The organism is Botrimarina mediterranea (assembly GCF_007753265.1).
Classification (GTDB): Bacteria; Planctomycetota; Planctomycetia; order Pirellulales; family Lacipirellulaceae; genus Botrimarina; species Botrimarina mediterranea.
Genome location: NZ_CP036349.1, coordinates 5802279 through 5859949, shown reverse-complemented (window position 1 = coordinate 5859949; position 57671 = coordinate 5802279). Strand labels below are relative to the sequence as shown.

General features: G+C 65.4%; 42 protein-coding genes (1 of these 42 only partly in view). 25 read left to right on the top strand and 17 right to left on the bottom strand.

What is annotated here, in order from left to right; genetic code table 11:
- Window positions 1-247 precede the first annotated feature (247 nt).
- The 5 genes from Spa11_RS22615 (at window position 248) to Spa11_RS23150 (ending at window position 7845) form a co-directional block, all read left to right on the top strand.
- Window positions 248-556: a hypothetical protein gene (locus Spa11_RS22615; protein WP_145116849.1), complete on the top strand. Its 309-nt coding sequence runs from the start codon at window positions 248-250 to the stop codon at window positions 554-556.
- Between the two features lie 60 nt (window positions 557-616).
- On the top strand, window positions 617-925 hold the full coding sequence (locus tag Spa11_RS22610; RefSeq protein ID WP_145116848.1) for a hypothetical protein: 309 nt from the start codon (window positions 617-619) through the stop codon (window positions 923-925).
- A 227-nt stretch (window positions 926-1152) separates the two neighbouring features.
- Window positions 1153-1626, top strand: coding sequence for a hypothetical protein (locus tag Spa11_RS22605; RefSeq protein WP_145116847.1), 474 nt, complete (start codon window positions 1153-1155; stop codon window positions 1624-1626).
- Window positions 1627-2085: 459 nt separating this feature from the next.
- Window positions 2086-7281 carry a sigma-70 family RNA polymerase sigma factor gene (locus Spa11_RS22600; protein ID WP_145116846.1) on the top strand — a complete coding sequence of 1732 codons (5196 nt, stop codon included), beginning with the start codon at window positions 2086-2088 and terminating at the stop codon, window positions 7279-7281.
- 234 nt (window positions 7282-7515) lie between these two features.
- Window positions 7516-7845: a hypothetical protein gene (locus Spa11_RS23150; protein WP_197529602.1), complete on the top strand. Its 330-nt coding sequence runs from the start codon at window positions 7516-7518 to the stop codon at window positions 7843-7845.
- Between the two features lie 198 nt (window positions 7846-8043).
- On the opposite strand, the gene Spa11_RS22590 is transcribed toward Spa11_RS23150, so the two are convergent.
- A complete protein-coding gene (locus Spa11_RS22590; protein WP_145116844.1) occupies window positions 8044-10224 on the bottom strand; it encodes a serine/threonine protein kinase in 2181 nt (726 codons plus the stop codon).
- Between the two features lie 321 nt (window positions 10225-10545).
- Between Spa11_RS22590 and carB the strand changes: the two genes are divergently transcribed.
- Window positions 10546-13983, top strand: coding sequence for a carbamoyl-phosphate synthase large subunit (gene carB, locus Spa11_RS22585; protein ID WP_145116843.1), 3438 nt, complete (start codon window positions 10546-10548; stop codon window positions 13981-13983).
- A gap of 212 nt (window positions 13984-14195) precedes the next feature.
- On the opposite strand, the gene carA is transcribed toward carB, so the two are convergent.
- From carA to Spa11_RS22555, 6 genes are all read right to left on the bottom strand, one after another.
- Window positions 14196-15347: a glutamine-hydrolyzing carbamoyl-phosphate synthase small subunit gene (gene carA / locus Spa11_RS22580; protein WP_145116842.1), complete on the bottom strand. Its 1152-nt coding sequence runs from the start codon at window positions 15345-15347 to the stop codon at window positions 14196-14198.
- Window positions 15348-15606: 259 nt separating this feature from the next.
- On the bottom strand, window positions 15607-17133 hold the full coding sequence (locus tag Spa11_RS22575) for a hypothetical protein (protein WP_145116841.1): 1527 nt from the start codon (window positions 17131-17133) through the stop codon (window positions 15607-15609).
- Window positions 17134-17322: 189 nt separating this feature from the next.
- Entirely contained in the window at window positions 17323-18258 is a 936-nt protein-coding gene (locus Spa11_RS22570) for an ABC transporter ATP-binding protein (RefSeq protein WP_145116840.1), read from the bottom strand.
- Window positions 18259-18385: 127 nt separating this feature from the next.
- Entirely contained in the window at window positions 18386-18790 is a 405-nt protein-coding gene (locus tag Spa11_RS22565; protein WP_197529601.1) for a GntR family transcriptional regulator, read from the bottom strand.
- Between the two features lie 957 nt (window positions 18791-19747).
- The gene (locus Spa11_RS22560; protein WP_145116838.1) at window positions 19748-20401 is read right to left on the bottom strand and encodes a hypothetical protein; all 654 of its coding nucleotides are present in this window, start codon (window positions 20399-20401) and stop codon (window positions 19748-19750) included.
- Between the two features lie 162 nt (window positions 20402-20563).
- Window positions 20564-21844: an aminotransferase class I/II-fold pyridoxal phosphate-dependent enzyme gene (locus Spa11_RS22555; protein WP_391503297.1), complete on the bottom strand. Its 1281-nt coding sequence runs from the start codon at window positions 21842-21844 to the stop codon at window positions 20564-20566.
- 291 nt (window positions 21845-22135) lie between these two features.
- Here Spa11_RS22555 and Spa11_RS22550 point away from each other — a divergent pair, with 291 nt between their 5' ends.
- Window positions 22136-23326 (top strand): rhomboid family intramembrane serine protease, encoded by a 1191-nt coding sequence (locus Spa11_RS22550; protein WP_145116837.1) that lies wholly within the window; start codon window positions 22136-22138, stop codon window positions 23324-23326.
- Window positions 23327-23357: 31 nt separating this feature from the next.
- A complete protein-coding gene (locus Spa11_RS22545; RefSeq protein ID WP_145116836.1) occupies window positions 23358-23927 on the top strand; it encodes a hypothetical protein in 570 nt (189 codons plus the stop codon).
- Between the two features lie 217 nt (window positions 23928-24144).
- Here the strand turns inward: Spa11_RS22545 and Spa11_RS22540 are convergent, their stop codons facing one another.
- From Spa11_RS22540 to Spa11_RS22515, 6 genes are all read right to left on the bottom strand, one after another.
- The gene (locus tag Spa11_RS22540; protein ID WP_145116835.1) at window positions 24145-26082 is read right to left on the bottom strand and encodes a peptidylprolyl isomerase; all 1938 of its coding nucleotides are present in this window, start codon (window positions 26080-26082) and stop codon (window positions 24145-24147) included.
- Window positions 26083-26361: 279 nt separating this feature from the next.
- Complete coding sequence (locus Spa11_RS22535; RefSeq protein WP_145117116.1) at window positions 26362-27141, bottom strand: HTH domain-containing protein; 780 nt, start codon at window positions 27139-27141, stop codon at window positions 26362-26364.
- A gap of 115 nt (window positions 27142-27256) precedes the next feature.
- Window positions 27257-27817 (bottom strand): ribosome recycling factor, encoded by a 561-nt coding sequence (gene frr, locus Spa11_RS22530; protein ID WP_145116834.1) that lies wholly within the window; start codon window positions 27815-27817, stop codon window positions 27257-27259.
- A gap of 343 nt (window positions 27818-28160) precedes the next feature.
- On the bottom strand, window positions 28161-28913 hold the full coding sequence (gene pyrH / locus Spa11_RS22525; RefSeq protein WP_145116833.1) for a UMP kinase: 753 nt from the start codon (window positions 28911-28913) through the stop codon (window positions 28161-28163).
- Between the two features lie 121 nt (window positions 28914-29034).
- Window positions 29035-29898 (bottom strand): transposase, encoded by an 864-nt coding sequence (locus tag Spa11_RS22520; protein WP_145113967.1) that lies wholly within the window; start codon window positions 29896-29898, stop codon window positions 29035-29037.
- 205 nt (window positions 29899-30103) lie between these two features.
- Window positions 30104-31882, bottom strand: a complete 1779-nt coding sequence (locus Spa11_RS22515; protein WP_145116832.1) for a BBP7 family outer membrane beta-barrel protein — start codon at window positions 31880-31882, stop codon at window positions 30104-30106.
- A gap of 309 nt (window positions 31883-32191) precedes the next feature.
- Between Spa11_RS22515 and Spa11_RS22510 the strand changes: the two genes are divergently transcribed.
- The 5 genes from Spa11_RS22510 to Spa11_RS22490 all read left to right on the top strand — a co-directional run bounded on the left by Spa11_RS22510 (window position 32192) and on the right by Spa11_RS22490 (window position 37502).
- Window positions 32192-32854, top strand: a complete 663-nt coding sequence (locus Spa11_RS22510) for a sigma-70 family RNA polymerase sigma factor (protein ID WP_197529599.1) — start codon at window positions 32192-32194, stop codon at window positions 32852-32854.
- A 134-nt stretch (window positions 32855-32988) separates the two neighbouring features.
- Window positions 32989-34674: a serine/threonine-protein kinase gene (locus Spa11_RS22505; RefSeq protein WP_145116831.1), complete on the top strand. Its 1686-nt coding sequence runs from the start codon at window positions 32989-32991 to the stop codon at window positions 34672-34674.
- A 174-nt stretch (window positions 34675-34848) separates the two neighbouring features.
- Window positions 34849-36087 carry a hypothetical protein gene (locus Spa11_RS22500; RefSeq protein WP_145116830.1) on the top strand — a complete coding sequence of 413 codons (1239 nt, stop codon included), beginning with the start codon at window positions 34849-34851 and terminating at the stop codon, window positions 36085-36087.
- A 14-nt stretch (window positions 36088-36101) separates the two neighbouring features.
- Entirely contained in the window at window positions 36102-37130 is a 1029-nt protein-coding gene (locus Spa11_RS22495) for a DUF1559 domain-containing protein (protein ID WP_197529598.1), read from the top strand.
- Between the two features lie 84 nt (window positions 37131-37214).
- Complete coding sequence (locus tag Spa11_RS22490) at window positions 37215-37502, top strand: hypothetical protein (RefSeq protein ID WP_145116828.1); 288 nt, start codon at window positions 37215-37217, stop codon at window positions 37500-37502.
- Window positions 37503-37680: 178 nt separating this feature from the next.
- Here Spa11_RS22490 and Spa11_RS22485 read toward each other — a convergent pair whose 3' ends face one another.
- The gene (locus Spa11_RS22485; protein ID WP_145116827.1) at window positions 37681-39081 is read right to left on the bottom strand and encodes an ATP-binding protein; all 1401 of its coding nucleotides are present in this window, start codon (window positions 39079-39081) and stop codon (window positions 37681-37683) included.
- 188 nt (window positions 39082-39269) lie between these two features.
- Window positions 39270-40136 carry a metallophosphoesterase gene (locus tag Spa11_RS22480; RefSeq protein WP_145116826.1) on the bottom strand — a complete coding sequence of 289 codons (867 nt, stop codon included), beginning with the start codon at window positions 40134-40136 and terminating at the stop codon, window positions 39270-39272.
- A gap of 138 nt (window positions 40137-40274) precedes the next feature.
- Here Spa11_RS22480 and Spa11_RS22475 point away from each other — a divergent pair, with 138 nt between their 5' ends.
- The 7 genes from Spa11_RS22475 to Spa11_RS22445 all read left to right on the top strand — a co-directional run bounded on the left by Spa11_RS22475 (window position 40275) and on the right by Spa11_RS22445 (window position 52254).
- Window positions 40275-41804: a hypothetical protein gene (locus tag Spa11_RS22475; protein WP_145116825.1), complete on the top strand. Its 1530-nt coding sequence runs from the start codon at window positions 40275-40277 to the stop codon at window positions 41802-41804.
- 17 nt (window positions 41805-41821) lie between these two features.
- Window positions 41822-43522: an apolipoprotein N-acyltransferase gene (gene lnt, locus Spa11_RS22470; RefSeq protein WP_145116824.1), complete on the top strand. Its 1701-nt coding sequence runs from the start codon at window positions 41822-41824 to the stop codon at window positions 43520-43522.
- 354 nt (window positions 43523-43876) lie between these two features.
- Entirely contained in the window at window positions 43877-46990 is a 3114-nt protein-coding gene (locus Spa11_RS22465) for a beta strand repeat-containing protein (protein WP_145116823.1), read from the top strand.
- A gap of 248 nt (window positions 46991-47238) precedes the next feature.
- Window positions 47239-49557: a hypothetical protein gene (locus tag Spa11_RS22460; protein ID WP_145116822.1), complete on the top strand. Its 2319-nt coding sequence runs from the start codon at window positions 47239-47241 to the stop codon at window positions 49555-49557.
- A 30-nt stretch (window positions 49558-49587) separates the two neighbouring features.
- Entirely contained in the window at window positions 49588-50109 is a 522-nt protein-coding gene (locus tag Spa11_RS22455) for a hypothetical protein (RefSeq protein WP_145116821.1), read from the top strand.
- Between the two features lie 301 nt (window positions 50110-50410).
- Window positions 50411-50932, top strand: coding sequence for a thiol peroxidase (tpx, locus tag Spa11_RS22450; RefSeq protein WP_145116820.1), 522 nt, complete (start codon window positions 50411-50413; stop codon window positions 50930-50932).
- Window positions 50933-51021: 89 nt separating this feature from the next.
- Window positions 51022-52254: a cytochrome-c peroxidase gene (locus tag Spa11_RS22445; protein ID WP_197529597.1), complete on the top strand. Its 1233-nt coding sequence runs from the start codon at window positions 51022-51024 to the stop codon at window positions 52252-52254.
- 78 nt (window positions 52255-52332) lie between these two features.
- Here the strand turns inward: Spa11_RS22445 and Spa11_RS22440 are convergent, their stop codons facing one another.
- The gene (locus Spa11_RS22440; RefSeq protein ID WP_145116818.1) at window positions 52333-53253 is read right to left on the bottom strand and encodes a histone deacetylase family protein; all 921 of its coding nucleotides are present in this window, start codon (window positions 53251-53253) and stop codon (window positions 52333-52335) included.
- A 108-nt stretch (window positions 53254-53361) separates the two neighbouring features.
- Between Spa11_RS22440 and rnhA the strand changes: the two genes are divergently transcribed.
- From rnhA to Spa11_RS22415, 5 genes are all read left to right on the top strand, one after another.
- Window positions 53362-53805, top strand: coding sequence for a ribonuclease HI (gene rnhA, locus Spa11_RS22435; RefSeq protein ID WP_231933084.1), 444 nt, complete (start codon window positions 53362-53364; stop codon window positions 53803-53805).
- 38 nt (window positions 53806-53843) lie between these two features.
- Window positions 53844-54308, top strand: coding sequence for a macro domain-containing protein (locus Spa11_RS22430; protein WP_145116816.1), 465 nt, complete (start codon window positions 53844-53846; stop codon window positions 54306-54308).
- Window positions 54309-54379: 71 nt separating this feature from the next.
- Window positions 54380-56458, top strand: a complete 2079-nt coding sequence (gene recG, locus Spa11_RS22425) for an ATP-dependent DNA helicase RecG (protein ID WP_145116815.1) — start codon at window positions 54380-54382, stop codon at window positions 56456-56458.
- 205 nt (window positions 56459-56663) lie between these two features.
- Window positions 56664-56909 (top strand): AbrB/MazE/SpoVT family DNA-binding domain-containing protein, encoded by a 246-nt coding sequence (locus Spa11_RS22420; protein WP_145116814.1) that lies wholly within the window; start codon window positions 56664-56666, stop codon window positions 56907-56909.
- A complete protein-coding gene (locus Spa11_RS22415; RefSeq protein WP_145116813.1) occupies window positions 56906-57220 on the top strand; it encodes a type II toxin-antitoxin system PemK/MazF family toxin in 315 nt (104 codons plus the stop codon). Before Spa11_RS22420 ends, Spa11_RS22415 begins: the two co-directional genes overlap by 4 nt.
- A gap of 393 nt (window positions 57221-57613) precedes the next feature.
- Here Spa11_RS22415 and mtnA read toward each other — a convergent pair whose 3' ends face one another.
- Window positions 57614-57671, bottom strand: the end of a protein-coding gene (gene mtnA, locus Spa11_RS22410) for an S-methyl-5-thioribose-1-phosphate isomerase (protein WP_145116812.1). It continues 1037 nt past the right edge of the window; 58 of the gene's 1095 nt are visible here — the last part of the coding sequence; its start codon lies off the right edge, out of view; it ends in the stop codon at window positions 57614-57616.

The window sequence follows — 57671 nt, the reverse complement described above, 5'->3', positions numbered from 1 at the left end:
AGTCGATAGCCTCTCACCCTAGAAACGGCGGGGTTTGCTGTCAACGAGCGGCAGGCAGTCGCCGCCCAAGAATTAGGCAGTTCCCGTCAAGCTGGGTCGTCCCGCCGCGCCGCCACCGGCCCCGGGAAAATTTTGCGGCAATCGCCAAGAACGGCCCCGCCGAGGCGAAAGGCTTCGGATACGTCTCGTGTAAACTGCCGTGATCGGGCCCCCGACGCGCGCCCCCCGGCTAGCGGAGATTCCTCCTATGTTCCTATCTCTTCCCAGCCTTATTGAGAACCTGCCGATGTTCGCGCAGGCGATGGACCCTTCGACTCAGGAAAGCGTCTTCAGCCGCCTGCTGGATATCCCGCCGCCGTTCAACATGGTGGTGCTGATCGTCGCCTTCGGCTGCGGCGCCTCGGTCATCAAGGGGGTCGTTAAGCAGGTCCGCATCTTCGCCGACAACGAAGCCGACCGCCGCCTCAAGCGCGAGATGATCGAAAGCGGCCTTGCCGTCGATGAGGCCGAGCGGATCGCCGCGATGCCGATAAAACACGCCTCGCCAACGGCTTGAGTCCCTCCAGCGGCCATAAGTTCGAATCGCTTAACCCCCACTTCTCACGGAGATACCGCCATGATCCACCCGCTCCTTTCGGAGGGTCTGTTCACCACCATCTTCAGCGACATGAATGCCGACCTGAAGTTTGTGTTGGTGATCAGCACGATCGGTTGTCTCACGGCGATCGCCATTGCCGTCGGCGTCTCGGCCGCGAAGGCGTGGGAGTCGGTCCGGCGGCGTGAAACCGAGGCCGAGTTGATGCGCGACATGCTCGATCAAGGGAAGTCCGCCGAAGAGATCGAGCGTCTCCTGCAAAGCCCAACACAGTCGCTCAAGCGTTCGCAAAGGGTGACCGTGGGACGCAGCGCAGCATCGGCCGGCTGACCCCCCGGTCGCGGGAGGGTCGAGTCAGGAGTTCTCGGATACGCTCGCTGCCGTGCCGCGATTGGCACGACGGTTGCTCAATCGGTAGATCGAGTAACGAAATAGCGCACGCCCCCGCCGCAGCCCCCCACCCGCTGCATTGCGTGCCCCGAGAAAAGACGCGCCGCCCGCTAGGCGCTGCGTCTCCCGCCTTCCCCGCCCTGCGGCCCCCCTAGCGGACTGTCCTCATGCGCCCGTTGCTAATTGTTTTGGCAGGCCTTTGCGCCTCGACCGCCACGTCGCTCGCCGTCTACGCAGCCGTGCAGCTGGAGAGGAAACCCTACGTCGAAGTCCTCCAGGGCGGCCTCGTCCGCACGACCGCCGAAGACTTCGTCCTCAGCTGTTCGGTCTCTCACGTCCTGCACGTCAACCGCTCCCCCGCCGCCACGCCGGAAGAGCAACTCGAGAAGGCCGACTACCACGAGCACGGCGACGTCTGGTTTTCAAAGCCGGACCTCTTCGGCCAAGCGACCGAGCGCGCCAGCCGCATGGTCCGCCGCCAGCTCGACCGCACCGGCCGGGAGCTCCAGATCGAGGTCCTCCAGGGCGAGGGGATGCCCACCCTGGTCTTCGTCCACCACGACGACCAAGAGGCCGCCAACCGCGTCGCCCGCCACCTGGCGATCGAGCTAGCGGAGAACGGCGTGAAGTTGATGAACTGAGGCGAGCCGGCGACGTGAGTCGTCGGTGGAACTCAACCAATCTCTGACGATCGATGGCGCTTCCCACCGACGACTCACGTCGCCGGCTCGCCATCGATCGTTTCGCAGCTCTGAATCTCACTGCGAAACGGACATGCTGCTCAATGGCTTGCATTTCTCGCCGAACGCGCGGTCGATACATTTGTCCACCTGCAGCGCGAACCCCCGCTAGAACGCATCCTGGGCGATCTGGCGCGGGTCTGGCGCGGTCTGACCAAGCGAGCGTCGGCGAGCCGGGGACGTGAGTCCTCGGTGGGAAGCAGGTGCGAGCTTCCCACCGACGATTAACATCGCCGGCTCGCCGACAGCCGCCTTCGCGCTCGCCCCAATTTCTCAGAAGAATTTCCGGTTCGATCCCGCGCCGGGGGACACTAATAGGGCAGAAGCCGCCCCCCTGTTGGTCCCAGCCCCCGGTTTGCCGTGTCGGCGTCCCCCGATCTCTGGCCCTCGTCTCCCGGCCCCTCTCGTTTGCCGGCGGCGGCGCCGCCGACGCTGCCGCAAGTCCGGGCCGTCACTGGTGACGGGCTCGTCGAGTCCGACGGCGAGCTGCTGCGGCTCTTTACCCGGCACGGCGACCCGGCCGCGTTCGACAAGCTCGTCGAGCGTCACGCCGCGATGGTGTGGCGCGTCTGTCGGCAGACGCTCCGCCGCCAGCAAGACGCCGAGGACGCCTTCCAAGCCACCTTCCTCTTGCTCGTGAAGAGCGCGCGGCAGATCGGCGCCAGCGAGTCGGCCGCCGGCTGGCTGTTCCGCGTCGCCTACCGAACCAGCCTGCGGGCGCGGAAGCGACTCGCTTCGCGCCGCGAAGAAGCCCTGGCGCTCGACCCCACGGCGCCGAGCGAAGCCGAGTTCCCCGACCTCAGCGGCCGACAGACGATCGCGACGCTCGCCGAGGAGTTGATGGAGCTGCCGATGCGTTACCAGACGCCGCTGGTGATGCGTTACCTCGAAGGCCAGAGCCGCCGCGCGATCGCCGAGGCGACCGACGTCACCGTCGCGACGGTGCAGGGGCGTCTGGCGCGCGGCAAGCAGTTGTTGCGGCGGCGGTTGATTCGGCGCGGCGTTTCGCTCGCTGTGGCGATGAGCGCGGTATCGGCTAAGCCACGAGCGGCAGCCGCGGCGGCGCCAACTCAAGTGGTCCTGCAAACAACGTCCAACGCAGTAGCGATCACGACGGGCGGCTCGCTCGCCGCGTCGGCGGTGGTGCTGACACTTCTCGAACAAGGAACCCGAGCGATGCTGTTCGCCTCGATATCGAAACCGATGGCCGTCGCCGCCGCCTGCGGCTTAGCGGCGCTGGTCCTCGCCGCGCCGCCCGTTGAATCCAATGCCACCGTGAGCGACGGCGTCGTACTCACCGCAGCGCTCGATGGCGACGAAGCCGAAGCGCCGACGGCGACGCTACAACTAACCGCTGATGAACCCACGAGTGATGGTGAGCCGGAAGCGTCAGCGCCCGGAGTTGCGGCGGCGAACGATCCGCCGCAGGTGACCGGCACGGTCCAAACAACAAGCGAGTCGCCCGCGGTGACCGCGACGCTCCAGCAAAGCGATCCGTCTCTCGACTCGCCTGACCTGCGCTTCGGCGACATGGCCCTCAACGGCCGCAAGCTCACGGACGCCGAGCAGAACGAACTCCTGCGGAAGCAATGGGCCGAGGCCGCCAAGAAGGACCCGCCGCCGGTTGATGGCGAGCCCTCGTTCAAAGAGCTGCACACCTGGCACACGTACTGGGAGAACCGCTACGACGCGTTGCGGCAACAAGCCGAGGAGATGCGGATTCATCGAGAGGAAGGGGAAGGCACGGCGACCGAAGGTGATATCCGACTTGTCGCGGCGGACATCTTCAAAGCCCGCGCCGAGGCGCTGCGCTACGAGCGAGAACTAAAACTGCGAGCGCTGAAAGACGGCGAGCCGGGAGCGTCAGCGACCGGAGGTGATGCGGCGAAGGATATCGACGACTCGATGCAGACAGGAGATCCGATTGAGCAGCAATCCCATGACCTGGACGAATCGCTGCGACTATTTGAGGAGTCGATCGGAGCCGCCAATCGCATCCTGACCGTTGCAAGAAGCGTCGATCCGGCAATGGCCGAGTCGCTCCATGCGGCCGCCGCAAAGTCAATCGACAAGGCGAAATCTCATCGCAGCATGGCCACTCAGCTATTCACGACCCTTGTCGGTGATGCGGCCTTGAAGGATCAAGAGGCGCTCCGAGCGGCGGAACGCTACAGCCGGAGCCTCGAGGATACAAAGCAGCGGATGGAGGTTGTGGTTTCGGCATACAACCAGCGTAACAAGAACACATCCGCAGCCGCGAAGCCGAGAGCCACAACGAAGCCGACGGCAGCATCCGCGCCACCGGACCCGCTGCTCGAGTGGAAAACCATGATGGTGCGTCAGTTAATGGACCCAGCTGGATACGGCCTCAGCCGTGACGACGCGGAATGGTTTCGAGACGAGTTAATGCCTAATCGGCACGACTCGTTGCAGGCGACGATCAAGATCAATCCCTACGCCGACGCCACCGAAATCTGGGAAGCGTGGGTCAATCGCAACCCGGCCGACAAAGAACGTGAAGTCCGGGTCATCACGGCAATGATCCGCAACCGCGAAGCTGGTAGCACGACGGGTGGCGCCGCTGATGCGGCGCTTGAAGCGCTGCGGCAACAGAACGAAGCGCTGCGGAGAGAACTCGACGCCCTGCGTCAGCAGTCGAATCAATTGACGGCGCCGACGCCGGCAGATTCCAAATCCGTTCGCCAATCTCTCGAACCCGTCTGGCGACCGCAGCCAAGCGGATCGGCGCCATTGGACCTTGGTTGGGACCAGCTCCAACCGCTCGACACCAACGGCCGACCCGGCACGTACGCGGCGGCGAACCAGCGTTACGGCCACAGCGTGCAGCAGTTGCAGCGGAAGCTCAACGAGACGCTCGACCCGTCGCCGAAGCTCGACATCGACGGCGACTATGGCCCGAAGACCACCGCCGCGGTGCGGAAGGTTCAGACCAAGCACGGCCTCAAGCCGACAGGTTTTGCGGATGAGGCGACGCTCCGCGCCATGGGGTTCCTCGTGCCTGTGAAGTCTTCCGCGGCAACGACGACGTCCAGCTGGTCACCCCAACTGCCCGCCGCGCCGCTCGCTCCCGCGGCGAAATCGATCCCGGCAAAGGACGAGCCGAAGGAACTGTCGGTCGAAGAGCTAATGCGACTCCAAAAGGAGATTAATCGCCAGCGGGAGGCGTTACTGGAACTGGTAAGGTCCGAGGACCGAATTGACGTGTTAAGGGCCGAACTCGATTCCAAGGACTACAAGTCACCCGAAGCGAGAAGCTTCGCCGAATTAGCTGCGGCGCACGCCGAGATCGATTCTCGACTCCGACAGGCCCGTCTGTTGGAAGCCCAGCGTGTCGCGGCGGAGGCGCAGGCGGCGCTCGAGAACGTGAAGCCCCCGGCGCCGCCGGCGAACGACGGCGCGTCGCGATCGATACTTGAACAGCCAGAAGAACCACAAGCCCCGCCTGCGCCTGAGCCGCCGAAGCCAGAAGATCGGATTGAATCCCTCCGCGGCGAGATCAATGGAAATCTTGACGAGGCGGAAGCCGCGTTGCTCAAGCTGGTCGAGATCGTCAGAAAAGGCGCGGAAATCGAGAAATCGCTGCGCGCATCAGGCAACTCACGGCTCTGGTCAACAGCGCGTACTCCGCTGAGCCAAGCTGCGAAGGAGTATCGCGGCATCATCGATAGTAAAACGGAGTCAGCGGCTTCGCTTTTCAAGGAGTTCGGTGAGGAACTTGTTCATCTTGAGCTGAGTAAAGGGTCAGCGGAACAGCCGGATGTGGTTAAGACACTCACGGAGTTCAATGCCGAAATTGCACGGCTCAGCTTGATCGATCAGTATGCAAGAGGCGCCTATTCGAGCTTGCAGGATGCGGAAGATGCCAAGAGGCGTTACTCGTTCGACATCGAGACGTTCGATCCGAAAGTGCTGAAGCCCGCTGCACCGGAGGCTCCTCCTGCGCCCGAGCCACCGAAGACCGAGGCTTCGAGTTCGCCGGAAGTCGCGCATTCCTTGCAAAAAGGCTGGCGCCTGTTTTTCGCACGGGACGAACGCGGCGCCGAGGAGGCCTTCCGGCAGGTGCTCGCTGCCGATCCGGGCAATCTCTCAGCGGTAAACGGGCTCGGCTTCGCCGTCCTCAACCAAGGGCGGCCCGAGGAGGCGAAGCCGTTCTTCGAGCAAATCGTGGCGGAGACGCCGGACGCGCCGGGGCCCCTCAATGGACTGGCCCGTTGCCTTGAGGCCGAAGGGGATATCGACGCCGCCGTGGCGATCTGGGAGCGACTCGTCGCCGCCGAGCCCGACAGGCTGATCGACCCGGTCTACTCTCTGGCCCGTGTCTACGAAGAGCGCGGCGAGCACGAGAAGGCGAAGCCGCTGAAGGCGCGGATCGCCGCTGAGCAGCCCAACGCGGAAGAGTATCGGGAACTCTTGAAGGAGCAGGCGAAGAAGGCCAGTGCGGATAGGGCCGGCGCCGAAAGCCAAGTCGAGGACGCCTCCTCGGCGGAAGGCGCCGCAAGCAACCAGTACGGCCCCGACTCGACGATGAAGCAGGGGCAGTGGCGCGTGTTCCATGAGCCGTCGGAACTCGACCCCGAGGGTTGGTGCGTGATCGCGGAGCTTCGTGATGGCGATCACCTCCCCGTCTTGCTTCCGGGCGATGAGCGGCCTCGGCCCCACCTGAAGCGTGAAGGAGACCCAAGCAATTTGAAATTCCGCGTCGTCGATCCCGGCCATCCAGACGACGGGAAGATGATCCCGGGCGGCTGGGCAGGGGAGGTGGTGGAGGTCAGGGGTGTTCGGTTGAATGTGAGCACGTTGAGCATCGGCCCGAGCCCGGACATCGCCCTGGTGTTGATCCGCGGCGAACAAGGCCGCACCACCGACGAGTTAGCGGAGAGCTTGCCGAATCACCGCGTGGCGCGGCGATTGCTCCATGAGCAATCCAAGCCGTACGATTCGCCACCGCCCCGTGAAGCGCCGGCGGCGAAGTCGATCCCGGCACCCTGGCCTGAATTTCCCAAAGCGCCGCCCGCTGTAGCAAATCCCGCGGTGAAAGAGCCCATCGCAGCGCGGGCTCCGGCCCGCGTCGATTACTCCGACGGCAAGGCCGATGGCCGCAAGTCGCTCGGCGGCAGCGGGCACCTGCTGCGGTTCGAGTTGCCCGAGGGGGCGCTCGGCGTGAAGGCGGTTCGCATCCACGGATCGCGCTACGGGACGGCCGAAGCGCCCGACGAGGACTTTGAGATCGCTTTCTTGAGCGAGGACCGTTCGGAGATCTTGGCCGTCGAGCACGCCCCTTACGGGCTGTTCCGGCGCGGGCCCGAGGCGTGGACGACGGTCAAGTTCGACAAGCCGGTGGTGGACCTGCCGGAGAAGTTCTGGGTGGCGATCAACTTCAACCCGGGCCGCACGAAGGGGGTCTACTTCAGTTACGACACCTCGACGGGCGGCGAGCGCTCGATGACCGGCACGTCGCAGCAGCAACCCGACCAGCACAAGCCCGTCGACTTCGACGGCGACTGGATGGCGTCGATCGTGCTCGAGCGCGAGTGACGAGTTAGAATCGTAGCACTCCCTTGGTAGGGTCCGCCCAGCGGACCTTACGGAAGGCGATGCGTCGCGCGATTGGCGGGCGTTTCTCGTTGACGGCTTTCCCGTTCCGCCAAACTGCTCTTGCTTGCCCCGCCCGCCGATTCTATTTTCCGCGCCAACCGTGCGGGGATTGTCTACACGGTGGGCCAGAGGGCCCGCCTCTCCGTCCGGGACTGTCGTACTGGAGTTGCGACGATGGCTGGAAAGCCTGCGAAGAGCGCTGCGAAGCCCGCTGCCAAGAAGACCGCCGCCAAGTCGGCCACCCCGAAGGCGACGAAGTCTCTGAAGGCCAAGACCTCGACAGCGAAGCCCGCTGCCGCCAAGTCGAAGGCCACCGCCAAGCCGGCGGCGAAGGCGACCAAGTCGTTGAAGGCCAAGCCGGCCGCCGCCAAGGCGACCGCCAAGAAGGCCCCGGCGAAGAGCGCCGCCAAGCCGGCCGCCGCGAAAGCGACGCGTTCGTTGAAGGCCAAGCCGGCCGCGGCGAAAAAGTCGCCCGCCAAGAAGGCCCCTGCGAAGAAGGGCTGAACCGGAGGTCACGGAAGCAAAACACCGCTGGCGATCGTTGCGAACGCTAGCAACCTCGAGCTACCGAACGAGGCGTCGTGGGCCTGGCCTGCGGCGCCTCGGTTTTTTGATAGTGGGCAGTCGGCAGTGGGCAGGAAGAAGGAGGGCGACCGCGGAGCGGGCGCCCTCATTTACTGCCCACTGCCGACCGCCCACTGCCTACTCATGCAAAATCGTCGCCGCTTGGTCGCCGCGGACCGTTGGTGGGGAGCCGCTGGGCTTGGTGAGCTTTGGCGCGGTGCCGCGTTCGTGTTGGTTCCACCAGAGGTCGGCGCGTTCGACGTTCCAGCCGTCTTCGGCTACGACCTTGTCGAGGCGTAGCGAGAGTTCGCGGGCCGTTTGCGGGCGCTTGGCGCGGCTCTTGTCGAGGCACGCCAGGAGGGCGTCTTCGAGTTCCTCCGGCAGGCGTTCGCCGCGGATGAGCGACGGCGCTACGGGCGTGTCTTCAAGGTGCATGTGCATCAGCTGCTGCATGTCGTTCGCTTCGAAGACGACGCGACCCGTCAGCAGGAAGTAGCCGACGGCGCCGACGGCGTAGAGGTCGCTGCGTGGGTCGACCGTGCCGGGCTGCTGGATCGCTTCGGGCGACATGTAGAGCGGCGTGCCCGCCATGCCGCGCTGGCCGTCGCTGTCGATCTCTTTGACGAGGCCGAAGTCGAGGACCTTCACGACGTCGGGGTCGGCGCCGCGGCGGTTGAGCATGACGTTGGCCGGCTTGATGTCGCGGTGCACCAGGCCCATCGTGTGCGCCTCGTAGAGCGAGCCGCATATCTGTTGCAACAGATCGACGACGCGGCCCACGGGCTGCGGGCCGTACTGGTCCACGAGCTCCTGCAGGCTGATGCCGTCGAGGTACTCCATCGCGTAGTAGAATAGCCCCTCGGGCGTGTGGCCGTAGTCGAAGATGGCGACCGTGTTGGGGTGGCACAGCTGGCTGGTGATCTGCACCTCGCGCTCGAAGGCGGCGAGCGCCTCGGGCGTGACCTTGTCGGGCTCGACCATTTTGACGGCCGTCGGCCGGCGGAGCATGGCGTGCTTCGCCTTGTAGACGACGCCCATCGCGCCGGCGCCGAGGCGTTGTTCGAGCCGGTACTGGCCGAGCTGCTGGGCCTCGATAGCGGCGGCTTGAGCTTCGCGGCGTAGCTTGGCGACCTTCAGCGTGAACAGGAAGATTGCAATCGAGCTGAGCCCCAGCAAGGCGAAGAGCCCGAGGAACGTCCGCCGCAGGATGATCAGCGGGCCGTAGGCCTCGGCGGCGTTGATCTCGGTGGCGACGCCAAAGCCGTACTCGGGGAGCCACGTCCAGGCGCCCACGACCTTCACGCCGCGGTAGTCGCGGTAGCCCTCGACGTCGCTGGCGGTCTCGCCCGCCGCGGCGCTGGCGACCATCTTTGTCGGCGGGAGGTCGGCGCGGCGATGCTTGGGACGGTAACCCTTCGTGACATCGCCGCCCGGGTCTCGCACGAGGACGCTGAGGATCGAGCGGCTCCCTTCGACATCGGGGAGGATGCCGAGGAGGAGCAGCTCTTCGTCGAAGCGACTCGAGGACAGCATCACGCCGTTCTTGTCGAACGCGTAGGTCTCGCCCGTCTCGCCGGTGCGGCCGAGCTCGAGGATACGGCTGAACTCCTCGTCGGGGCGGATCTGCAGGCCGAGGGCGGCGACGACTTGCAGGTTCTCGTCGCGGATCGGCGCGGCGACGAACATGACGGGGGTGCCGGTCCGCATGCGGCCGATGTGGTCCTTGAGCGGCAAGACGCTCGGCAAGGGCCGCGACACGAGGGGCTTGCCTTCGAGCGCGAGCGTGAAGAACTCGTCGATCTCCGGGTCGTCGGTGAGGTCTTCCCGCCCGACGGCCTGGGGATGGGTCGCGGCGCGGATGATCTTCTGCTCGTCGAGGAGGAAGTAGCCGTGATAACCGTGCGAGCTCATGCCGGGGCCGATGGCGTCGGCGAGGGCCTTGGCGGCTTCGGGGTCGTTGCCTTCGAGCAGCTTGGTGGTGAGCTGGCGGATCGCGGTGGTGTTGGCGAGCGATTCGGCGTTGTGCTCCTGGCTGGTGAGCCAGGTGCGGAGCATGGCGACCTCCACGTCGCGGAGCGTTTGCAGCTCGGAGACGAGCGACGCCTTCATGGTCCGCTCGATCGCGAACCGGACGAACAGGCCGAGTGTCGCTAGGAGCACCACGGCGATGATCGGCCAGAGCCAGATCTGCCGGCGCAAGAAGGCGCCGGTCGTCTTGAGCGTGCGCGAGACCGACCGCGACGCCCAGGTCATGTGGGCCTTGTAGCTCGAAGCCGCGGCGCGGGAGTGCTGGGGCGATAAAGACTTGTTCAGGGGCATCGGCAACCGCAGGGGAGTCAATCAGGCAGGATTCGCCACACCGATAGCCCGGGAGTCCACGACGCCAGTCGTGGGAGCTTCCCGGGGCCATTCCATCATAGTTGCCGCCCCGCTCGACCGCTCGCAGGGACCGCCCGATTGGCTCACCCAAGCAAGCCGCCCCGGGTGCCGAGCCCCCGCTGGGCGTGGTAACTTAGGCCAGTTTTGCCCCCGCCAGGCCTCCGTAAAGGGCTCCGGGGGCTGCCGCCCCCGGCTGAGTTTTTCCGGAGGGACGGCGCCCACGATTCCGCCATCCGCCATCCGAAATCCGCATTTCTCTCGATGCCTCGCCGCGACGACATCCACAAGATTCTCATCCTGGGCTCGGGTCCGATCGTCATCGGCCAGGCGTGCGAGTTCGACTACGCCGGCGCCCAGGCGTGCAAGGCCCTCCGTGAGGAGGGCTACGAGGTCGTGCTCGTGAACTCCAACCCGGCCACGATCATGACCGACCCGTCGATGGCGGATCGGACCTACATCGAGCCGCTGACGTGGGAAGTCCTCGAGAAGATCATCGCGCGCGAGAAGCCCGACGCCCTGCTGCCGACCCTCGGCGGCGGCACGGCGCTGAATCTGGCGATGGAGCTGAGCAACCACGGCGTGCTCGAGAAGCACGGCGTCGAGATGATCGCCGCCAAGGCCGACGTCATCGACAAGGCCGAGAGCCGCGAGCGCTTCAAGGCGGCGATGAAGAAGATCGGCTTGGAGGTCTGCCGTGGCGAGACCGTCAAGACGGTCGAGCGCGCCAGAGAGTTGCTCGACACGATCGGCCTGCCCGCGGTTGTGCGACCGAGCTTCACGATGGGCGGCGCCGGCGGCGGCATCGCTTACAACCGGCAAGAGTATGACCACATGGTCCGGAACGGCCTCGAGGCGTCGCCGACGAGCGAGGTGCTGGTCGAGGAGTCGATCATCGGCTGGAAAGAGTACGAGATGGAGGTGATGCGCGACGCGGACGACAACGTCGTGATCATTTGCGCGATCGAAAACTTCGATCCGATGGGCGTCCACACGGGCGACTCGATCACGGTCGCCCCAGCGCAGACGCTCTCCGACAAGGAGTACCAGCGGATGCGCGACGCGTCGCTGGCGGTGATCCGTGAAATCGGCGTCGAGACGGGGGGGTCGAACATCCAGTTCGCCGTCAACCCGGTCGACGGGCGGTTGATCGTCATCGAGATGAACCCCCGCGTCAGTCGTTCCTCGGCCCTAGCGTCGAAGGCCACCGGCTTCCCGATCGCCAAGATCGCCGCGAAGCTCGCCGTCGGCTATCGGCTGCACGAGCTGCCCAACGACATCACGCGCGAGACGACCGCCTGTTTCGAGCCGTCGATCGACTACGTGGTGACAAAGATCCCGCGATTCGCGTTCGAGAAGTTCCCCGAGGCCGACTCGACGCTCACGACGCAGATGAAGAGCGTCGGCGAGACGATGGCGATCGGCGGGACGTTCAAGGAGAGTTTTCAGAAGGCGCTGCGCGGCTTGGAAGTCGGCGCCTTCGGCTTCGGCTGCGACCCACGAGACCTGTGGCATGGTCCCAACGGAGAGCTGGCGGCCGACCGACCGACTCCCGACGAGATCGAAGCCAAGCTCACCGTCCCCACCGCCGAGCGCGTCTGGCACCTGCGCTACGCGCTGAAGGCGGGCATGTCGATCGAGCACATTTTTGACCTGACAAAGATTGATCCGTGGTTCCTGGATCAGCTCAAGCAGATCGTGGAGACGGAAGAAGAGTTGCGCGCAGCGGCGACTGGCGAGCCCTCGACGTTAGTCGGGGATGGGGCGCCACAACCACCGACCACTAACGTGGCCGGCTCGCCATCGCTCGGCGCGCTAAGCGACTCGTTGCTCTGGAAAGCCAAACGCCACGGATTCTCCGACCGTCAACTCGCCACAATCTTCGGTCGCAGCGAGATCGAAGTGCGTCGTGAACGTGAAGCGCGCGGCGTCAAACCGGTCTACAAGTCGGTCGATACCTGCGCCGCGGAGTTCGAAGCGCAAACGCCCTACTTCTATTCGACGTACTGGGGGAGCGAGGACGAAGTGCCGGCGAAGTCGATTGTGGCGAGCCCTCGACGTGAGTCGGGGGAGGAACCCGCGATCACACCGACGACTAACGTGGCCGGCTCGCCTAAGAAGCGCGTTGTCATCCTCGGCGGTGGCCCCAACCGCATCGGCCAAGGCATCGAGTTCGACTACTGCTGCTGCCACGCGAGCTACGCGCTGCGGGAGCTGGGCATCGAGTCGGTGATGGTCAACTCGAATCCCGAGACGGTCTCGACCGACTACGACACGAGCGATCTCTTGTTCTTCGAGCCGCTCACCGTTGAAGACGTGATGAACGTCTGTGAACGCGTCGAGGCGGACGGCGTCATCGTGCAGTTCGGTGGGCAGACGCCGTTGAACCTCGCGCGGGCGCTCTTGGACGCGGGGCTGCCGATCATCGGCACCGCGGTGGACGCCATCGAGGCGGCCGAGGACCGCGAAAAGTTCTCGGCGCTCATCGACCGGCTCGGCCTGAAGCAGCCCGCCAGCGGCATCGCCCGCGACCTCGCCCAAGCGCGGCAGATCGCCGAGCGGATCGGCTTCCCCGTGCTCGTGCGGCCGAGCTTCGTGCTCGGCGGCCGGGCGATGGAGATCTGCTACGACAACTCGCAGCTCGACCGCTACGTCGCCGAGGCGTTCATCGCCGCGCAGGGGCAGCCGGTGCTGATCGATTGCTTCCTCGAAGGCGCCACCGAGGTCGACGTCGACGCCATCTGCGACGGCGAGACGGTCATCGTCCCCGGCATCATGGAGCACATCGAAGAGGCCGGCGTCCACTCGGGCGACTCGGCCTGCGCGATCCCGGCGTACAGCCTGCCGATGCCGATGCAGAAGGAGATCCGCGACGCCACCGAGAAGCTCGCCCGTGAGCTTGGCGTCCGCGGTTTGATGAACGTGCAGTTCGCCGTCGTCGATGAAGGCGATACGGACTCCTCGCCGATGAGCCCGTGGATCACGCCGGTGCTGTATGTCATCGAAGTGAACCCGCGCGCGAGCCGCACGGTGCCGTTCGTCGCCAAGGCGACCGGCATGCCGGTCGCGAAGATCGCCGCGAAGGTGATGGCGGGCGTGTCGCTCAAGGAGCAGGGCGTCACCGAGGACCCGAAGCCGCGGCACGTCTCGGTGAAGGAAGCGGTCTTCCCGTTCGTGAAGTTCCGCGGCGTCGACATCGTGCTCGGCCCCGAGATGCGTTCCACCGGCGAGGTGATGGGCATCAGCCCGAGCTTCGCGATGGCGTTCGCCAAGAGCCAACTCGCCGCCGGCACCGTGCTGCCGAAGTCGGGGAACGTCTTTCTGTCGTTCGCGCCGCGTCACAAGCAGCGCGGCCTCGTCTTGGCGAAGCGGCTGGCGGACATGGGCTACCAGATCCTCGCCACGCCCGGCACTTGCGAGTCGCTCGCCGCGATCGGCGTCTCGGCGACGCGCGTCAACAAGCTGACGCAGGGCCGCCCGAACCTGCTGGACTACCTGGCCGAAGAGAACGTCGCCCTGGTGATGAACACGCCGATCGGTAAAGGCGCCCGCACCGACGAGGGCAAGATCCGCGCCGCCGCCACGGCGGCGGGCGTCCCGGTGCTAACAACGATCGAAGCCGCCGAAGCGGCGGTCAACGCGATGGAGTCGATGGCCAGCAGCGAGATGCAGGTCGAGAGCCTGCAGGAACGGTTTGATTGATCGGCGATCCCAAGAAGGGAACCGCGAATCGACGCGAATACGCGCGAATGAAAGAAGGAAAGGTTTCGGGCCCACGAATTACACGAATCGGCGCGAATCCGTGAGGTACTTATTCGTGTGATTCTTGGGCGCTGAGAATTAATAGCGTTGATTCGCGCGTCTTCGCGGTTCCCTCCGGTCGCTGACGCTCCCGGCTCGCCTTTTTTGAACGCTTACGCTCGCATCGACTCTAAAAATCGCTCGAAAAGATAGTGGCTGTCGTGCGGTCCCGCTGAGGCTTCCGGGTGGTACTGCACGCTAAACGCCGGCGCCGACTTATGTGAGACGCCTTCGACGGAGCCGTCGTTGAGGCTGCGGTGCGTGACTTCTAACTCGCTCGGCAGCGACTCGGGGTCGACGGCGAAGCCGTGGTTCTGGCAGGTGATCTCGACTTTGCCGGTGGTGAGGTCCTGGACCGGGTGGTTCGAACCGCGGTGGCCGAACTTCATCTTGAAGGTCTTCGCGCCGCAGGCGAGCGACAGCAGTTGGTGGCCGAGGCAGATGCCGAAGATCGGTTTCTGGCCCACCAGCTCGCCGACAGTCTTGATGGCGTAGTCGAGCGGCTCGGGGTCGCCGGGACCGTTCGAAAGGAAGACGCCGTCGGGCTCGTGGGCGAGGATGTCAGCGGCCGAGGCCGTGCCGGGGACCACCGTGACGCGGCAATTGCGGCCGGCGAAGTGGCGGGGGATGTTCCACTTCATGCCGAAGTCGAGGGCGACGACATGAGGTCCCAACGGTTCTGGACGACCCAGTGGGCCCTCAGGAGCCCCAGAATCGCTCCCAGACGCGTCCAAATTGGTCCAGGCACTCAGACGCTCGGTCCACACGAGAGGCTCGCTAGGCGTAACCTCGCGGACCAGGTCGCGTCCTACAAGGCCGGGGCTCTTCTTGGCCTTGGCCACCAGAGAGGCGTCGTCGAGGTCGGTCGTCGAAATGACGCCGCGCATCGCGCCGGCGCTGCGTAGTTTCCGAACCAGCGCCCGCGTGTCGAGCCCGTCGATCGCCACCACGCCGTGGCCCCGTAGGTAATCGCCCAGCGCCTGCTCGCTGCGGAAATTGCTAGCGATGCGGCTCTCTTCGCGGACCACGAACCCGGCGACTTGCGGCCCCGCCGATTCGGCGTCGGCGGCCGAGGCGCCGTAGTTGCCGATCTGCGGGTAGGTCATCGTGACGATCTGCCCACGGTAGCTGGGGTCGGTCAGGACCTCCTGGTAGCCGGTCATCGAGGTGTTGAAGCAGACCTCGCCGTCCACTTCACCGGCGGCGCCGATCGAGCGGCCAGCAAAGACGGTCCCGTCTTCCAGAGCGAGTTTGGCGGGAGACATCAGGGGAGGGGCCAGGGGCGAGGGGTTAGGGGCTGAGGGAACGGCCGGCGAGCCGAGGGGCGGGCGAGCCGGGAGCGTCAGCGACCGGAGGGGGGCGCGGAACGCCCCATTCTCCGCGGCCCGTCGCGGCGGTTCAACCCACGGACAACCGAACCACCCCGATCGACCTCAGCCGTAGGCGGCAGCCCACGGCGGAAGTGGGCGCCCGCTCCGCCGTGGGCTGCCGCCTACGGCTAAGACCCGGTTCTTCGGCGGTGGTTCACGACAACCGCAGCGACCAGTCGTTGCGGACGCAGACCCAAGCGGCGACGCCCAGCACGGCGCTTAAAGCGAGCGCCGCGACGCCGAGCCACGCGATGGGGATGTCGATCCATTCCGTCGCAGCGGTCGCGAACGCGATCATCATCACGCAGAAGCCGAGAATGCTGGCGTAGACGGGATTCCGCACGAAGGACGCGGTGAATGCGCCCGACGCGTAGCTGAGCACGAGAATCGCCAAGATTAGGACCAGTGACGGCTCATTCTGACGGTCCTCGGGCATGGTGAATTGATAAGCGACAGCGACCGGCACGCCGAAGACGCCGACGAGCAACGCCAATCCACCAAGGAACGCGATGGCAAACCAGAGGTCGATCGGGATCGGCCGTGTTCGCCAGAAAGTTAACAGGCGCGGCTCGAGCTCGCTGGTAAGAACACCGGCGCCACACACCAGTCCGGCACAGCATCCGAGCGTGATGAAGGCTACGAGTACGGATTCGCTGGTAATGTCCATTAAATCGATCGTGCTGCTCTGGCTATACTGCACGCAAATGGTGGTGACCGCTAACCCCAGAGCCCCAATCGCGCCGGCGAGCACGATTGGCGCGCACTCGCGGGTGTGTTTCCACAACAACGCCGTCAGGGGCGATCGTCGTGCCGGCCCAAGCCATACGGGAGCGGCAGCTACCAAAGGATCGGCATCGCTAAGCCGCGATCGCTCGCGGTCGCCGGTGTGACCAAAGTGAGTGATGTACCAGCAAGCGAGCGGGACGTGCGTCGCTAGATACGGAAAGAGCAAGTACGACTGGCCGGCGAGGCCGTCTAGCGAGATCAGCGCTACCCAAATGCCGCCCGGCATCATCGCAGCGAGATGCGCTATGACGACTCTTTGATCAGAACTTGGGGCCGCGTCTCTATTCACGAAGTACACCCCCCAGGCTAAGAGCGTCCAGCACGCAACGACAACGATCAGCCCGATTGCTCCTGCACGCACCTCGCTCTTGCTGTTCACCGCTGGTGCGGCCATCCAGAGTATCAGGCTGATGCTGACCGAGACGCCGATGAGCAGAGCGGTTAAGAACCAGCCGCCGGTTTCGTAGAGATGTCTTAAGGAATCCAGCGATTCCAATGAGCTGGCGTCGGACTGCCAGCTATACGCGTCCGCTGCCGCGACTAAAGCGCGCGTGAGCACTGCGGCTAGCATTATTATTGCCGCAATCGTAGCCACGCCGACTAGTAACTTGACAATAGCAAGCCCACGGAGATCAACCGGCGATGACCTCATGAAAGACGCCGTTCGTTGCGACTGCTCACCAGCCGCCAGACCTATCGCGACAAAGGCGCTCCCGATCGGCACAACGATAAACAACGTCGCCCAGAAGGCGTTCGCGTAGTGAGCAGGTCCGGGCCTAGTCGCATCCAATACCCAAGCATGCAAGCCAAGCACGACCACCACCAGCGCCGCCAGCTTCCACCGGTGCTCGCGCCATTCCTTCCACAGCAGGCTTCGCCAGATCGCGCCGTTCATGGTTGTCGGGTCCGCTGTGCGGACCGTGGTGAAAGGTTTGGGAGTGGTGATTGCTTAAAGGTTTAGTGGCGTCTGTTTGTGGGAGGCGTCTCCAGACGCCGATTACGCGTACCCTGCCGTTTCGGAATGGATACCGTAATCGGGGTCTGGAGACCCCTCCCACATTTGTTGCTGTCCGCACAGCGGACCCTACGAGGCGTCGGCTAGTTCTTGGGGGTCTTCGGCGATCGGCGGCGGCGCTGTCTTGCCGCGCTGGCCGGCGACGTACGCTTCGAAAATTTCATCGAGGCTGAGGTCCATCGCTTGCGGCGTGACGCCCTCGCGGCGGAGGGCTTCGGCGACCGCTTCGGCGCGGGCGGTGGTGATCGCCAGCTCCTCGCTATCGACGCGGCGGTCGAGGATTTCGCCGAAGCGTTCGACCAGCGGCTCGTATCGCGGCGCGACGAAGAACTGCTTCACGTCGTCGCGCAGCTCTTCGGTCTCGGCGCGGCGCACGATGCGGCCGCCGTCGAGGATCGCCACCTCGTCGGCGACGGGCTCGACTTCGTACAGCAGGTGCGAGCTATAAAAAACCGTGCGGCCTTCGCCTTGCAGGTGCGTGATCAGGTCGCGGTTGAACTGCTTGCGCATGATCGGGTCCAGCCCTAGCGCCGGATCGTCAAGGATCACCACCTCCGGCCGGTGCGCCAGCGCGAGCACCAGGCCGAGCCGCACCGTCTGCCCCTTCGACAGATGTTTTATCTTCGTGCGGAGGGGCAGGTCGAACTCTTCAAGATACTTTCGCGCGAGTTCGTGGTCCCACTTCGTGTAGAACGGCGCGACGAAGCGGACGATCTCATCGACCCGCATCCAGCCGTACATGGTCTGGTCCTCGGCGAGATAGCCGACGTGATCCCGCAGCTCGAGCGGCGACGCCATCGGGTCGATGCCGTTGACACGGATCAAGCCGACGTCGGGCTTCGTCAGGCCGAGCAGCATGCGGATGGTCGTCGTCTTCCCCTCGCCATTGCGGCCCAGGAAAGCAAACGTCTTCCCCGGCTCCACCGCAAGCGACACGTCGCGCAGCACGAGGTTCTTGCCGAACGACTTAGCGACGCCGCGGAGCTCGATAGCGGGTTGGGTCATGGCGTGAACCCGATGAGGAAGCGGGGACGGGGAGTGAATGAGCAATGACCAAGCCCCAATGACCAATGAGGAGCTGCCGCTCCGGTCGCATCGGTCATTGGGATTTGGTCATTGGGGCTTTCAACAATCACGGCGCTATCTCCTCGCGAGTCTCCGCGCCGAGTTGGTCAAGCGCGCTAGAGAGCAGCTCGTGGACTTCGTCGCGCGTGAGGCCGAGGCCGAGGGCTTGGCGGCTGACTTGGCGCAGTTCTTCGATGAGGCGTTTGCGGTGGACGGCGGTCGCGCGGCGTGGCGCGGTGTCCGAGACGAACGTCCCTTGGCCGTGGCGGCGGTCGAGGAGGCCCTCGCCGGTGAGGCGTTCGTAGACGCGGAGGATCGTGTTCTGGTTGACGGCAAGGTCGCGGGCCAGCTCACGCACCGAGGGGAGCCGGTCGCCGGGCTTGAGCTTGCCGGCCGCGCAGAGCGAGGCGATCTGTTCGGCGATCTGCCGCGAGATGGGGACGCTCGAGCCTTTTTCGATACGGAGCAGCACGGCGAGAATCCTTACCGCGGACAAGTGATTACACAAGTGTAACAGTGGTCACGTGGGCAAGTCAAGATTTTTTTCGGTGAGCCGGCGCGTCAGCGACCGGAGGGCGCCAGGGAAGGGTAGCGCGTGTAAGAAACGCAAACGCGCGCCCCCGAATTACAAGAAGGGAAGCCAACCGATTGGCAAGAATCGGGGGCTAAAGCCCCGCGGCTGATGAGTCGCCGCAACCGGGAATCGGCCGGCACGTCTTAGCGTCCGGTTCCTAATCGAGAGGATTCGCGGACCTTCAATGATTCGCGACAATTCGCGCGGATTCGCGGTTCCCCACTTTCCTCGACTCGCGGCCCCTACAAAAAACCGCAACCGCCTCTCCAAAGCGGAGAAAGGCGGTTGCGGTTGTGGCGGCGGTGGGGGTTCAACGGCGTTGCGAAACCGCAGCGGCCGTTGCAGCGTAGCAGCAGTTCTTACAGGCGGCCGGTGACAAAGTTACCAAGCAGCACGTAGGCGGCGAACGAGACGAACGCGACGATAGCGGCGGGAGCAATCATGAATCGTTTCCTGTGGTTGGTGTTGCGTGGCTGGCTTGCGCGGTTGTAACGACCGTCCCGGTCCTCGTCGGGAAAGCGCGGTCGTCCTAACCGTCACACTCCGCCACCCCGAGGCCCACCACAACAGGCGTGACGCCGACAGAGCTTGACGTCGGGGCGGTGTCGTCGTGAGGGTTTGCAACCGGCGTGCCAAACCAGTCGGAGGGGGTCCGGTCTGGCGGGGCAGCGGCCGGTTTGACGCGCGGGCGACCACGGGTGTTCGCTCACCCGACAAGGCCGGACGGCCGGACACCGTCCCTCGCTCGTCGAGCGTGATTCGCCGGAAGCCGGCGAACCGATTGCAAGCCCTCACGGCTTCCTGGCTTACTTCGGGCGTCGCTCGGCAGAGGGCTCAATAAACACGCGCGGCGCGTCAGCGAAGGAACGCCCGGCAAGGTCGCCGGCCGGCGGAAGCGAGGAGCAAGAGCGAGCCCATCGCCAAGGCGCTCGGCTCGGGCACGGCGACGCCGTTGAGGATGAGGGTGATCTGGTCGAAGTGGACAACGGGGGTTACCAGCATGGCATCAACCCACCCAGAAATTGTGTAGGAGTAAATATGCCCCTCTCCATCGTGCAGGAAAGCAAGGTCAGCTGGATCGACAGGGAACTGTGCAGGTCCGTTTACGAGGAACAGCCAAGGCGAGTCCAGAATGGGAATACTTCCAAGGCCGACGAGAGACTCGAACTCCCCGTCCACCCCAGCGAAGCTTTTGCTATTACCCACGTTGTCTTGGAAGGCGGCGTCACCGAGTTTGATAGTCCAGTAGAGCTGGTCGAATGGCAACTCGGCTCCATTTTCATCGCCGTAACTGTTGATGACGCCCGGCTCGAAGACGCCACGAATCAGCAAGTCCGCCGAGTCGATCCGCGAAAACTGCATCCCCAAATCAAAACCACAATCGCCGAAGCAAACTCCCAAGGGCCCCACGGCATCCGTGATGTCGAAACGGTATTCCGCAGCGAAGCCCGGGGTGGCGGTGGCGAGAGCTGCAAGGGCGGCGAGCGCGTAGCGGCGGAGGCGATTCATGGGGATCTCACAGAAGCTGGAGGAGTCGGCTGCCTTTACGGGCCGAAACCCCCCGGTCGATGTCACGCCACAAATGTGACGGCGAGCCGGCGACGTTAGTCGTCGGTGGAACCCGAGTATCCGCTTCCCACCGACGACTAACGTCGCCGGCTCGCCATTTCTTTACACGTTCGCCACCACAGCCGGCTTCCCCGTGAAGTCCGCCTCGGCTTCCTTGAGACACGCCTTGATCTGGCGCACGGCTTGGCGGAGGCGTTCTTCGTTCTCCACGAGGCTCATGCGCAGGTAGCCCTCGCCCGCAGGGCCGAAGCCGCTGCCGGGGCTGACCGCGACGTTCCCCTTGTCCAAGAGCAGCATGGCGAAGTCCATCGTGCTCATGCGGCTCTTCCACGGCTCGGGGATTGGCTGCCAGACGAACATGCCCGCCTTGGGCCGGGCGTCGGCCCAGCCGAGCCGCACGAGTCCGTCGCAGAGCGCGTCACGGCGGCCCTGATAGATCAACGACTGCTTCTCGACGGCGGCCTGCGTGTCGCGGAGGGCGACGATCGCCGCGATCTGGATCGCCTGGAACATGCCGTAGTCGTAGTAGCCCTTGATCGTCGCCAGCGCGTTGACCATCTGGCGGTTGCCGGCGCAGAAGCCGACGCGCCAGCCGGCCATGTTGTAGCCCTTCGACATGGTGGTGAACTCGACGCCCACGTCGATCGCCCCGGGCGAAGCCAGGAAGCTTGGCGGCTTGTAGCCGTCGTAGGCGACGTCGGCGTAGGCGAAGTCGCTAATGACCATCACGTTGTACTTCTTCGCGAGCTTCACCACCTCGTCAAAGAAAGGCTGCTCGACCGTCACGCTCGACGGGTTGTGCGGGTAGCACAAGAGCAGCAGCTTGGGCTTCGGGTAGAGTGTCTCGCACGTGTGGGCGATCGCCGACAGGAACTTATCGGAGTTGGTGACCGGCAGCTGGATGACGTTCGCCCCGGCCAGCGCGACGGCGTAGACGTGCACGGGGAAGTAGGGCGTCGGGACCATCGCTGTGTCGCCGGGGCCCATCAGCGACAGGATCATGTGGCTGAAGCCTTCCTTCGATCCCAGGCAGGTGATGACCTCTTGGTCGGGGTCGAGCCGCACGCCGTACTTTTTGAAGTACTTGCTGGCGACCTCGCGGCGGAGGTTGGCGATGCCGATGTTCTTGCTGTAGCGGTGGTTGCGGGTGTCGCGGGCCGCTTCGACGAGTTTCTCGATGACCTCGGTCTCGGGTGGGTCGCTGGGGTTGCCCATGCCCAGCTCGATCACGTCGTCCCCGGCGACGCGTTTGTCGTAGATCATCTTGTTGATGCGGCCGAACAGGTACGGCGGCAGCCGCGTCACGCGGTCGGCGACACGGATCTCGAAGGGGGGGTCGACGGACTCGTCGCGGAGCGTATTGGGGTCGTCGCTGGGCATCATCAAGCGGCGGGCGAAGGGACTGATAGGAAGTGCCGGTCCCACAGGAGACCTCCGCGGGGCGGTCGGTTCGCGCGGCGGGCCGGTCCTTGGAATATACTCGGTCCGGGCCTGCGGGCTGAGCCCTGAAAGAAAAGCTAAATGACCAATGACCAAGCCCCAATGACCAATGGGGGAGCTTCCGCCCTTGCCTTTTCCTGCAAGCCTGACCCCTGACTCCTGCCCCCTCCCTTGGTCATTGGGGCTTGGTCATTGGTCATTCTTAACGCTAACACTCTCAGTCGGTCGCTTCCCTTGTTCTTCCCGTTCAGCACCGACGCCCCCGTCTACTACTGGCCCTACGCCACGGTTGGGCTGATCATCGCCAACGTGCTGGCGTTCTTGGCGGTGGACATCGGCCAGCTGTCCCTAGACCCCTGGATACTCCAGTACGGCCAGGGGCTGCACCCCGAGCAGTGGATCCTGTCCCCGTTCATGCACGCGGGTTGGGGGCACCTGATCGGGAACATGATCTTCTTGTGGGTGTTCGGTCTGGTGGTCGAGGGAAAGCTCGGCCCGGCGAAGTTCCTGCCGATCTACCTGCTGACGGCGACGGCCCAGTCCGCCCTGGAGCAGGCCGTGATGCTCGGCGCCACAGGAGGCGGCTCACTCGGCGCGTCGTCGGCGATCTACGGCCTGATGGCGATCGCGGCGGTCTGGGCGCCCGAGAACTCGATCCAGTTCTTCTACTGGATCGCCTTCTACATGGGAGTCACCGACATCCCGATCCTCGGCGTCGCGGCCCTCTACGTCGGCCTCGACCTGGCAATCGCAGGGTTATGGACGGGGCTATTGGGGCAGGGCATCACCAGCGGCGTACTGCACCTCATGGGAGCCGTGGTTGGCCTGCCGTTGGGGGTGTTCCTCCTCAAACGCGGCGTTGTCGATTGCGAGGGCTGGGACTTTTTCAGCCGCTACTTTGGCGACGACAAGCCGAAGACCAAGGCGAAATCCAAGGCCGCGATCGCCAAGGAGAATGCCGCCCAAGAGGCCGCCGCCGCCGAGCGAGCCGCCAAGGACGCCAAGCGGCAGAGCGATTCGCTCCAGGCCGCCCGCCAGCAGATCGGCGTCTACCTGCAGGCCAGCAACCCTGTCGCCGCCGCGACGCTCTACCAGAAGTTGCGGGGCGGCGGTCTACGGCTGGAGCCCGCCGCGCTGCACCAGATCGCCAAGGGCCTCCAAGCCGCCGGGCATTGGCGGGAGCTGGCCCCGATCCTGTCCGAACTGATCGAAGCGGCGCCGCAGGCGGCCGACCCCTTGCGAGTGACGCTCGCCCACGTCTGCGTGACGAAGCTCGAACGCCCCGGCCGGGCCCTTGAACTCCTCGCAAACGTCAACGCCGAACGGTTGACCGACAAACAACGGTCCGCCGCCAAAGGAGTTTTGAAAGCCGCCCGTGCAATGCAATCGGAGGGTGTGGTCGAATTAGATGACGGGGGCTGGTGAACCGCCGGGATGCGCCCACGCCCCCACCCGAGTGCGACTGTTCCCCCCGCCGAAACGCCTCCGCCAGTTACGAATCGTGACCGATCCCGCTCCCCACGCCCCCGGCCAGCCGGCGCCGGCCGTCAACGGCTCGCACGCTCCCCGCCCTCAGACGCCGGTCGAATCGCCCGCCGACGCCCGCCGCCGCCGGCTCACCGAAGCCAAGCGACAGTTCGACCGCTACATCGATCTCGGCGCCTACGACCCGGCCCTCGCCCTCCATCGACAGATGACCGCCGCGGGCGAGGGCTGGCGGATCGACCCCCAGCGATTGCAGCCGCTGGTCGACTTCCTCCGCGGCGACAAGCGTTACGACGAAGCGACGCCGCTCCTTGTGGACCTCATCGAGCAGCTCCAACAACGCGTCAACAACCTCCGCCTGACGCTCGCGCAGGTCGCGGTCAAGAAAGTCGATGAACCGCAACTAGCGATCGACACGCTCGTCGCGCTCGACCACCGCTTGCTGACGACCGAGCAACGCGACATCGCCATCGAGATGCAAGGCCGCGCAAGACGCCGCCAAATCGAAGGCACGATCGGCCCCCAAAGCGAGATCCGATAGGAGGGTCCGCTATGCGGACCGCCCAAGGATTCCGCGCAACGATTCGCCAACCCACCAATAGTCGAGGTTGAAAAGTAGAACTGCGGGTGACATCGATACAACGCGCCCCTATCCCCTCCGTGTCATCCGTGGTGCATTCATCGTTTGCAAAGCAAAAAGCCCCGCGGCGCTCGCGCGCCGCGGGGCTTCGTTCTTGTCGAAATCAACAATCGCTCGCTCAGCGGAGCGCCGCGGTGGGACGCACGTTGCCGTCCTTGACGCGGGCGGCTTGCTTCGTGTCGCTCTTCTTGGCGGGCGCTTGCGTGGTGCCGGCGAGGTAGTTGTCGATCCGGGCGCCGCTGCGGAGACGCTCGAACTCTTCGCTCATCGCCAGTCGCATCTTCTTCTCGAGGATGTCGCGCTGCAGCTCGCTCTGCACCTCGGCCATCGTCACGCCGATCGACTCGGTGCGTCCTTCGCTGCGGAGGATGAGGAACTTGTCGGCCACCTGAATGATGCCCGAGAGCTGACCGTCCGCCAGGGCGAACGCGGCCTCTTCGAGCTGGGGCTGGCCGCTGTACTTGCGGATCGGCGGCACCTCGCCACGCAGGCTGCGGCTGGAGGGCTCGATCGAGTACTCCTCGGCCAGGTCGCCGAAGAACTCCGCGGTCGGGTTCTGGCGGGCCTTGTCCCACACCTCTTGGGCGCGGCGGAGGCTGCCCAGCACGATCGCCCGGCAACGGACCTTCTCGCCGTAGTTGGCCTCGAAGCCCTTCTGCAGGTCCTCGGCAGTGATCTCGACGCGGCCGTCGGTCAGCTTCTTCAGCGCGGCCGAGGGCCACACGGAGTCGCGGACATACTGCTCGTAACCGAGGCCCTGCTCCTCGGTCGCCATCTTCACCCAGCGCGCCATGTCGGGCTGGCCTTGTTGGTCGAGGACGCCGGCGAGTTCGGCGCCGTGCCGCATCTCGGCTTCGAGGTCGGACTGGGCGACGGTCTTGCCCGCGGCTTCGAGGGCCTGACGCAACAGCAACTGCGAGATCTCGACTTCGAGGACTTCTTCGCCGTGACGCATTAAGCACTCGCGGCCGAGGTCGGCCATCGAGACTTTGTCGCCGTTCACCGTCGCGACGACGCCGGGCATCGTCTCACGGAACTTGGGGTCGTTGTAAACGTTCTGGATCACCGCCGCATTCTGCAAGTCGGCGAACAGCGTGTTGGCGACGCCGCGCAACTTCTGCTCGCTGATCGACTCGGCCAGCTCGTCGCGGACCTCGGCCATCGGAACGTTCCGCGGCGGGATGTGGCCCTCGCACTTGAGGATCACAAATTGCTCGCCCGCTTTGACGACGGGTGAGACTTCGCCCTGCTTGAGACTGAACGCCGCGCGCTCGACCCGCGGGTCGCCCGAGTGGGGGCGGATCGGTTGGATCAAGCCGCCGATGCTCGCGGAGTTGACGTCCTGCGAGTGCGACATGGCGAGGCGCGCGAACTCGGCCGGGCGGGCGGCCGCCTCACGCTGCACCTTCGCGGCGACCTGGGCGTCGGTGACGACGATCAGCCGCACCTGCACGGCGCGACCGAAGCGAGTCTCGTACTCTTGGTTCAGCTCGGCCTCGGTCGGCTGGATGTCCTTGGCGGCCAGCTCACGCAGGGCGAGCGTCGGCCAGAGGATGTCGCGCTTGTACTCGGCCTCATCGACGCCGCGCTGGTTCTTCAGCAGCTCGAGCCATTGCTCGCGGCCGAGCTTGAAGCGCTTAGCCATCCGATCGACCTCGGCGTCCACTTCGGCCGTGGTGACTTCGACGCCCCTCTTGCGGCAGTGGTGTTCGATGAGACGCTTGTTGACGAGGCTTTCAAGGACGCTCTCGCCGTGGCGTTCGACGCACGCCTGGACGAGCGCCTGACGGCTGATGTCCTTGCCGTTGACGATCGCCATCACGTCGTGGGGCGGGCCGCCGGCGGGGAGGTCCGAGGCGAGGGGCGCCTGGTGGCTGGTCGGCGCGACGCCTTGCCTCGGCGATTGGGCCTCGGCTTCATCGCCGCCAATGACGCCGCGGGCCAAGAGACTGGCGCCGAGGACGATCGCCGCGGCGACCACGAGGGGCCAGCGCCGGCGGGGCGTGGCGGCAGGGTTTCTTGGGGCGTTCCGACGATCCGCGTCCTTGCGGGCCATAGCTGGGTCTCCGTCGTCCGTGACAGGAAATGAGCGGCGCCGACGCGAGTTGGAGCGCGGGCGCAACGTATGCGGGGCCGGGAGATTAGCAGCCGCCGCAATTTGGGTGAAGAGAAATCTGCGAGTGTGCTAGCACGCCAAATGCCGTTGACTATCGAGCAAGTCTAAGCCGTGGGCGGTAGCCCTCGGTGCATGTCGGGTACCCGCTTCGCTCCGAGGGCTACCGCCCACGGCTTAGATTGGTCGTGGTGGTTTGCGGAAGCTACTGCTGGGTACGAACTAGAGCTTTGCTTTCAGCGAGTCGAGCAGTTGGTGCGTCTGACGGCGCTGGATCTCGGGGTCTTCAGCTTGGAGGTACTCGGTCGCGTTGAAGCCGTCGCCGCGGCGGCGGTTCTGACGGGGTTCGAGGCCCTCGATCAGCACGGCTTCCAGCGTTACGGCGACAAGCTCAATCGAGAGCGTCGCTTGTGTCTCAACCAGTCGGCCATCTTCGGTGACGCGGAGCAAGCCGAACCACGAGAAGCGATTCCAGCGGGCTTGGAGACGGTCCTTGGTGTGCTCAAAGAGTCGCTGCCCCATCGGCCGGTCGATGGACCGCCCGACGTAGGTCACTTCGCGTCCGTCGTGCAGGAGATAGACGCCGAGCTGTCGCGAGAAATCGACGGTCTCAGCGCCTATATGTTGACGGCCGAGGATTGCGGGCGAGTTGCGCCAATGCACGGCGTCGCGTTGCCAGTACATGCCGAAGGCTTGGATGAGGCCGACGTCTTCAACATCATCAGAAGAAAGTATTTCGGCGACTTCATCGACGTAGGGAGTAGGTTTCGGGTTCTCGACAATAGCTCGCAAAGCGTAAGTAGCACTTGCGACCTTTCGATAGGGCGAATCCGCTCCCTGTTTGTTGATGGAAGTTCCGAGGTGGGAAATTACCGTGGCTCCAGGTGTTGCGCCGTAACTTGACCTTAAATTGAGCTGAACAATGCGGTCGGTGATTTCCGCGTAGTGCATTGGCCCGCCCTTCTCGGCGAGCACGTGCTGGATCGCTTCGTGCCAAGTCATCTCACCCACGAATCATCTCCTGGTGATTTGCGTCGATTCGCGTAATTCGCGGGCCAACTTGCTAAACGAGCGGCTTTGCTACGGACGACGGCTTCCACTGTCCGCACAGCGGACCCTACTGCTCCATCACTTCCGAGGTCTTCGCTTTCGCCAGGTCGTCGCACGACTTTTCGTGCTTGTCGGTGAGCTCTTGGACGTCGTTCTTGTAGGTCTTCAGCTCGTCCTCGCTAAGCTCCTTGTCCTTCTCCATCTGGTCGAGGCTCTTGTTAGCGTCGCGGCGGACGTTGCGGATCGCGACCTTCGACTCTTCGGTCAGGTCCTTGGTGCGGGCGACCATCTTCTTCCGCACGTCGCCCGAAAGGGCGGGGATGTTGAGCCGCACGACCTTGCCATCCGACTGCGGCGCGAGTCCCAGGTCGCTGGCGATGATCGCCTTCTCGATGTCCTTGATGACCGACGGATCGAACGGCCGGATCACCAGCTGCTGTGGCTCGGGCGCGCTGACGCTCGCCAATTGCTTGAGCGGCGTCGGTGATCCGTAGGCGTCGACGCGGAGCGAATCGACCATGCCGGGATTCGCGCGGCCGGTACGGATGCCGGTGAGGTCGCCCTTGAGCTTCTCAACGGCTTTGTCCATGCGCTCTTCGGCGTCGAGCAAAATCTCTTCAACGGACATGGGTTTGGAAAGGGGCTAGGGATTAGGGGCTAGGGGCTGCGGGGCCTTCGCTTGCGGTCGGTTTATGAAAAGAAAAGAGGGGTATGTGGGGGGGATTCTGGGGATGGCGATGGTGTGAAGCTAGATACCTGTTTAACTGTAGGAGGCGTCTCCGACGCCGATTTCGGTATCCATGCCGAGCCGTGATGGTGCGCGTAATCGGCGTCGGAGACGCCTCCTACAAAATCTAATCTAGGCTAAGCCTCACATCGCAACCGAACCTGCAATATCGAAGGCGTCATCCGCGGCGAGCACGATCCCCCCATCTCCGATCATCTCCTCATCTCCCTTCCTAACCTCACCACTAAGCAGGCGTCGGCGCGGCGCTCGTGACGCGGGTGCCGATTGAGTCGCCGCGGACGGCGCGTTCGATGTTGCCGTCGTTGCGGTAGTTGAACACCAGGATCGGCAGGTCGTGCTCCATACAGTGGGCGATCGCCGTGGAGTCCATCACCCGCAGGTTCTTCTCGCGCACCTGGTTGTAGGTGAGGTGATCGTAGAGCACCGCGTGCGGGTTCTTCTCGGGGTCCTCGCTGTAGACGCCATCGACACGCGTCGCCTTCATGAGGATGTCGCACTCGAGTTCGAGCGCCTTCTGCGCGGCGGCGGTGTCGGTCGTCACGAACGGCGCGCCGGTGCCGGCGGCGAAGATCACGATGCGGCCCTTCTCGAGGTGGCGCTTCGCGCGGCGGCGGATGTAGGGTTCGGCGACGCCGTCCATCTTGATGGCGGTCATCAGCCGCGTCTGAGCGCCGACCGACTCCAGCGCGTCTTGCAGCGCCAGGCCGTTGATCACCGTGGCGAGCATGCCCATGTAGTGGCCGGTGGCCTCCTGGATGCTGCTGGCGCCGGCGGTGAACTGGGCGCCGCGGAGGATGTTGCCGCCGCCGATGACGATGCCGATCTCGACGCCCTGCTGGGCCGCCCGGACGGTTTGCTTGGCGATATGCACGACCTCGGCCATGCTGATCCCTCGCTCGCCCGCGGGGGCGAAACTCTCACCGGAGAGCTTGAGGATGATTCGGCTGTAGGGCGAGCTAGGGAGCGAGTCGGGCATGGTGACGGCAAAGCGGAGGGGCGGCGAGGACTAGAGAAGTCTATCCCGCTAAGAAACCCTCCGCCAAGCCGCCGAGGCGCAGCCGCATCGCGACATCTGGCGAGCCGGGAGCGTCACAGGATTATGCAACTAGTAGCTGAGGGTTCTTTGCGAGCGAGCGGGTTCCGGCGATAAGGAGCTTGGCCTGGACCCAGTGTCGGACGCGGTGGAAGCGTCGGACCCAGGCGGGGAGCGAGGCGAGCCCGCCGCCGAAGGTGACCAGCGTCCCGAAGGAGGTCTCGATCGCCGTCCGCTGGCGGTAGAGAGCCGCCCCGAACGCCGTCCCCAACAGCTCGATGCTCCGCAGCCGACTGGGCGAATGTCGTTGGTGGCCCAAGCCTTTCCCCTTGCGTTTCTTCGCCACCAGCTGAAACCCTTCGGCTTGGGCCGCGTCGTAGAGCGGGTTGGCGTCGTACTCGGTGTCCGCCAGCAGGTAACCGCCGCCGGCAAGCCCTTCGATCAACCAGCGGGCCACGCGTTTCTCGCTGACGTTCATCGGTGAGAGGTCCCAGGCCAGCGGCATCGGCCCATCGCCCCAGATCACATGCAGCTTGTAGCCCAGCTGCTTGCCCCCGGCGCCACGGCCGTAGCCCGCGTCGGGGTCCTTGCTCACCAGACTCACCGCGAGCGCCTTGCCATCGATCTTCTTGACGATCCCCTGGCCCAGGTTCAGCAGCCCGATCAGCCGCTGCTCCACGGCCGTCAGCAGCAGCACGCAAGCGGGCTTACGCAAGCGTCGGCTCAGCGTGCCTTGCGTCGGCAAAGGTTGAGGGCAGAGGTCGGTGGGCCAGTTCTCGGGGCACGCGGCCCAGGCGGTGGGGCGGTCGTGGACCACCGCCCACAGGTAAACCACCACGATGTCGCCGGTGGAGTACCTCCAACTCCCCCATCCCACGTCCAACTGTTTCACCAAACGGTACAATAACCGCCAGAGTTCGCGTTCCATCGGATCGTCTCCCCCTGCAAGGAATAGAATCTCTCCATGCAGAATGGGACGCGGACTCCCTCTTCGCCATCGGACCGTGCTAGCCCTTGCATAATCCTGGTCAGCGACCGGAGGAATCCTGGCACCCGGCGCCCTCCGGTCGCTGACGCTCCCGGCTCGCCTACGCCTGGCGCTCCCTCGTCCCTCGTCCCGAACCTCTCGCCCCTCAGTAGTTGTAATCCAACCCAAAATTCAATCCGTGCGCCCATAGGCTGGTCTCTTGCCAGTCGAAGGTGGGCGAGGTGGGGTCGATCACATCGCCGGGGCGGACGACGTTGGCCCAGTAGAGCAACGAGTACGCGGCGCTGACGCTCAGCTGGTCGGTGAGGCGGTACGAGGCGCGGGCCGACAGCTCGGGGACGACGCTGAAACGGTCGCGCGAGTAGTAGCCGACTTGCCCCGCGGGCGTTAGCAGGCCGCCGGTGGTCGTCGTCCCGCCGATGCTGGTCGTGCCGTTGACGCCGACACGTTGGCGGGTGCCGCCAACGGCGACCTTGCCGGTGAGTTCGAGGTTCCAGCGCTTCGACCGCAGGTCGTAGACGTAGCCGAGGTCGGCGCCATGGAATTCGTTGCTGGCATTGAAGCTCTCATTGAGGAACCGCGAGATGGGGGGCGTCACCGGCGCGACGTTCTCGCTGAAGGCGAGGCTCTCTTCAAGGTTCAGGTAGCGGTAGCCCGCGATGAAATCGATCCGCGAGATAGCAGGCGCCGGCTGACGCATCCCACCCAAGGCGCCGCTCAACGGGCCGCGGCCGCTGGTGCATGTCGGGCAGCTGCAACCGCCGCCGCCACCGAGTTCGTGGCAACCGACGCCCGTGCGGGCGCGGAGACCGAAGGACTCGAACTCACTTCGCGCGGCGACGCTGAAGGAACCAGCCGCGGCTCCTGGTTGCGAGATGATCTGAACGTCTTGGGCGTCGGTCGCGGTGTTGTAGAACGGTCGGCCGAAAACGCCGGACGCGGTAGGGTCACTGTAGGAGAAGGCGTCGTTCTCGTTGCCGAAGAACATCCAGTCGCCCTCGATCGCCAGGTCGCGGCGGTCGTCGAGCCAGGCGCCGATGGTGAATTGCGCGCCGTTGCGGGCGTTATCAAGGATCTCGCCGCCGTAGACAACGCGCGTGCCGGCATCGCCGAGGATTGGTGGGTTCCCGAGGTCGTTGGTCGTCGCCAGCGGCGGCGTCGCCATGCCGTCGAACCACCACAACAGATAATCGGCCCGCGCATAGAAGCCGCGCTGCGACGGCGGGTTGCATGTCACGCAGCCCGAGTCCCTGCCGTAGCCGCCGAGCGGCATGGGCGGGCCCGGCTCTTGATGGAGGAGCGGTGACCGCCGCCGCGGTGAGACGATTCCCATGTCGATGACTTCGGGCGACGATTCGTGATACTGCCCCTCGGGGTAGTAGTCGTCGGCGGGAAGGGGCTCGATCGAGCCACCCCGCACCGGCTCGGGGAGCGTCTCCCCCCGGCGGGCTTCGTCGGCGAGCACCTTGTCGAGATCGATCGCCTCGCCGCCGTCTTCGGTCGCTTGCGTGGGGATGACGCCGAAGCTCCGTGGCGGATCGATCTCCCTCGCGCGGCGTGGGGGGATGAACTGCGCGGGCGAGACGCTGCCTAGTTGGACGCGCGGTTCGCTCCGCGACGACGTGGCCGTCGGCAGTTCGAGTTGCGACGCCAGCAGCGTGCGACCCGTGTCGTGTTTGATGCGGATGCGCTCGCCGACGAAGCGGTCGAGGGACACGCCGGGCGAAGGCTCTACGAGGCGCTGGACTTTGCCGAACTGGTCGGCGATGGCGAAGGGCGGTTCGCCGCGCGACGTGTCGGGGTTGCGGATAAGGATCCCCATCGCGCCGCGCGGGGCCGGGTTGCTGGCCTCTTGGGCGAGGGCCGGCGTCAGCGACGCGGCGGCGATCACCAGGGCGGTAAGCAGGGGGCGCCAGCGTTGCATAACGGCTGTCGGGGTTGGAATCAAAACGATTGCGCAGCGGCGCCCCCGGCGGCGGGGGCACACGCGGCGGCTTTTAGCAGCGGGAACTTGAGGGAAACAAGGCCAGAAACACGATTTGGGAGGGTGGGCGTTTTGGCACGCGAACCGGGGGCTAAGGCCCCGCGGCTGATGTTGCTAATCAGCCGGGACGCCTTAGCGTCCGGTTCATCAACTCACCACCCAACACTCCCGCGCGTTGCCATTACTCCGCCGTCCGCCGATAGTGAAGGAGCCTATCCACGCCGCCTGCGACTCACCGCTCTACCCCAAATGACCTCGATCTGGCCCCGCTCCGACGACACGCAGAAGCTGCTGGATGGAGTGCGTGAGGGGGACGCCGACGCACGCGACCGGCTCTTCGACCGCCATCGGGCCGCGGTGCGGCGGATGATCGACCTGCGGATGGACCGGGTGCTCGAGCGCCGCGTGGACGCTAGCGACATCGTTCAAGACGTGCTGGTGGAGGCGAACCGCCGGCTGGCGGACTACCTCGCCGACCCGGTGATGCCGTTTCATTTGTGGCTGCGGCAGATGGCGAAGGACCGGCTGATCGACGCGCACCGTCGGCACCGGGTCGCCGCGCGGCGGAGCATCGACCGCGAGCAGCCGCTCGCCGGGGCGACGCGCAACGATGAGGAGTCGGTGCTCGACCTCGCCGCCCAACTCGCCGACGGCGAATTGACGCCCGCCGCGGCCGCAACGTGGCGCGAGCTGCAGCGCCGCTTCGCCGAGGCGGTAGGCGAACTCGAAGAGCTCGATCAAGAGATCATCCTGATGCGGCACTTCGAACGCCTCACCAACAGCGAAGCGGCCGAAGCCCTCGGCCTCAGCATCCAAGCCGCGAGCATGCGGCACCTCCGCGCCATGCGCCGTCTTCGCGAACGGCTTTCCGATTTGGAACCACAACGGAACGAAGGAAACGAAGGGGGTTGAACCACAAAGGAACTAAGGAACGGAGGTTTAAAAAAAGAGAGCCCGCGAATATTGCGGATCAGCGCGAATAAAGAAGTCTTTACTTTGTTCCTTAGTTCCTTCGTGGTTAATCCTTTTCGGGTTAACGCTTGACTATGCCGACCTCGACCGAAGCCGATGAGCGTCTTGCTGCGTTGCTCGATGAATTGACGGTCGCGGCGATGGAAGGTGATGCGGGGTGGCTCGAGACGGCCGTTGCTTCGCACCCCGACCTCAAGGACGATCTGCGCGACTTGTGGGGCGCGGTCATGGTCACTAGCGCGGTGGCGTCGGCGTCGCAGGCGACGACCGAGCTGTATGAGCCCGGCAGTGGTTCTGCGGCGCCGGGTCCTGCTCAAGAGCTTCCACTGCCTTATCAGCTGGGCGATTACTTGTTGACCGAGGAAGTCGGCCGCGGGGGGATGGGCATCGTCTATCGCGCGCGACAAGAGAGCCTGGATCGCTCGGTAGCGGTGAAGCTGATCCTGCGCGGGGCGCTGGCATCGGGGGCGGAACAGCTGCGGTTCCGCAGCGAGGCCGAAGCGGTGGCGCAGCTCGATCACCCCGGCGTCGTGCCGATCCACGAGGTGGGCGACCACGGCGGGCAGCTGTTCTTTAGCATGCCGTTCGTCGAGGGCGAGACGCTCGCGGCGCGATTGGCGCGGGGCCCTTTGCCGGACCGCGAAGCGGCGCGGGTGGTGCGCGACGTGGCGCGGGCGATCGAGTCGGCGCATCACAAGGGCGTGCTGCACCGCGACCTTAAGCCCGCGAACATCTTGCTCGATAGCGAAGGCCGCGTGCATGTCACCGACTTCGGCCTGGCGAAGCGCTTCGGCGAAGGTTCGGCGCCGTCGCTCACGATGTCTGGCGCTATACTCGGGACGCCGTCGTACATGGCTCCGGAGCAAGCAGCCGGTTCGCGCGGCGACGTGGGGCCGGTGACGGATGTCTACAGCCTCGGCGCGATCCTCTATGCGCTGGTGACGGGGCGGCCGCCGTTCCAGGGGCCGACGAGCGTCGACACGGTGTTGCAATTGTTGGAGCAAGACCCCGCCCCGCCGCGGGTGCTCAACCGGCGTGTCGATCGCGACCTTGAGATGATCATCCTCCGCTGCTTGCAGAAGCCGAGCGAACTGCGTTACGCGTCGGCGGCGGCGCTGGCGGCGGACCTCGACGCGTTCTTGCGTAGCGAGCCAATCGCGGCGCGCAGCGGGCAGTTCACGCAGGTCCTCGCGCGCGTTTTCCGCGAGACGCACCACGCCACGTTGCTTGAGAACTGGGGCCTGTTGTGGATGTGGCACGCGCTGGTGCTGCTGGTGATCTGCGTGGTGACGAACGTCTTCCAGCTCATGCAGCCGACGTGGCCGGTGATGACGACGACGACGCCCTACGTCCTCTTGTGGGGCGGCGCGCTGGCCGTGTGGGCGCCGATCTTCTGGCGGCTGCGTCACCGCGCGGGGCCGGTGACGGCGGTCGAGCGGCACATTGCCCACGTCTGGGGGGCGAGCGTCGCGGCGGTGATGGTGCTGTTTGCGGTCGAGCACCTGCTGGGGCTGCCGGTGCTGACGCTCTCGCCCGTGCTGGGGATCATCAGTGGGATGGTCTTCGTCGTGAAAGCGGGGATCCTCGCCGGCGCCTTCTATGTGCATGCGGTCGCGTTGTTCGCCTCGGCGCTGGGGATGGCGGCGCTGCAGTCGGCGGGATTCGCCTACGGACTCACGCTTTACGGCGTGGTGTCGGGCCTGACGTTCTTCGTCCCGGGTCTCAAGTACTGGCGCCAGAGCCGTTCGCGAAGCGCATAGGCTGAGCGGGCAGTGTTCTCCATCCCACGCTATTTCGTGGGCATTTACGGCCAACCGTTCACCCGGAGCCGTCCGACGTCTATGATCGGTCCTCCCACCTCTGATGGAACGCCGCTGCCGGCATGGCCGCTGCTCTCACCTTGATATCCCACCTACGGCGCGGAGAAGTACGCGATGCGTTTTCTTGGACACGGGGCTCTTGCCGCCCTGGCGACTCTCGTACTGGCGAATACGGAGGCGATGGCCCTCGACGTTTTTGCGACGAGCTTCTTCCCGGTTGAATCGCCCGCTGACCCCGACCCGACGCTCACCGGCGTGCTGAAGATCAATGTCGAGACAGGCTCGGTCTCGACCTTCATCCCCGAGTCTCCGCAGACGGGGTTCATCTATCCGACCGACGTTGTCGTCGATTCCGGGACGAATCGGATGTACGTCTCGACGCTCTCGGGACTCATCTTCCACTTCGACGCGCTGACCGGCGCGCCACTCGAGTCGAACATCCCGGGCCTGCCCGGGGCGTTTGCCGCCTTGCCGCAAGCGGAAGTTGAACAAGGCAACGGCTACAACAACCTCTTGCTGACCGGCGACGGGCAAGTGCTGGCGGCGACCGCCTTCGGTTCGATCACACCTTACGAACTCGCGACCGGCGCGCCGGCGACGAACCTTGCCGATGGACTGCCGTATCCTTCGGGCATGGCCTACTCCCCGGCGGGCGACTTGCTCGTGTCGGTCGGCGATCCGTTCGGCGGGCCGGGCGCGGTCTTACAACTCGGCGCCGAGGACCCGCTGGTGCCATTCGGGGCGACGCCCGGCGTACGCGGCGGGAGCAAGCCGTTCGTCGTTTACGCCGCCGCCGACTATAACCGCGACGGGGTTGTCAATGAGCCCGACTACGACGTCTGGGCCGCCGCCTATGGGACGGACGACCCCGCCGCCGACGGCAACTTCGACGGCGTCGTCGACGCCGCCGATTACACCGTGTGGCGAGACGCCGAGGGAGAAGAGGCGACCATCGTCATCACCGACCTCAACGGCAACCAACTGACGCAGTACACGATGGACGGATCGTTCGGCATGGAGCTGGCCATCATCCCGCCGGCGATCCCCGATCCGCTTCCCGACACGGCCAACGAGGCGGCGCCGAGTAACTCGCCGTCGGGCCTGCTCGAAACCCCCGACGGGACGTTCTTGGTGAGCACGCTGGGCCTGACGCGGCGTCCCGACAACCGTGGGGCGTTGATCGAGTTTGGCCGCGACGGCGGCCTGTTGGGGACGATCGTCGAGGGCTTGCCGCCGATCAGCGCCATCGCCTTCGCGCCAGAATCCGTTGGTGTGGCGTCGGTCCCCGAGCCGTCGGTCGTGGTGCTCGCCGCGATCGCCATGGTCGGCGCCTTTGCCAATCGTCGCGTATGACATCGAGGACGCCCTTGACCGCTGGACGGGCAGATCGCTCACATCAGGCAGGGTTCACGCTCGTTGAACTCCTGGTCGTCGTGGCGATCATCGGCATCCTCGTCGCACTCTTGCTTCCGGCCGTGCAGGCGGCTCGCGAGGCGTCACGGCGGACGTCGTGCGTCAACAAGCTGCGGCAGGTGGCGGTCGCGATGCAGAACCACGTCGCCGCGCAGGGACACTTCCCTTCCGGCGCCGTGTCGCAGGCCAACCCCGACAACCCGGCGACGCCCCACAACTTTTACCGGTGGAGCGCTTTGGCGGCGATCTTGCCGTACCTCGAAAGCGGCGCGGCTTACGACGCACTGGACATGACGCAGCCGCTCTACACGGGGGTCAGCGGCAGCGTCTCGGCGGCGAACGTCGAGCCGGTGAAGCAGACGCTCGCCGAGTACCTCTGCCCGAGCGATCAGGGACTGCCCGTGAGCGATAAGTTCGGGCCCACCAACTACGCCGTCTGCGCGGGCATTGGCCTGGGCGATCCGGCGACGCCGTTCGACGACGGCAGTCCGGCGGATACCGGCGGCCTGTTTGGGATCAATTCTGAGTTGCGGCCGGCGCAGATCACCGACGGTCTTTCCAAGACGGTCCTCGCCAGCGAGAGCCCGCTTGGTGTCCCGCGTCCGAGCGACCCGCACGACCCGGTCTACGAGTACAAGATGGTGACCCTGCCGCTAACCGACGCGAAGTGTGCGGGGCCGGCTGATTGGAACGTTTCCGACCCACGTGGTTTCGCCTGGGCCAACGGCGAGTTTCGTTGTGCGCTCTACAACCACTACCACACGCCCAACGCGGCGGAAGCGGACTGCATGGCGGCGGCGATCGGCGGCATGCCGGCAACCATCTTCCGGGCGTTCGGCTGGCGGGCCGCCCGCAGTTTGCATCCAGGCGGCGTAAACGCCGCCCTGGCGGACGGTTCGGTGCGCTTTATTGGGGATGATGTCGATTCTGCGGCCTGGCGAGCTGGCGCCACAGTTGCGGGGGGGGACTCGGACGATCTTTAGTCGAGGAGGTAAGCTCTGAGGCTTGCTGAGAGACTGAGGGTCGATGGATCACCCGTGAACCCGCACACCGATTAGATTATTCCGATGATTGCTCGCTCGATTGCTTCGCTCGCCCTCGTTAGCGCCGTAGCTACGATCGCCCCGGCCCAGGCCCCCGCATCGCCGGCTGCTGCCGTCGTGGCGCCAGTCGTCGCTCCCGTTGCGGGAGCGCTCAGCGCTGAGGCTCAGGTCCGTGAGCAGCCCCTCCTGGAACGGCCGAACCGCTTGGGCCATTTCTACGGCAACACGATCCGTCGTCGCCACTACGGCACGCTGATGGTGAACGCCAAGCACAGCGATCGGCCGCTGGCGCGGTACTTCTACATTCCGTGATGGGCGTCGCGGTGATTTGGCCCAATTGAGTGGTGCGCGTTGTTGGGGGGCTACTCCGGGCGATTACGCATTCCGGCTCCCTGACTTGCCTATTGGCTAGCCATGCCGTGGGCAGAGAGCCGGAATGCGTTAGCGCCCGGAGTGGGCCACGAACAGTGCACCACTCGCTAACACACGCTCACAACCCCGCAAAGTAGTTCCGCACCGCCGCGCCGAGGCTCTCGGTGTCGGCGACCATCGGGCGGTCGTGCACCGTGCAGTAGTTCTTCGCCTGCCGCAACAGGTCGCGGGGGTGACAGAAGCGCAGGGGCCGCTCGGACGGGGCGTAGTGTTCCGACATCAGCGTCTCGACGGCGCCGGAGGGGAGTTCGATGCCGAGTTGCTTGGCGTAGTGCCTGAAGAGGTCGCGGAACTGCGTGGGCGTGGGGTTGTCGACTTCGACCTTGTAGGGGATGCGCCGCAGGAAGGCCTCGTCGACGAGTTGGCTCGGCTCGAGGTTCGTCGAAAGGACGCAGAGCATCTCGAAGGGGACCCGCGCCTGCCGGCCCGAAGCGAGCGACAGGTAATCGAACTGCTTTTCGAGCGGGACGATCAGGCGGTTGAGCAGCTCGGTGCTGCTGACGCGTTGCCGGCCGAAGTCGTCGATCACCAGGACGCCGCCGTTGGCCTTCATCTGCACGGGCGCTTCGCTGACGCCGCTGGCGGCGTTGAACGCGGGGTCGAGCTGCTCGAGCGTTAGCTCACCGCCGACGACGACGGTGGGCCGCTTGATGAGCACCCAGCGGCGGTCGTAGCGGACGCCTTGCAGCTCCTCGGACTCGATCGGTTGATGGCAGCTCTCGTCGAAGAGCTTTAGGACATCGCCGCCGATCGAAATGGCCCGCGGTATCCAGAGATGCTTGCCGAACGCGCCACAGACGTGCTCGGCAATGGTCGTCTTGCCGTTGCCTGGCGCGCCGTAGAGGAACAGGCCGCGACCGTCGGAGACGGCTTGGGCGAGCAGGCTGAGCATGCTCTCGCCGAGCGTCATCTCGTCGAACGCTTGACGGAGCGTCTCGACCGTGACGCGCGTCTGACCGACCGCCTGCGCGCGGATGGCGCGTTCGTAGGCGGCGAGCGGCACGGGGGCGGCGTCGGCGTAGGCGCCGTGCTCGGCGTGTTGCCGGGCGCGGGTGTGTCCTGCTTCGGAGAGTTGATACGAGTAGTCGCCGCCGAGCGCCTGGCCCTTGATGACCACGAGCAGCTCGTCACGCATCCGCGCGAGCGCCGCGGTGACGATGGCGTGCGACAGGCAGCTCTGCCGCGCGAGGTCGGCGCCGGACGCGGTGACGCGGCCCAGCAGGGTCTTCATCAACAGGGCATCGACGGCGCCCTCGGTGAGACCGGCTTCGGCGAGGTCGCGTGGCTCGGGCGGCGGCGGTGGGAAGGGTTCTTGGGCGTCGGCAACGCGGTGACGCGCCGGCGCCGAGGCAGGCATCGCCCCGGGCAGCTGCGGGGCGTTGGCCGCGGCGCGCTTGGCGAGCGCGGCCGCTAGATCGGGGGGAAGTGCCGATTCGAGCGACGAATTGACGAACGACATGACGGGCGCGATGGACCAGCGGCAGGGCGCCGGACGCGCCGAAGGCGCCCGGGGGATACCGCAAACATGCGATCGGATTCCCGCAGCGTCCAACGCCGAATCACGAGGTTCACCTGTGCAATCTGGCGCCCGCCGGGGTCAGCCGACGCCACCGGAGCGATCCAACCCGGCGCGCCCGCAGGACCCGTTCAGACGGGCGTCAGTGTAAAGACCGTTACTTCTGGCCGGACGCCGAAGCGGATACGGCGTGTGTAACCGAGGCCGCGATTGACGTAGAGGTTTCGTCCCCCATTGAGCGAGACGTGCCCACGGGCGTAGGCCTTGTTCTTAATCGGCAGGACCGGGGCGCCGATGATCGGGAAGCGGCACTGCCCGCCGTGCGTGTGGCCCGAGAGAATCCAGCCGCCGAACGTGGACCAATCGGGGAGGTCCGCGATATCGGGGTTGTGGGCGAGGCAGATGGTCGGGCGGGTGTGATCGACGCGGGCAAAGGTCGCGTTGAGGTCGGTGCGTCGCGCCCAGCGGTCGTCGCAACCGGCGATTTGGAGGCCGTCGATATCGATGGACTCATTGCGGAGAACAGTGACACCAAGGTTACGCACCTTGTCCACGAGTTCATCGGCGACGAAGTCGTTGCGGAATCCTTCCCCGTAGTCATGGTTGCCCAGCACGATGAAAGTCGGCAGGTCGATGACGGGCGAGTCGCGCAGCGTGTCGATTACGAGATCGACCGACTCGGCGCGGCGGCTCGACATCAGATCTCCAGTGATAACGAGGTAGTCAGGACCCAACTCTTCTAGACTGCGCAGTACAGTACGCAGATAGCTGTTATCGACGACCGGACCGACGTGCAGGTCGCTGATCTGTACCAGCCGTTTACCAACGAGCGACGACGACAGATTCATCAGGGGCATCGTGTGATGCGTTATTTCGACCCAATGGGGCTCAATTCGCCGCGCGTAGGCGTAGGAGCCGAGTGCTAGCGTTACGCCGCCCGCGGCGATGCGGCCGAGCCACTGTCGTCGGGTCAGCGGTTGGCGATCGGGAGATGGCATGGGCGGAGGTGGGGGCGGGCGAGGCGGGAGGCCGTGCGTCGGGGCGGGAGGGCCGGTAGACTTTTGAGCGAGGGAGGACGGCGCGCCGCTCCGTGGCCGGACCTCTCCTTATTCTCCCCGATGGTCAGAAGGCGCAAAGTGCGGACGGAACGATTCTTCGCTAAACGTCACGCCCCCCTGGCGGCGGTGCTGCTGGTGCTCCCGTTAGTCGTGGGTTGCCCCCAGGAGGTTCCGTACGCGGCGCCGGAGAACGGGGCGTCCGAGAACGGGGCGTCAACGGGAGAGGCGCCGGCGTTCACGCCGGACGAGAACGTTGGCGGATCGACCGGGACCGACATGGCCGGGTCCGATTCGATTGAGGCCGATCCGGTCCCCGCGGACACGCCGGCGAACGACACTGCCGAGGCTCCACCCGAACGGCTGCCGTGGGAAGCGTCTGAGAGTCCCGCCGAGGCTCCGGAGGAAGCGGGAGAGTTGTTCGCTGCGGTGGACGAACCCCCAACAGCGTCGGCGACGCCCCCCGTGGCGGACGATTCGAAGCCGGAAGAGGAGGACGACGGCTTCGGTGCCTTCTTGAATGAGGCTTACAGCTCGACGACCGACGAGCCGGCGAGCGATTCTATCGAGGCGGTAGCCGAAACACCGCCGGCGGAGGAGCCTAAGCCGACCGCAGTGCCCGCAGTTACAGAGGAACAAGCGAGCCCGCCGCCGACCGCTACCGAATCCGCCGCACCCGATGACGATGGTTGGTGGCTCGATTCGGCTGCGAAACCGGCTGTGGAAACGCCTGTCGTCGAGGCGCCGGCCGAAGACCCGAAGCCAGAGTTAGAGCCGAAAGAGCCCTCGGCGACCGCTTCGGCCAATGCTGACTTGGTGGACGAGCTGTGGGGAGATGAACCCGAGGAGCCCGCAACGGAGGCTCCGGCGGCAAAGCCGCCCTTCGAAGAACCGCCGGGCGAGGAACCATGGGCGAACGAATCACCGATGCTGCCGCTCGACGAGCCGACGGCGCCCGCGGATGACGCTTCGCTGTTTGATGAGCCGGAAGCGGAGCCGGAGAAGACCGAGCCGTTGCCTGAGCCCGAGCCCGAGCCTGAGGCCGCTAAGCCGCGGGCGGCGGAGCGTGCGGCGCCGATGGCGGCGGATGTGATGCAGCCGTTGCCGGCGGTGCCGGTGCTGGAGTTCAACACCCGGCACTTGGCCTGGCTGTTGGGCGGCAAGTTGGGTCTTGCCGAGCTGGCGGACCTCGACGGCGCGACGCCGACCGAGGTCGCCGAGTGGCGGAGCGAAGTCGAGCGGTTGTCGAAGTCGCTCCGGATCGCCGATCCGAGCACGGGGGGCGCCGCAACCGACGCCGACGAGCGCGTCCAGAACATGCTCGGCGCGGCGTCGCGCGCCGGCGTCGAGTTGACGCAAGCGCACGGCGTCGATCATGCGGCGCTGTTGGAGATCGCGCTGAAGACTAATGCGCTATTGGTCGTGGCGCAGGATCACCCGGAACTCGCCGCGTCGGTGGGTCGTGCGGTCGAGGGCGCCGCCGAGCGGGCTATGTTGCCGAAGTTCCTCTGGGAGGATGCGGTGCGGGTGCTCAAGAGCAGCTCCGACGCGGACCAGACGCATGACGCCGTGATCCGGCTCCACGAGCGGGTGGAGTCGTTCCTGCGTTGAACGCCAACCACCAGGCAGTGAAGGACTCTCCCGTGGTGGAGTTCGGTCCCCCACGAGTGCTGCTCGTCGGGGTGATTGGCGCGGTGCTGTTGTGGCTCGCGCAGCCGCCGGCGGCGCTGTGGCCGCTGGCTTGGATCGCACCGGGGGTGTGGCTATGGCTCGCCGAGTCGCCTGCCGAATGGCGGCGCCGTGAGTACCTCAAGATGTGGCTTGCGGGATCGCTGTATTGGCTCTTGGCGGTGCACTGGGTGCGGCTGCCGCACCCGTTGACACCGTTGGGCTGGGCGCCGCTAGCGCTTTATTTGGGCCTCTATCCCGTGGCGCTGGTCGCGCTAGTGCGGACCGCGCGGCGGCGTTGGCGCTGGCCGTTGTGGCTGGCGGCGCCGGTCGTGTGGACGGGGCTCGAGTTGCTGCAGGCGCGGTTGTTCACTGGCTTCTTGATGGGTGCGGTGAGCCATTCGCAAGCGGGCCAGCCCTGGATACGTTCGCTCGCCGCCTACGCGGGTGCGTACGGCGTGACTTTCGCCGTGGTGCTCGTTGCTGCGACCTTGGCAAACGCCTTCCTTGCTTGGAAGACCCCGCGTCGTGGTCGGCGATTGATAGAAGCGATTGCATCGATCGCGATCGTGATCGCGGTTGGCTTCGCAGCCAGGTCCGCCGTCGAGACGAACTTCAAAATCGACAAAGCGCCACGGCCGCGGGTGGCGCTCATCCAGGGCGACATCCGCGCCACGTGGGACCCGGACCCCGCGCGCGGCCAGCGGATCATGGACCGCCACATGGTGCTTTCGCGCGAGGCGTTCGCACAGAGTCGGCGTGACGGGCGGCCGGTCGATCTGGTGATCTGGCCCGAGAGCATGTTCCGCACGCCGCTCATTTACTTCGATGGCGCCGCCGAACCACCAGCCGACGCCGACGACGCGTACACCGCTCGCATCGAGAACACCGCCTCGTGGCTGAAGGTGCTCGCCGACATGACGGGCGGCGCCGCGTCGCTGGTGGGGATCGACCGCTTCGACATCCTGTCCGAGCCCGCGGGCGTTGGGGACGAGCGTGTCTACAACAGCGTCCTGCTCTCGGATGGCGAAGGGCAGCCGATCGCCGTCTACGACAAGACGCACCTCGTGCCGTTTGGCGAGTACATCCCGTTTGCTTCCGGGATGCCGATTATCTACTACCTGACGCCGATCTCCGGCGGCATGGGCGTCGGCGCCGGGCCAGTGGCGATGGACGCGCCACTGCGCGACGGGCCGCTGGGTAACGGGGGCGTGCTGCGGCTGTGCCCGTCGATCTGCTACGAGACGGTGGTGCCGCACGTCATCCGCCGGCAGGTCGCGACGCTCACGGCTGACGGCGAGCGCCCCGACGTGCTGGTGAACGTCACCAACGACGCTTGGTTCTGGGGCTCGAGCGAACTCGACATGCACTTGGCGTGCGGGGTCTATCGGGCGGTGGAGAACGGCCTACCGCTGCTGGTGGCGGCCAATGGGGGCCTCTCGGCGGTCATCGATGCGACAGGTGAGGTCCAGGCCCTGGGGCCGCGGATGGCGGAGCAGGCGCTGGTGGCGGACGTCCCGCGGCCGAGTGCGCGGGCGACGTTCTACAGCCGCTGGGGGGACGTGTTCGCGGGGGTGTGCCTGGCGGCGTGCGGGCTGCTTGCGGGGAGCCGCGGCGTTGAGGCTATCAAACTCCGACGGGCGGCGAGCCGGGGACGTTAGTCCTCGGTGGGGAGCGGGTACCCGTATCCACCGACGACTAACGTCGCCGGCTCGCCGACGTCCTGAGAGCTGCCGTCGCAATAAGGGCCGCTTGGGGCGGCGAATTGGGTTGTGACGGCCCCAGCTCGGCGAAATCGTTGACGGGGTCTGGCGGGCCAGCGAAACTGAGCCGTCTAGGCAAGAGGCCCCAGAAAGCCCCAGAAAGTGGCTAATCTCGTTTGGAGATAGCGAGTTAGCGTCAGATAATGAGAGCCCTCGACCGTCGGCATGTCTCCGGAACAGCCTGCCGCGTCCCCAAATTCAACTTAGCCCCCGGTCAATGACAGGGGGCTAAATGAAACCTTTGATGCCCGCATGATGTCTCGAAATACGCAGATTCTCGCCGTTCTGTTGTCGCTCGCCGCGGCGCCGGCTTTCGCGCAGATCGCTTGGCAAGGAAGCGTTCAGCCGACCTCGCCATCGAATTTTCCGATTGTCGGCGGCGTCGACGTCAACTTGGACGGCGCCGATGACGTGCTGACAGCGGGCGGCAACCGACCCCTCCCGGCCGGCATCAATCAGACCGACCCGACCGGCGCTACGGGTATTGGTCTCCCCTGGGACGCCGCTCAGGTCTGGCGGAATTACGACTCGGCACAGAACATCCTCGTCGGCGACGCGAATCAATCGGGCACGTTGTCGATCTTCGGCGGCGGCAAGTTGCGGTACCAGAACTTGGTGATCGGCGCCGTGAGCGAAGGGACGGTTCCGGGAGCGATTGGGCTCGACTTCAGCGTGAGCAACGATTTAGGGGTTGGCGACGACACGTTCCGTGTGAGCCAGTACCGGAGCGGGACCAATGCCGTTGGCGGCACCGGGTTGGTGACGGTGTCTGGCTTTGGCAGTCTCTACAGCAACGACCCGAACCTGATCGACCGCGGTGATCAGATCGCGCTCAATTTGGGCAGGGGCGTCGATATCGACGAGATCATCGTCGATCTCGATAGCGCGGTGGATAAGACCAACTACCCACCACAGTTTACGGGAGGCTTCATCGATGGGGAAACCACTCGCGACTTCGGTGCGACGACCGGCGGATTCGACGTCATCGTCGGTCTCGATGGCACAGCAGGCATGCTCATCGAAGCCGGCGGGCGCATGGAAATCCAGGACGCGTTGATGGTCGCCGTTGATGGCGAGTCGAACGGCGCTGTGACCGTGGACGGCGTGGGTTCATCGCTGGCGGCGTTCGGACGGGTCGAGCTTCAGCAGACGCTCAACGAGATTCGCTCCACCGAGACCGCATCGTTTATCGGCGGCCGCGGCAACGGTTCGATGACCGTTTCGAACGGGGCGCGGGCTGATTTCTTCAATGGCTTGGCGATCGGCGCCCTCGGCACCGGCAGCGACCTGGGCACCGGCGCACGCGGCAGTTCGCCGGGAGATGGCTCCGGCATTCTGTCGGTGATCAATGCCGGGTCGACCGTGAACATCTACCCCTCGGCGATCAACACCGGCCCGATGGTCGGTAATCGCGCTCTCGTGATCGGCGACCGCCGCGCCAGCATCGTAGCGCCGGCGACCGCCGCCGATGTCAACGATATCCAGCAAGGAAGTCTCGTCATCGGCTCCAACGCCGTCGTCAACGTGGCTGGTCGCAACGGCGTTGTTGGCAACGCCGCGATTGGTTACCGCGGCCTCGTCACGCTGACGGGTGGCCGCCTGCAGATCGACGAAGAGTTGCAGACGGACGGCACGATCAATGGCTATGGAGTCCTTCGCAGTGATGTTCTTTCGACGTCGCAATACTCGGTCATCCGAGGCGGCGATCCCAACGCACAGAATACGGCGCTTGCCGATCCGCTGCAGGTCACGCTGTTGAACGACGAGACGAACCCCGGTCGGCCCGCCCTGCTCAACCGCGGCTTGATCGACGGACGCGTGCGGCTCGACGTTTCGGGCGTCGTTTTCAACGAAGGCCGCATCCAGACCAGCGGTGAGGTCCAAGCCGATTCGTTGTTCACGAGCATTACCTCCCAGATCCGCAGCTTCCCGAGTTCCGACAGCCCGCTTCGCCTGCAACTGAGCAACACGCGGAGCGCGGGTGACTCGGCGGGCGTCGACGTGAGCGGCAGCACGAGCTTTGGGGCCCTGCACAATCGCGGTTTGATCGAGGGGGACCTCGACTTCCTCATCGCGGGCGGGGTCGTCAACGGCGACAACTACTTGCCGATTGGGACGCCGACGAACAACTCGTCTACTGGCGGCACGATCGCCGGCACGGGGCGGATCCTCGCGGGGCAGTTCCTCAACAACGCCGGCGCCGAGGTGCGAGTCCGTCAGGGCGAGTCGCTCGTTATCCATGCGAACGGCGATGTCGCCAATTTCCCGGCTGGCGCCGGCATCCCGGTCGTTGGCGGCGGTGCGAATGTTAACTACCGGACGATGAACCTCGGTTCGATGTCGGTTACCGGCGGTGACCTGGAGATCGGTTACATCGCTGACACGGGGGCGCCGTTCAATCCGACTACCGCCGCCGGCGGATTGAATACCTCCGACTTCTTCTTCAATGCCCGTTACGCCGTGGAAGACGCGATGCTCCCGGGAGTGATCTCCGAGACAACCGCAGGCACCATCGTGTCGAACAACGGCAACCTGCACTTCACGACGGGATTGGTGAATACGGGCGTCGTCGCCTTCACCGGCGGGACGAACTTGGTAAACGGCCCCGTCTTCAACGCCTCGGCGGACTACGGGACGGCCGGTTCTCTGTTTATCCCCGGCGCCATCGTCGTCTCCGGCGACGGCACCAGCGTCACGTTCGAAGACGACGTCGTCAATGAAGGCGAGATCGGCATCGGGCCGTTCGGCAGTGTCGTGAACTTCCTTGGCAACCTCGACAACACGGGCGGCAACATCGAAGTGGCCTTCGACCTGTTCGGCTCCAACGGCTCGCAGGCCGCCTATATCACGGTTCAAGGCGGGCTGACGATCAACGGCGGCACGATCGGGTTTGCGTTCCTCAACTCGGCGCCGCCGGCGTCGATCCCGAACGACTTCTCGGTCGCGCTGCTGACGGCCGGCGACCTCGCCGATGACAGCCTGTTCACGAACCTCGTGCTGCCGGACCTGCCGGCGGGCAAGTACTGGGACGTCGTCTACGACACGCTCAACGACGAGGTGCGGCTAGAGGTCGTGATGTCCGGCGCGATCGGCGCCGACTTCAACGGCGACGGCGTCGTCTCGCAGGACGACATCGATGTCTGGGTCCGCAACGCCGGCATCGAGAGCGGCGCCTCGATCATCCAGGGTGACGCCAACCACGACGGCAAGGTGGACCTCGCCGATTACGACATCCTGATGACGCAGCTCTACACGGGCACGCCCGTAGCGATCGGCGCCGGCTCCTCGGCGACCTACATCCCCGAGCCGGCCAGCATGCTGCTAGTGCTGCTCGCGGCGGCGCCGCTGGCGCGTCGTCGCGGCTAGTCTCCCACCTGCCAACGACGGTGAGCGTAACGGCGCTCACGACGGGTGGTCGGACTTGAACCATTCCCCAACGGCCCGAGCGCCTACGCTCGGGCCGTTGGTCGTTTTTGAGGATTCTGCCTGTGCCGACCGCCGGTCGGATACCGATGAAACATTTCGGATACGGCCGGCCGGGCGTGGGGAGCGCGTGGCCGTACGCAGCGGAACTCAAGGATGAGGGCCGCGGAGCCGAGGGGAGGGAATCCACGATGCGTCGCACAACTGTTACGCCCACGGGCGAGTCTTCACGACGCCACGACCCGCTTGGGCGTTGGCTTTCCGGCGTGAGCCGCGCCGCTTTGCTGGGCGCTTCGGTGGTGGGCGCCGCCGTGCTGAGCGCGCAGGGCGCGTTGGCCGTGGACCTCGTCTACGATCTGCCAGAGGACATCGTGGCGGTCGCGTCGGACCGGCCGGCGGTCGACTCGGTGCTGGTGGAGAAGCGCGAGGGGAGCCCGCTCGAGGCCGACGAGGCGACCGATCTGGAGCCGATCTCGGACGTCTCGGAGTACGAGCCCGAGCTCGCCGAGCCCGTCGATCAAGCCTCGCCGCCGTCGACGAAGGGCGCCGCCAATTCGGCCCAGGCCGAAGCGACCGACAGCCGTGTCGCCGCGCTCCCCGATAACGGCGCCAAGACGCTCAAGGAAGCGGCGGCGCCGACGAATGGCCCCGCGGCGGCGAAGTTTCACGGCGTCACACCCGGCCTCACAACCCGTGATCAACTGATCGTCGAATGGGGCGAGCCGCAAACCGTCGCCGACGCCAAGGGCGAGACCGCCGGCGGCGAGGTGCTCGGCTACGAGCTGCCGCCGTTCAAGCAGGTTGAAGCGCTGATCGAGAACGATGTCGTCGCCGTCGTGCGGGTGACTCTTGTCGAGAAGACCACGGTCCAGCAGATGGGGGATCGGCTGCGGCTGGGCGAGATCGATATCGTGCAGATCGCCGACCCAATGTCGGACGAGTTGCTCGCGGTGGCGTTCCCTGAGAAGGGGCTCACCTTTCTCACCCAATCGTCCAATCAAAAAGGGTCGTCGGACGACCCGCTGAAGGCGACCGTCACGCAGCTGGTGCTCGAACCGATCGACGCCCGCACGTTTGTGCTCCGCAGCGAGCAGCGCGGCGCCCACGATCTTAAGGCGAAGCTCGCCGACTTGCAAAAGGCGGTTGAGGCCGATCCCGCGTGCGCCCAAGCCTACTGGGCGAAGGCCGTCCAGCACCTCGCCGCGGGGCAGTCCGAAGCGGCGAACCTCGCGGCCGCGGAAGCGGTGAAGCTCGCGCCGTCGGACCCGGCTTACCGCCTGACGCTCGCCGAGTCGCTCCGCGACACGGCAGAGTACGACGCCGCGGTGCTCGAGACCCGCAAGGTGCTCGACGACCAGTCGGCGTCGGACCTCGTCCGCGCCGGGGCGTTCGACCTGATGGGCCGCCTCGCGGCGATGGGCGACAAAGCGATCGCCGGCAAGACGATCGACTTCCACAACACGGCGATCACCATCGCCGACAAGATCGCCACCAGCGCGGACGACAGCGAGCGGCGGATGGCGAAGGACCTCTTGGTCTCTTCGCACCTGTCGGTCGCCAAGGAGATCGCCCGCCGCAACTACAACAACAAGGCCGAGACGGTCGCCGAGTGGATTGGCCGCGCGTCGGGGATCGCCGAAGAGCGGATCGCCGATGACGGGGGCGGTCTCGAGTTGCGGCTGCAAGTGGCGCGTCAGGCGCTGGAGGCGCTCGCCCAACTGCGTCCGACCAAGGACCCCGGCCCATGGGTCACCGAGGCCAAAGAGACGGCCGAGGCGTTGCTCGCCGAGTGCGCCGACCCGCTGATGCGCGCCCGCATCCATTGGGAGTTGGGCGAAGCGTACCACTACGCGGTACGGATCGAACACGTCCGGGGCGACGCGCAGCAAGCGCTCACCTACGGCTCGTACGCCATCAATGAGTTGTCCGAGGGCGCCGCGCCGCGGACGACCTCGCCGGCCGCGGAGATGATGGTCGGGCAGCTGTACTTCTACCTCGGCGCCGTCAACGCGGTCCACAAGCAGGACCACGCCGAGGCGGTCGGTTGGTACGACAAGGGCCGCGACGTGCTCACCGCCGAGCGACCCCAGAGCGACTTCGTCGTGCCGCGTCGTGACGGCGAAGAGCTGGTGAGCATGGGCGTCAGCTACTGGAGCCAGGACCAGAAGGACCTGGCGATCGAACTGACCGAGAGCGGCGCGCGGATGATGGAACGCGCCGTCGCGGCCGGGGTGCTCGACAGCGACAACCTGGCCGTGCCTTACGGCAATCTGGCGACGATGTATAAGAAGGTCGAGAACGGGGCGAAGGCCCTCGAGTACGGCCGACTGGTGCAGAGCGTCAAGAGCGAGGCGCCCAAGGCGACCCTCGTACCCGGCGCGATGCCGAGCGGTTCCGCCGCCCGCCAGCAGAAGGCGCCGGGCGCGTCGCCGACGGCGCAGCGTCGCCAGCCGAACCAACAGCAGGGCGTTCGGCAGGCTCGGGTGCCGAGCAAGACGACGACTCGCTGAGCGAGACGTCCTTCGGTTAAACTCGTCCGCATGGCGGACCTGTTCAACCTGACGGACTACCACCCGGCGAAATATGGCGCGGCCTTCGCCGAAGCGATCGGCGATGAGCCCACGATGCCGCTCGACGCGGGCCGGCCCGATCGGGCGATGCGGCCGGTGCTCGACGCGCTCGCGGAGAAGGCCGCTGCAGAGCTGACAGTCGTCGATCGAGACGCCTTCTCCTGTTGCCTCGCCGCGGTGTGGCTGCTGCACGGGCACCTCGGCGAGGCGCATGCGCTCTGCCAGGACGTGCCGACGCCGTCCGGCAGCTACTGGCACGGCGTGATGCACCGCCGCGAGGGCGACTACGGCAACGCCCAGTACTGGTTCCGCCGCGCGGGCGAGCACCCCGCGTGCGCGGCGATCGCCGCCGACTGGGACCCCATCGCCTTCGTCGATGAGGCACGCCACGCCGTCAAGCAAGGCGGCGCCCAAGCCGAAGTCTGCGCCGAGCGACAACGCGCCGAGTGGCGGGCGCTGTTCGACCACTGCTGGCGCGAAGCGGTCGCGTAAGCTCCGCTGTGCGGACCGCGCGTACGAGGTCCCGCGCGCACACAATAGGGGTGATAGTCTCAGCGGCGAGCCGGGAGCGTCAGCGACCGGAGGGAAGTGGGTACCAGCATCCCTCCGGTCGCTGAAGCTCCCGGCTCGCCATCATTTTTGTACTCAAACTTTACCTCTCATCGAAAATCGGTCCCACGGTCCGCACAGCGGCCCGACGCGCGCCCACTTGTCAGGCCCCCGACTCCCGCGGGATAGTGAGGGGGCATCTAAACCGGTCCACTAAATCCACATAAGCCCCGAGAGCCACGCCATGTCCCGTTCTGGAGCCATCACGTTCAAGGGCGCCCCGATGACCCTCGCTGGTGACGCGATCGCCGCCGGTCAGGCCGCGCCCGACTTCACTTGCCACTACTTCGAGGGCGGGATGAAGTCACTCGGCCTGTCGGACCTCAAGGGGAAGGCGACCATCCTCAGTGTCGTTCCGTCGCTCGACACGGGCGTCTGCGCCACGCAGACCAAGACGTTCAACGACAAGCTCTCGTCGATGGCCGACAAGGTGAACGCCGTGACGATCAGCCTTGACCTGCCTTTTGCAATGAATCGCTTCTGCGGCGCCGAGGATATCAAGAACCTGAAGGTCGCCAGCGATTATCAGGAGCGTTCATTCGGCAACGCGTTCGGCACGCTGATCGAAGAGCTGAAGATCCTCTGCCGGGCCGTGTTCGTGCTCGATAAGGACGGCAAGGTGACGTACGTTGAGTACGTGCCCGAGGTGACCAGCGAGCCGGACTACACAAAGGCCCTGGCGGCTCTGGAAGCGGCCGCGGCGTAACGTCGCGGCGGTTGGCGCGACGGGCGCCGGCGGTCTAGCCTCGAATGTCTAGGCAGGACGCCGCGCCCGAGCCACCCAGCCCCCACGTTATGCTACGCTTCGCTGCCCTGCTGTTCTGCGCCGCTCTTGCCGGCGCCGCGACCGCCGACGGACCCGAACGGGTACGCCTGGGCGAGGGCAATCTGCTGAGCGGCGTGCCGGGCGAGGGCAAGCTGACGGTCGAACAGCTCCGCGGCTGGCTCGCCGATCCGGTGAACCACCGCGAGCTGCGCCCCGAGTTACCGCTAGGGATGAACGCCGGCGAGGCCGACATGCAGGGGCTCGACGCCGAGCCGCTGACGCGCGCAAAGATCGAACTGGGCCGCCAGCTCTTCTTCGATCCGCGTTTATCGCGCGACGGCACGGTGAGCTGCGCGTCGTGCCACGCGCCGGAGTACGGCTACGCCTTCCCAACTCGGTTCGGCGTCGGCGTCGATGGCCAAGAGGGTGTTCGCAACTCGCCCACCGCAGCGAATCGGATTCTCTCCGGCGCTCAGTTTTGGGACGGCCGTGTTTCGTCGCTCGAAGAGCAAGCCATCGCGCCGATGGCGAATCCGCAAGAGATGGGCTTTAGCCATGGAGCCATCGTCGAGACGCTGAAGAAAGTCCCGGCCTATGTCGCGCAGTTCGACGCGGTGTTCGACGGCGGAGGCGTGTCGATCGACAACGCCGGCCGCGCGCTGGCGGCGTTCGAGCGCGTACTGGTGAGCGGGCCGAACGCTTGGGACGTGGAAGATCGCTTGCGGGTGCTCCGTGAGGCGTACGCCGACGAAGACCCCGAGTTGGCTGACGAACTAGCCCAACTCGAAAAAATCGCCGCCGCCCGGCCACTTTCGGACGCGGCGAAGCGCGGCGCTGACTTGTTCTTCGGCGCTCGCACGGGCTGCACACAGTGCCACGCTGGCGCCAACTTTTCCGACGAGGCGTATCACAACCTTGGCGTTGGCATGGAGTCGATCGCCGACCTGCCTGAAGCAGACGCGATCACCAAGCCGCTCGATTGGGGCCGTTACGAAGTCACGAAGGACGAGGCCGACCGCGGCGCCTTCAAGACGCCGGGCTTGCGGAACGTCGCCGAGACGGGCCCCTACATGCACGACGGCTCGCTCGAGACGCTCGACGAGGTCGTCGCCTGGTACGTGAAGGGCGGCCAGCCGAACCCCTTCCTGAGTCCGCTCATCGAACCGCTCAACCTGACGGCGGCGGAGCAAGCGGATCTGGTGGCGTTCCTGGAGGAGCTCAGCGGTGAGTGGCCCGAGGTTGAGACGGAGCGCCTTCCGTAGGTTGACGTTACTCCGGCGACTTGCGTCGTCGGCTCGCTACGCCAGCATATGGAGAGCCGGTGACGCAAATCGTCGGCGTTATGGGGCGTGACTAGCCAGCACTTCGACCGTGGTCGCGTAGATTTCCGCCACGGCGTCGACGTCGCGGGCGTAGCCGCCGCCCATCGCGGCGATGACCGGTAAGTTACGTTCGCGGCACGCGGTGGCGACGCGTTCGTCGCGCTCTCGCAGGCCTTCCTTGGTGAGCTTCATCCGGCCGTAACGGTCGGCGTGGTACGGGTCGGCGCCGGCGATGTAGAGGACGACCTCGGGCGTAAACTTGCGCCAGATTTTGGTGAGCGTGTCGTCGAGCCGTTCCAAATACTCGGCGTCTTCGCAGGCGTCGGGGAGGGGAACGTCGAGGTCGCTGGTTGTTTTGACGCGGGGGAAGTTCTTCGCGCCGTGCAGGCTGACGGTGAACGTGTCGGGGTCGCCGGTGAAGATCGCGGCGGTGCCGTTGCCTTGATGGACATCGAGGTCGAGCACCAGGGCTCGCGTAAAGCGGCCCTCGGCACGCAAGTTCCGAACGGCGACCGCCATGTCGTTGAACACACAAAAGCCCTGCCCACGATCGGCGAAGGCGTGGTGCGTGCCGCCAGCGAGGTGGACGCCCCATGCGTCGCGGCCTTCGTCGCGTGCCGTGAACACCGCCCGTCCTGCCGCGAGCGTCGCGCCGGTTGATACGACCGAGCGCTCAACAAAACCTTCTGACCAAGGGAAGCCAATCTCGCGCTGCTCCTGCGGCGTGAGCTCGCCCACGCGCACACGGCGGATGTACTCGGCCGTGTGGACGCGTAGCAGTTCCGCGTCGGACGCCGCCGGCGCGGGCCGCAGCTCGATGGCTAGCTCCGTCGCCATCGCCGCCACGCGCTCGCGGGCCAGCGCGTACTTGTTGCGCGGGAAGGCGTGCTTGTCCGGCAACGGCATCGCGACGTGGTCGCTGTAGTAGGCGTAGAGCATGGGAGGTGAGGCGAAGGGCGATGGGCGGTAGACTATAGGGCCTCCGAACGAATAACGGCGAACCACCCGACCCCCTCGACCCTGTCCTCTAACCCCTGTCCCCTCCCCTTGGTCCACCTCTACACCGACGGCGGTTGCAGCGGGAACCCCGGCCCCGGCGGCTGGGCGTTTCTGCTGGTGCACCCCGCGACCGGCAAAAAGCTCGAGCGCTCCGGCGGGGAGAAGCTCACCACCAACAACCGCATGGAACTGCAAGCCGTCGTCGAGGGCCTCAAGACGCTGACGCGGCCGACCGAGGTGGAGCTGTTCACCGACAGCGTCTATGTCGGCAAGGGCCTCAGCGAATGGATGGCGGGCTGGAAACGCAATGGCTGGAAACGCAAAGAGAAGGGCCGGCTGGTGGAGGTCAAGAACGAAGACCTCTGGCGCCAACTCGACGAGCTCTCCGCCCAGCACCAGATCAAGTACACCCGTGTCGCGGGCCACAGCGGACATCCCGAGAACGATCGCTGCGATGAGCTGGCGGTCGCGGCGTATCAGCAGTTTTTGTGAGAAGGTAGGAAACCACAGATGAACACGGATAAACGCGGATGAGATTGGAAATCACTGAGGGAGACCTGCTCGACCAAGATGTTGACGTAATCGTCAATGCTTGGAATCGGAATGTCATCCCGTGGTGGTTGCTGCTACCGCAAGGCGTGTCCGGCGCCATCAAGAAGCGAGGTGGTTTACAGCCATTCCGCGAGATCGGAAGGACAGGGCCGATGGCTTTGGGTGAGGCTCGACTGACGACCGCCGGTCGGTTGCCTTTCCGTGGCATTATCCATGTCGCTGGCATCAACTTGTTATGGCAAGGAAGCCAGTACGCGACGAAGGAGTCGGTTCAGAACGCCATAAAATTAGTCCAGACGCATAGATTCAAGTCGATCGCGTTCCCTCTTATCGGAGCTGGTTCAGGTGGTCGAAAGAAAGAGGTCGTTCAACAGTGGATGCAGGAAGCCCTGTCATCATTGGATTACGATGGCGACGTGCGTATCGTGATCTGGCGGCGTTGATCGCGGGTCGATGTAGCCCCTCAAAACTGCATCCGCGTTCATCTGTGTCCATCTGTGGCTAAACTCCTTCCATGGCTCCCGACCTTGGAACACCGATCGCCCAGCTCCCGCGCGTGCAGCGGCGGGTTGTGGATGCGCTGGCGGGGATTGGGATGCATCATGTCGCGGACCTGCTGTTTCATTTCCCGCGTGACTACGAGGACTTTCGCGACCGGCGGAAGATCGCCGATCTTGAGGCCGAGCTACCGCAGACGGTGGCGGGCGAAGTGATTGACGTGGAGTCGCGCGGCACGGGGTTTGGTAAGAGCCGGCTTGGTGTCGTCGTCGAGGACGAAACCGGCGCCATGCGGGCGATGTGGTTCAACCAGCTCTTCTTGCGCGACAAATTCAAGATCGGCAAGCGTGTGCAGCTCTCAGGCAAGCCGAAGCTCGCCGGCTTGCGGTGGGAGATGGTGCACCCGCGGATTGTGTGGCTCAGCGACGATGCGGCGGACGACCCGGCGAGCGAAGGGTTGTCGCCGGTCTACTCGCTCACCGAAGGCGTGCCGCAGCACATCATGCGGCGGCTCGTAACCGCGGCGGTCGATGGCTTTGCCGACCTGCCCGACGAGGTCTTCAGCGCCGCACTACGACAGAAGCACGACTTGCTGCCGATCGGCGACGCGCTGCGTGCGATCCATAAGCCCAAAGACGAGGCAAACCGCGAGGCGGGGCGGCGGCGGTTTGTGTTTCAAGAGTTGTTCGTGTTGCAGCTCGCGCTCGCCGCGCGGCGGCACCAGCAGAGCGTGTCGTTCAGCGCGCCGGAGATCGTCATCGACACGCGGCTCGACGCCCGCATCCAGCGGCTGCTGCCGTTCGAGCTGACGCCGGGGCAGCAAGCGGCGATCGACGACGTGGCCGCCGACCTCGCCAGCGATCAGCCGATGAACCGTCTTCTGCAAGGGGACGTAGGCTCGGGCAAGACGATCGTCGCGCTCTACGCGATGCTCGCCACGGTCGCCAGCGGCTGGCAAGCGGTGCTGCTCGCGCCGACCGAGGTGCTCGCCCGCCAGCACAACCAGACGCTCGCCGCGATGCTCAAGGCGAGCCGTGTGCGGTCGCGTTTGCTCGTGGGCGGCATGAGCGAGGCGGAGAAGTCGCAGGTTCGCGCGGGCATCGCCGCGGGCGATGTGGACCTTGCGATCGGCACGCATGCCTTGTTGCAAGAGAAGGTCGAGTTCGCAAAGCTCGGCCTTGCCGTCATTGATGAGCAGCACAAGTTCGGCGTCCGTCAGCGGGCGCTGCTGCGGAGCGGGGACCGTTCGCCGCACTACTTGGTGATGACCGCGACGCCGATCCCGCGGACGCTTTCGATGACGCAGTTCGGCGACCTGGAAACGTCGAGCATCAAGGACATGCCGCCGGGGCGCCAGCCGGTGAAGACGTATCTCGTCGAGCCGCAGAACGAAACGAAGTGGTGGGGGCACGTCCGCAAGCAGCTCGGCGACGGCAGGCAGGCTTATGTCGTGGCGCCGCTGATCGACGACTCCGAAGCGATCGACGCCCAGAGCGCGCAGCGTTCGTTCGACGAACTGACGCACGGTGAGTTGGCGGGTTGCCGGCTCGGCCTGATGCACGGCCGTCTTTCGCCGGTGGAAAAGGACGCCGTGATGGAAAAGTTCCGCAGCGGCGCGACGCAGGTGCTCGTGAGCACGACCGTGATCGAGGTCGGCGTCGATGTGCCCAACGCGACGGTGATGGTGATCGCGTCACCACAGCATTTTGGTTTGAGCCAACTGCACCAGCTGCGAGGCCGCGTCGGCCGTGGCCGCCACCCGGGCGTCTGCGGTTTGTTGTTGCCGCACGAACTCTCCGACGCCGCGCTGTCGCGCCTGCAAGCGTTCGAGCAAACCAGCGACGGCTTCGAGCTCGCCGAGATCGACTTCCGTTTGCGCGGCCCCGGCAACCTCTTTGGCGACCGCCAAACGGGCCTGCCGCCGCTACGCATCGCCGACCTCGTCCGCGACCGCGACGTGCTGATCGAGGCCCGCACCGCCGCTGCGGAGTTGTTCGCAGCAGACCCGGGCCTCAAGGCGCCGGAGCACAAACTGCTCAGGCGGCAGATGCTGCGGCGGTATGGGGATTCGTTGGAGCTTGGGGATGTGGGGTAAGCAACCGCGAATTCACGCGAATGTTCGTGGATGATTTCTTCACCACGACGGACACGACGAGCACAACGGCTTACTCGGCGGGGTAGCTTCTGTCCGGGGTGGTATGGCGATGTTGACTGGTCGATTATGCCACTCGGTGTTGGCAAGGCAGCATTTGCGTATTACATTGTAATTACACAATCTTGCCCTCAGGCATTCCGTAGCTATGCGAATCGAACTCGTCCAGATCGGCAATTCTCAGGGCATCCGCCTGCCGAAGGCAGTGATTGAGCAGGCGGGGCTCTCGACGGAGTTGGACCTGGAGGTCACGCCCGCTGGAGTAGTAATCCGGCCCGTCAATAAGACGCGGCTGGGTTGGGCGGACGCGGCGGCGGCTTGCCGTGCCGAGGGTGGCGACGCGATCGGCGATTGGGACGCGACGATCGGCGACTTCGATGGCCAGTGGCAATGAAGCGCCTCGAAGTCTGGCTAGTGAACCTCGACCCGACGATCGGGAGCGAGATTCGTAAGACGCGGCCTGCGGTGATCGTGTCGCCCGACGAGCTGAACGCTCACCTGAACACCGTGATCGTCGTCCCGCTGACGATCGGCCGCAGTTACCCCTTCCGCATCGAGACCCGCGTTGGCGGCAAGCCGGGCGTCGCGGCTGTTGATCAGTTGCGGACCGTCGATAAGCAGCGGCTGGTGAAGAAGGTCAGCAAGCTGCAGGGCGCCACGGCGAAGAAGCTGATGGACGCGCTGGCGGAGATGTTTGCCGCCTGACAAATCTGCTTGCAGACGATATCCCTCGTTATTCCGCCTTCTGTTGTAAGTTCTTCTTGATAACGCAAAGAGCCTTCTGCCGTCGCCAGCACTCCCATTGATAGAGAGCAGCGATCAAGAACATAAGGCCAAGCGGCAAAGGTTCGCCGCAACGTTGAAGGCCGGACAGCCCGTCCTCTCCGAAGCCTCGGACGACGTAGATAGTTCCGAACGCAAGCGACATTAAGAACGACGCGAACGGCACGCTATTGAGGCTTGAGGCTGGGCGCTTAAATCGCAGAGCCGATTGTTCGATCTTGCCCGTTTCACTTTCGCTGACCATTGGGCGGGCGTCCTCAATAACGTTGTGTTGGACGAACTCTCGTAGCCTTCTCTATTTGTCGCGGCTCGGATTTACGCGCCGATCATCGCCCGCACCGCTTCTTCCGTCACTGGTGAGATCACGCCGCGC

Bases quoted from the DNA above. Each gene is read 5' to 3' on its own strand.
- frr (WP_145116834.1), bottom strand. From the start codon at position 27,817: ATGTCCGTTGAAGAGATTTTGCTCGACGCCGAAGAGCGCATGGACAAA.
- Spa11_RS22555 (WP_391503297.1), bottom strand. From the start codon at position 21,844: ATGATGCCCAGCGACGACCCCAATACGCTCCGCGACGAGTCCGTCGAC.
- carB (WP_145116843.1), top strand. From the start codon at position 10,546: ATGCCTCGCCGCGACGACATCCACAAGATTCTCATCCTGGGCTCGGGT.
- Spa11_RS23150 (WP_197529602.1), top strand. From the start codon at position 7,516: ATGGCTGGAAAGCCTGCGAAGAGCGCTGCGAAGCCCGCTGCCAAGAAG.
- Spa11_RS22445 (WP_197529597.1), top strand. From the start codon at position 51,022: ATGCTACGCTTCGCTGCCCTGCTGTTCTGCGCCGCTCTTGCCGGCGCC.
- Spa11_RS22440 (WP_145116818.1), bottom strand. From the start codon at position 53,253: ATGCTCTACGCCTACTACAGCGACCACGTCGCGATGCCGTTGCCGGAC.
- carA (WP_145116842.1), bottom strand. From the start codon at position 15,347: ATGTCTCCCGCCAAACTCGCTCTGGAAGACGGGACCGTCTTTGCTGGC.
- Spa11_RS22460 (WP_145116822.1), top strand. From the start codon at position 47,239: ATGCGTCGCACAACTGTTACGCCCACGGGCGAGTCTTCACGACGCCAC.
- Spa11_RS22540 (WP_145116835.1), bottom strand. From the start codon at position 26,082: ATGGCCCGCAAGGACGCGGATCGTCGGAACGCCCCAAGAAACCCTGCC.
- Spa11_RS22480 (WP_145116826.1), bottom strand. From the start codon at position 40,136: ATGCCATCTCCCGATCGCCAACCGCTGACCCGACGACAGTGGCTCGGC.
- tpx (WP_145116820.1), top strand. From the start codon at position 50,411: ATGTCCCGTTCTGGAGCCATCACGTTCAAGGGCGCCCCGATGACCCTC.
- Spa11_RS22515 (WP_145116832.1), bottom strand. From the start codon at position 31,882: ATGCAACGCTGGCGCCCCCTGCTTACCGCCCTGGTGATCGCCGCCGCG.
- Spa11_RS22615 (WP_145116849.1), top strand. From the start codon at position 248: ATGTTCCTATCTCTTCCCAGCCTTATTGAGAACCTGCCGATGTTCGCG.
- Spa11_RS22570 (WP_145116840.1), bottom strand. From the start codon at position 18,258: ATGACCCAACCCGCTATCGAGCTCCGCGGCGTCGCTAAGTCGTTCGGC.
- Spa11_RS22505 (WP_145116831.1), top strand. From the start codon at position 32,989: ATGCCGACCTCGACCGAAGCCGATGAGCGTCTTGCTGCGTTGCTCGAT.
- Spa11_RS22415 (WP_145116813.1), top strand. From the start codon at position 56,906: ATGAAGCGCCTCGAAGTCTGGCTAGTGAACCTCGACCCGACGATCGGG.
- recG (WP_145116815.1), top strand. From the start codon at position 54,380: ATGGCTCCCGACCTTGGAACACCGATCGCCCAGCTCCCGCGCGTGCAG.
- Spa11_RS22560 (WP_145116838.1), bottom strand. From the start codon at position 20,401: ATGAATCGCCTCCGCCGCTACGCGCTCGCCGCCCTTGCAGCTCTCGCC.
- Spa11_RS22520 (WP_145113967.1), bottom strand. From the start codon at position 29,898: ATGGAACGCGAACTCTGGCGGTTATTGTACCGTTTGGTGAAACAGTTG.
- pyrH (WP_145116833.1), bottom strand. From the start codon at position 28,913: ATGCCCGACTCGCTCCCTAGCTCGCCCTACAGCCGAATCATCCTCAAG.
- Spa11_RS22510 (WP_197529599.1), top strand. From the start codon at position 32,192: ATGACCTCGATCTGGCCCCGCTCCGACGACACGCAGAAGCTGCTGGAT.
- Spa11_RS22500 (WP_145116830.1), top strand. From the start codon at position 34,849: ATGCGTTTTCTTGGACACGGGGCTCTTGCCGCCCTGGCGACTCTCGTA.
- Spa11_RS22430 (WP_145116816.1), top strand. From the start codon at position 53,844: ATGAGATTGGAAATCACTGAGGGAGACCTGCTCGACCAAGATGTTGAC.
- Spa11_RS22610 (WP_145116848.1), top strand. From the start codon at position 617: ATGATCCACCCGCTCCTTTCGGAGGGTCTGTTCACCACCATCTTCAGC.
- Spa11_RS22465 (WP_145116823.1), top strand. From the start codon at position 43,877: ATGATGTCTCGAAATACGCAGATTCTCGCCGTTCTGTTGTCGCTCGCC.
- Spa11_RS22490 (WP_145116828.1), top strand. From the start codon at position 37,215: ATGATTGCTCGCTCGATTGCTTCGCTCGCCCTCGTTAGCGCCGTAGCT.
- Spa11_RS22455 (WP_145116821.1), top strand. From the start codon at position 49,588: ATGGCGGACCTGTTCAACCTGACGGACTACCACCCGGCGAAATATGGC.
- Spa11_RS22485 (WP_145116827.1), bottom strand. From the start codon at position 39,081: ATGTCGTTCGTCAATTCGTCGCTCGAATCGGCACTTCCCCCCGATCTA.
- Spa11_RS22535 (WP_145117116.1), bottom strand. From the start codon at position 27,141: ATGACTTGGCACGAAGCGATCCAGCACGTGCTCGCCGAGAAGGGCGGG.
- Spa11_RS22420 (WP_145116814.1), top strand. From the start codon at position 56,664: ATGCGAATCGAACTCGTCCAGATCGGCAATTCTCAGGGCATCCGCCTG.
- Spa11_RS22590 (WP_145116844.1), bottom strand. From the start codon at position 10,224: ATGCCCCTGAACAAGTCTTTATCGCCCCAGCACTCCCGCGCCGCGGCT.
- Spa11_RS22605 (WP_145116847.1), top strand. From the start codon at position 1,153: ATGCGCCCGTTGCTAATTGTTTTGGCAGGCCTTTGCGCCTCGACCGCC.
- Spa11_RS22575 (WP_145116841.1), bottom strand. From the start codon at position 17,133: ATGAACGGCGCGATCTGGCGAAGCCTGCTGTGGAAGGAATGGCGCGAG.